Origin of the sequence: Actinokineospora auranticolor, assembly GCF_002934265.1 — a bacterium.
Classification (GTDB): Bacteria; Actinomycetota; Actinomycetes; order Mycobacteriales; family Pseudonocardiaceae; genus Actinokineospora; species Actinokineospora auranticolor.
Genome location: NZ_PTIX01000008.1, coordinates 115,343 through 173,013 on the forward strand (window position 1 = coordinate 115,343; position 57,671 = coordinate 173,013).

Annotated in this window: 25 protein-coding genes and 1 pseudogene (2 of these 26 running past the window's edge); 5 read left to right on the plus strand and 21 right to left on the minus strand. The window is 74.7% G+C overall.

Going from position 1 to position 57,671, the window contains the following annotated elements:
- On the plus strand, positions 1 to 257 hold the final stretch of the coding sequence (locus tag CLV40_RS16725; protein WP_104479856.1) for an amidohydrolase. It extends 934 nt beyond the left edge of the window; only the last 257 of its 1,191 coding nucleotides appear in the window; its start codon lies beyond the left edge, outside the window; the stop codon is at positions 255 to 257.
- Here CLV40_RS16725 and CLV40_RS16730 read toward each other — a convergent pair.
- The 13 genes and pseudogenes from CLV40_RS16730 to CLV40_RS16785 all read right to left on the minus strand — a co-directional run bounded on the left by CLV40_RS16730 (position 212) and on the right by CLV40_RS16785 (position 17,455).
- A complete protein-coding gene (locus CLV40_RS16730) occupies positions 212 to 901 on the minus strand; it encodes a VOC family protein (RefSeq protein WP_104480000.1) in 690 nt (229 codons plus the stop codon). The two genes, CLV40_RS16725 and CLV40_RS16730, sit on opposite strands and share 46 nt — an antisense overlap.
- On the minus strand, positions 898 to 1,983 hold the full coding sequence (locus CLV40_RS16735) for an NAD(P)/FAD-dependent oxidoreductase (protein ID WP_104479857.1): 1,086 nt from the start codon (positions 1,981 to 1,983) through the stop codon (positions 898 to 900). The genes CLV40_RS16730 and CLV40_RS16735 overlap by 4 nt, the downstream gene beginning before the upstream one ends.
- Entirely contained in the window at positions 1,961 to 3,016 is a 1,056-nt protein-coding gene (locus tag CLV40_RS16740) for a hypothetical protein (protein WP_146108067.1), read from the minus strand. Before CLV40_RS16740 ends, CLV40_RS16735 begins: the two co-directional genes overlap by 23 nt.
- On the minus strand, positions 3,009 to 4,193 hold the full coding sequence (locus CLV40_RS16745; protein ID WP_104479859.1) for a metallopeptidase TldD-related protein: 1,185 nt from the start codon (positions 4,191 to 4,193) through the stop codon (positions 3,009 to 3,011). Before CLV40_RS16745 ends, CLV40_RS16740 begins: the two co-directional genes overlap by 8 nt.
- Positions 4,190 to 6,415, minus strand: a complete 2,226-nt coding sequence (locus CLV40_RS40295; protein ID WP_281261664.1) for a lantibiotic dehydratase — start codon at positions 6,413 to 6,415, stop codon at positions 4,190 to 4,192. Before CLV40_RS40295 ends, CLV40_RS16745 begins: the two co-directional genes overlap by 4 nt.
- Positions 6,412 to 7,785, minus strand: coding sequence for a hypothetical protein (locus CLV40_RS16755; RefSeq protein WP_104479860.1), 1,374 nt, complete (start codon positions 7,783 to 7,785; stop codon positions 6,412 to 6,414). Before CLV40_RS16755 ends, CLV40_RS40295 begins: the two co-directional genes overlap by 4 nt.
- On the minus strand, positions 7,782 to 10,055 hold the full coding sequence (locus CLV40_RS16760) for a lantibiotic dehydratase family protein (protein ID WP_104479861.1): 2,274 nt from the start codon (positions 10,053 to 10,055) through the stop codon (positions 7,782 to 7,784). The genes CLV40_RS16755 and CLV40_RS16760 overlap by 4 nt, the downstream gene beginning before the upstream one ends.
- Positions 10,052 to 12,442 carry a lantibiotic dehydratase family protein gene (locus CLV40_RS16765; RefSeq protein WP_104479862.1) on the minus strand — a complete coding sequence of 797 codons (2,391 nt, stop codon included), beginning with the start codon at positions 12,440 to 12,442 and terminating at the stop codon, positions 10,052 to 10,054. Before CLV40_RS16765 ends, CLV40_RS16760 begins: the two co-directional genes overlap by 4 nt.
- A 4-nt stretch (positions 12,443 to 12,446) precedes the next feature.
- A complete protein-coding gene (locus CLV40_RS16770; protein ID WP_104479863.1) occupies positions 12,447 to 14,249 on the minus strand; it encodes a hypothetical protein in 1,803 nt (600 codons plus the stop codon).
- Complete coding sequence (locus CLV40_RS40550) at positions 14,246 to 14,497, minus strand: ammosamide/lymphostin RiPP family protein (protein WP_104479864.1); 252 nt, start codon at positions 14,495 to 14,497, stop codon at positions 14,246 to 14,248. Before CLV40_RS40550 ends, CLV40_RS16770 begins: the two co-directional genes overlap by 4 nt.
- A gap of 616 nt (positions 14,498 to 15,113) precedes the next feature.
- Positions 15,114 to 15,341, minus strand: a complete 228-nt coding sequence (locus CLV40_RS37275) for a hypothetical protein (protein WP_146108068.1) — start codon at positions 15,339 to 15,341, stop codon at positions 15,114 to 15,116.
- A 14-nt stretch (positions 15,342 to 15,355) separates the two neighbouring features.
- A pseudogene (locus CLV40_RS16780) lies at positions 15,356 to 15,752 on the minus strand (transposase); the annotation flags it as partial.
- Between the two features lie 107 nt (positions 15,753 to 15,859).
- Entirely contained in the window at positions 15,860 to 17,455 is a 1,596-nt protein-coding gene (locus tag CLV40_RS16785) for an MFS transporter (protein WP_104479866.1), read from the minus strand.
- 121 nt (positions 17,456 to 17,576) lie between these two features.
- Here CLV40_RS16785 and CLV40_RS16790 point away from each other — a divergent pair, with 121 nt between their 5' ends.
- Positions 17,577 to 18,227 carry a TetR/AcrR family transcriptional regulator gene (locus tag CLV40_RS16790; RefSeq protein ID WP_181043552.1) on the plus strand — a complete coding sequence of 217 codons (651 nt, stop codon included), beginning with the start codon at positions 17,577 to 17,579 and terminating at the stop codon, positions 18,225 to 18,227.
- Between the two features lie 157 nt (positions 18,228 to 18,384).
- Here CLV40_RS16790 and CLV40_RS16795 read toward each other — a convergent pair whose 3' ends face one another.
- Complete coding sequence (locus CLV40_RS16795; protein WP_104480002.1) at positions 18,385 to 18,864, minus strand: DUF6326 family protein; 480 nt, start codon at positions 18,862 to 18,864, stop codon at positions 18,385 to 18,387.
- A 163-nt stretch (positions 18,865 to 19,027) separates the two neighbouring features.
- Here CLV40_RS16795 and CLV40_RS16800 point away from each other — a divergent pair, with 163 nt between their 5' ends.
- A complete protein-coding gene (locus CLV40_RS16800; protein WP_104480003.1) occupies positions 19,028 to 20,170 on the plus strand; it encodes a sensor histidine kinase in 1,143 nt (380 codons plus the stop codon).
- Positions 20,167 to 20,823 (plus strand): response regulator, encoded by a 657-nt coding sequence (locus CLV40_RS16805; protein ID WP_104479868.1) that lies wholly within the window; start codon positions 20,167 to 20,169, stop codon positions 20,821 to 20,823. The genes CLV40_RS16800 and CLV40_RS16805 overlap by 4 nt, the downstream gene beginning before the upstream one ends.
- 125 nt (positions 20,824 to 20,948) lie before the next feature.
- Here the strand turns inward: CLV40_RS16805 and CLV40_RS16810 are convergent, their stop codons facing one another.
- The gene (locus tag CLV40_RS16810) at positions 20,949 to 21,218 is read right to left on the minus strand and encodes a hypothetical protein (RefSeq protein WP_104479869.1); all 270 of its coding nucleotides are present in this window, start codon (positions 21,216 to 21,218) and stop codon (positions 20,949 to 20,951) included.
- A gap of 229 nt (positions 21,219 to 21,447) precedes the next feature.
- On the opposite strand from CLV40_RS16810, the gene CLV40_RS16815 reads away from it, so the two are divergent.
- Positions 21,448 to 24,312, plus strand: a complete 2,865-nt coding sequence (locus CLV40_RS16815) for an NB-ARC domain-containing protein (RefSeq protein WP_104479870.1) — start codon at positions 21,448 to 21,450, stop codon at positions 24,310 to 24,312.
- 132 nt (positions 24,313 to 24,444) lie between these two features.
- On the opposite strand, the gene fabD is transcribed toward CLV40_RS16815, so the two are convergent.
- The 6 genes from fabD to CLV40_RS16855 all read right to left on the minus strand — a co-directional run.
- Positions 24,445 to 27,633: an ACP S-malonyltransferase gene (fabD, locus tag CLV40_RS40300; protein ID WP_281261665.1), complete on the minus strand. Its 3,189-nt coding sequence runs from the start codon at positions 27,631 to 27,633 to the stop codon at positions 24,445 to 24,447.
- Entirely contained in the window at positions 27,630 to 45,194 is a 17,565-nt protein-coding gene (locus CLV40_RS16825) for a non-ribosomal peptide synthetase (RefSeq protein WP_219824005.1), read from the minus strand. Before CLV40_RS16825 ends, fabD begins: the two co-directional genes overlap by 4 nt.
- A gap of 70 nt (positions 45,195 to 45,264) precedes the next feature.
- The gene (locus CLV40_RS16840; RefSeq protein ID WP_104479871.1) at positions 45,265 to 47,886 is read right to left on the minus strand and encodes a beta-ketoacyl synthase N-terminal-like domain-containing protein; all 2,622 of its coding nucleotides are present in this window, start codon (positions 47,884 to 47,886) and stop codon (positions 45,265 to 45,267) included.
- A gap of 20 nt (positions 47,887 to 47,906) precedes the next feature.
- Complete coding sequence (locus tag CLV40_RS16845; protein WP_104479872.1) at positions 47,907 to 49,043, minus strand: adenine nucleotide alpha hydrolase family protein; 1,137 nt, start codon at positions 49,041 to 49,043, stop codon at positions 47,907 to 47,909.
- A 56-nt stretch (positions 49,044 to 49,099) separates the two neighbouring features.
- Positions 49,100 to 52,573, minus strand: coding sequence for an amino acid adenylation domain-containing protein (locus CLV40_RS16850; RefSeq protein WP_181043553.1), 3,474 nt, complete (start codon positions 52,571 to 52,573; stop codon positions 49,100 to 49,102).
- Positions 52,570 to 57,671, minus strand: the 3' portion of a protein-coding gene (locus tag CLV40_RS16855) for an SDR family NAD(P)-dependent oxidoreductase (RefSeq protein ID WP_219824006.1). Its footprint extends 9,340 nt past the window's final position; only the last 5,102 of its 14,442 coding nucleotides appear in the window; the start codon falls outside the window, past its right edge — the gene reads right to left on this strand; it ends in the stop codon at positions 52,570 to 52,572. The genes CLV40_RS16850 and CLV40_RS16855 overlap by 4 nt, the downstream gene beginning before the upstream one ends.

The following is a 57,671-nucleotide window of genomic DNA, read 5'->3' on the forward strand; positions in this document are numbered from 1 at the left end:
GCACGGACATGGGCAACGTGAGCCGCGTGGTCCCGAGCCTGCACCCCAGCATCGCCATCGACGCGGGTGGGGCGGTCAACCACCAGCCCGAGTTCGCCGCGGCCTGCGTGGGCCCGTCGGCCGACCGCGCGGTGGTGCACGGTGCCCTGGCGCTGGCCAGGACCGCGGTGGCCGCGGCGACCGACGACGAGACCCGGCAGCGGTTGATCGATCACGGCAGCTCCAGGGTGACCGGACCGTCCACTGTGGAGATCTGAACGGCGAGCGGCCCCTCGCCGGGACCCGACCCGGCGGGGGAGTGCCGCACCGGCAACGCGTCCAGCGTCGGCCACCGGTCGGTCAGGTGGTCGTGCGCGGACGCGGCACCCAGGAGCAGACCGGTGATCGCGGTGGGGCACACCCGGTGCCCGGCCGCCGCCAGGTCGGCGGGCACCCGCGCGGCCCTCGCCTCGGCGTTGCCGTAGCGCAGGAAGAACGGCAGCACGCCGCTCTCCCAGGACAGCGCGAAGGCGGCCTCGGCCCAGGGCACGACCTGGCCGTCGGCGCGAACCGACTCCCCGGCGTAGAGGTCGGGGTCCGCGCCGGTCAGCGACCGCACCCCGGCGGCGACCGCCTCGATGTCCTCGACCAGCACGGCCCAGTTCAGCAATGCGGGCCCCTGCGCGGTGCGCTCCAGGAAGAGCTTGCCGAAGTCCTTGTCCGCCAACGCCTTCTCGTCGTGGACCACCAGCACCTCCAGGTACTGCACCTCGGGGGTGTCGAAGGGCACCACCCAGCTCGCGGTCCCGTCGGGGTTGGGGCTGCCGTCGGTGAGGCCGAACCCGTAGCGGTCCCACAGCAGCTCGCGCACCGGTTCGACGGTGCGGGCGCCGAGGAGCACGTGGTCGATCCGCGGTTTCACGCGCCCACCGCCTCGGTGGGGCACAGCGAGTACGGCAACGCGTCCCAGTCGTCGTCGAGCAGCCCGGCGGCGAGACCGCTCGCCGTGGCCCGCGCCGAGAGCAGGCCGTGCCCGGCGTGCCCGGCCGCGACGTAGACCCGCTCGCGTCCCGGTACCCGCCCCACCACCGGTTTGCCGCTCGCGCTGACCGGGCGCAGCCCGGCCCGCAGCTCCACCGGTCGTGCCCGACCGAGGTCGGGCATCGCCGCGGTGGCGAACATGAGCAACCGGGCGATGCCCTCGGCGGTGACCCGCTCGTCGTAGCCGACGTTCTCCTCCGTGGCACCGACGATGACCCGACCGTCGACGCCGGGGGCGAGGTAGAACGCCGACGACAGGATGTGGGACGGTTCGGCGTCGGCGTCGAGCACGACCATCTGCCCGCGCTGCGGCCCGATCCCGGTTCCCTCGGCCAGTCCGGCGACGCTGGACCACGCGCCCGCGGCCACCACCACCCGCTCGGCGCGGACGACCCCGGTCCTGGTGTGCGCCAACGCCTCCCCGGGCCGCTCGTCGATGTAGCGCACGAGGCTGTCCTGCGCCCAGCGCACGCCCTCGGCGAGGCAGCGGCGCCGCACCGCGAGCAGGTAGCGGCGGCCGTCGACCATCAGCCCCCGCTCGTCCATGAGGTACCGGCGCCCGGCGGGCAGCGTCAGGCCGGTCTCCGCGACGTCCGCGGCGGACAGCCACCGCCCGAGGTCGGGATCGGCGAGCCGGTCGCCGAACTGCTCGACGTGCTCCGCGCGCAGGGCCCGCAGGATCGGCCGGGTCACGCTGAACGCGCCGTACTCCGGCTCCAGCCGCAGCACGTCCGCGTCGAGCCGGGTCTTCGCCGCGGTCAGCCACGCGTGGAAGTCCGGGTCGGACAGGTAGCGCAGGGACGGCACCGCGACCCCCGCGGCCTGGTTGGTGGCGTGCCCCGGCTGCTCCCCGGCGTCGAGCACGACGACCGAGGCACCGCGCGCGGCCAGTTCCTCGGCCACGCACGCGCCGACGATCCCCCCGCCGACGACGGCGAAGTCAGTCCTCGGTGATTCGGCCATGCCCCTGCTCCTCCATTGTCCGCGCGCGGTTGAGCACCAGCGCCTTCGTGGTGACGACACTGTCGGTGTAGACGGTCTCCTGTGGACCGGTGAAACCGGTGAGGTGCCGCAGTAGGTGGATCGGCTTGCCCGCGAGGGTGAGCGCGCTCCAGCGCCCGTCCGCCTTCGCCAGGCAGCGCAGCCGAACCGTGCCGTCGGCGTGGTAGCGCGAGAGCCCCTCCACGCACCACACGAGGTCCACGGCGTCGTCGGGTCGTTCGGTGTCCGCGCCGCGCGCCGAGAGCGTCAGGACCGGGTCCGGTACCTCCCGACCGGCGTCGTGGTCCCACTGCACGGGGCCGACCCAGGTCGGCGCCGTGAGCACGCCCGCGTCGACGAGGGTGGTGCCCTCGGCGACGACCGTGAGCGGGGGCAGCACCCGGCGCCCGGCCAGCCGCGCGGCGTTGTGCTTGCCCCGCGTCGAGGTCAGGGAGAACACCAGGCCCGCGACGAGCACGACGGCGACCGACGGCCACAGCACCAGCGGCCGGTCCCGCAGCCGGTCGAGCGACCCGACGCGGTCGATCCGGTCGATCCGGTCCGGCAGGTCCGCGAGCCCGGCGAGGGGCAGCCGTGCCGTGTCGCCCCCGGTGGCGGTGCCGAGCAGGACCGGCCCGCCCGCGGTCTCCACCCGGGCGAGCAGGCGGGTGCCCGACCGGCGCGGGGTCCCGTCCGGGCCGTGGTCGCGCACGAGGTCGGCGATGACGCTCTGCAGCCGCGCCCCGGTGGCTTCCGCGTGCGCGCCGACCCCGCGCAGCAGCCCGACGGTCGCTTCGACGGCCTCGCGCCGCCCCGGCGGGTCGGTCAGCCGCCGCGAGCCGATCACCGTGCCGTCCACGACGGTCAACCCGATCGACTCGGCCGACACCGCGACGCGCGGCAGGCGCGGGGCGGGGGTCAGCAGCCCGGAGACGTTGGTGCGCACCAGGTCCACCCCCGAGATGTCCTCTTTGGACGTGCGAGGCACCGGAAGGTCCAGTGTGGACTCAGCCACGGGCCACCTCCCGCAGCGCCACCGTGCCCGACGGCAACCGGACGCCCGCGTTGGCGAAGGTCACCGGGACCGGGAACTGGCCGAGCTTGCCGCAGCCGCCGGTGACCCTGCCGTACTCCCCGCTCTCGTGGGTGTGCGGCTGGAGTCCGCGCAGCGCGCGCGAGGCGTCACCGAGCACTTCGAACGGGCCGCACCTGCGCGCCGTCCCGTTCCGCAGGTGCGCCACCGCGAAGGACACCCGGAAGGCGAACTCCCCGGTGGCGATGTTCATCATGAGCAGCTTGAGCCCGTGCGCGGCGATCCAGTCGCCGTCCGGCGCGGTGAGGTCCGCGCCGGGGTCGACCCTGGCGTGCGTGTGGGTCATCCGCGGAATCGCCACCGCGCGGTAGCTCTGCCGCCGCGCGTGCCCGGACGGGCGCAGGTCCAGCCGCGCCGCGAGCGCCCGGTCGGTCATCGGTTCGCCGACGCGCCCCGCGTCGATGAGCCGGACCTCGCGGCACGGGGTGCCCTCGTCGTCGACCTCGCTGCGGTAGCCCGCCGCGGCGGTGGTCGCGCCGTCGGCGACGGTGAGCCACCACGGCGCGACGACGCGACCGGCCGGGCCGCCGAGGTGGCTGGTGCCCGACGCGACCACGTCCGCCTCCATCGGGTGGCCGACGACCTCGTGGAAGAACGAGCCCGCCAGCCCCGGCGGCAGCACCAGGTCCGCGCCCGCGGGCAGTTCCCCCGCCCGCGGCAGGGCCAGCCGCGACCGGACCTGGTCGGCGAGCGGGTCGACGTCCGCGGTCACGCGCAGGGTGACCGCGGCGTGGCTGGTGCCGTCGGACTCGTACACCCGGACCTCGGTGGAGGCGATCCGGCGCTCGGCGCGGCCCGGGTCGTCGGGGTCGCCCGCGACCACGTGCTGGTGGCGGACACCGACGGTGATCTCCGCGCCGGTCCGCCGCGCGGCCTCGGCGAGGTCGGCGGCCTCCTCAGCGCCGACCTCGCGCAGCGGACGGTCGTACACCTCGGCGAAACCCGGTGCCGGGGCGTCGTCGACGCGGTGTTCGGTGACCCCGTCCCGCTCGGTCTCCACGCACGCCCCCCTGGTGCGGACGGCGTCGGTGTCGACCTCCTCGTCGGGGCGCCAGCGGTGGCGGACCCAGAGCGTGTGCTCGGCGAACGCCCGGCTCACGGCGTACCCCCCGACTCGGTCCCGATCACCTGGACGCGGAGTTCGCTGGTGTACCGGTGCCCCTGCTCGTCGCGCAGCCAGAGGTGGTCCGGACCGGGGGCCATGGGCTCCACGGTGAGCGTGTCCGCGCCCCTGGCGACGTGGCCCACCAGGTCGGCGGCCAGCGGCGAGGCCAGGTCGAGCAGGTAGGGCTTGCGCTCGTGCGCGCCGCGGCAGAAGACGAACCGGCACCCGAGTTCCCTGGCGACCCGGCGCAGGTGCAGGAACCGCACGTGGGGTTCCGGCGCGGTGAACCCCCGGGTCGGCACCCGGCGGCGGGCCCGCTGGAGCACCACGTCGCCGACGACCACCTCGGCGTCGGTGGCGAACGCCGGGTGCAGCACCTGGGGGTGCGCGAGCGCGGCCATGGGCGGGTACTTGACGAAATCGCTCAACGAGACGTACGCCCGGACCCCGGCGCCGTCGGGGGTGCTCAGCCGCACGCCGTCCTCGGCGACCGACACCCGCAGGTCCCACGGGCGCATCGGGCCGCCGTCCGGCAGGTCGGCCCAGGTCAGCGGGCGCATGGCCACTTCGGGTCCGGGGAAGCGGTAGTAGCCCTTGTTGCGCCTGCCGAAGTCGAGGCCGACCACCGCGCCGCGCTGCTCGGCGACCCACGCCGCCGCGTCGGCCCCGAAGGCGGTCCGGTCCGGGTGCATGGTGGCGAGCCAGCTGTCGACGAGCAGGTGGTGGTGGACCCGGGACAGCACGAGACCCGCGGTGTCGAACCCGTCGACCGACGCCGCGGCGGGGCACAGGTCGACCACGGCGTAGCGGTCGCCCGGCGCGCGGGCCGCCCCGGCGACCATGTCGTCCACTTCGGACGGGAGGTGCACCGGGGCGTGGCCCGCCTGCTGGGTGCTGGTCGCGTCGGCGAGCGCCGCGGCGGCGCGGGCGGCGTAGTCGAGCAGGTTCGACTCGCCGTCGGGGTGGTCGCGGCGGACCGCGGCGACGGCCGAGCGCTGGGTCGCGGCGCCGTGCCCGACGCACGCCTCCAACGCGGTGTGCAGCCGCTTCTCCCACCCGGCGACGAGGTCGGCGTCGACGGTGAGCGCGAACGGGGAGGAGCACTCCTCGAAGAACACGGCCCGGTCGGCGTAGGCCGCGCCCGCGCCCCGGCGGGCGGGTTTGCCGGTCAGCTCGGTGAACCGCTGCTCGGCGGTCGCCACGAGGGTGATCCGCCCCGCCAGGTCGGCCTCGGCGAGGTCGGTGAGCACCTGCTCGAAGCCCGCCACCCGCTCGACCCAGCTGTCGCGGGCCGCCGACGCGGGCAGCGCGGCGAGTTGGTCGAGCATCGTCGTCAGCGGCGCGTCGTCGTACTCCGCGGGCCCGAACGCCACGCACACCCGCTGCTCGGCGACGAGGACCGCGAGTCCCTTTGCCACCTCGGCGGCGCGCAGCCCCGCAGCGGCGCGGATCGCGCGGAAGGTGGCACCGCCCGGCGGGACGACCGCGAGCAGCTCACTGTGCTCGCCCGGTCGCCCGGTCGGGTGGAACCGGAGGTCGGGCAGGATCTTCGGGTCGCGGGCGATCGCGGTGGCGATGGCCTTGGCCGCCCAGTGCGCGCAGAACACCCGTCGGGTGCGGGGCCGGTCGACCACCAGGTCCCGGCGCTCGCCCACGCTGCCGTACGCCATCGGCCCGAAGAAGCTGACCGTCTCGTTCTTGGCGCACAACCGCTGCACGTAGGTGTACATCTGCCTGCGCACCCGACGCCACTTCGAGGTCAGCGGGCCGTCGTGGGCGCGCAGCGGGCACAGCATGTTGTGGTAGGCGTCCGGGTTCGACAGCAGGACCGCCTCGCCGACCTCCGGCCGGTCCAGCACCCGGCCGAGCCCGCGCCCGGCCTCGGCGTCCGCGTCGGCGTAGCGCTCGGCGAACCGGGCGAACGCCTCGGCCCAGGCCCGGACCGCCGGGGTCGCGGGCAGCTGCTCCGCCTTGCCCCGGTGCACCGCGGCCGAGCCGCGCTGCGCCTCGGACAGCCGCTGCTCGTGGTCGACGACCTCGTCGGCGAGGCGGATCAGGTCCTCGTCCGCGCCGAGGTCCACCAGCCAGTCGAAGGGGAACCCGGCGTGCCGCAGGACGAACTCACGACCGAGGCGCCACTGGCGCGGGCTCCCGTCCGGGGGCCGGGCCGCGTCGGGGGTGGGCGATGGGGCCCTGGTCGGGCCGGGTCGGGTCATGACTCACCTCGCGGTGCCGCGGGCAGCGGTGTGCCCGGTGACGGGCGGGCGGGGGTCAGCACCCCGGCCCGCTCGAGCTGATCGGTCAAGGTGGTCCGCCGCGCCTCGGGCAGCGGGTCCAGCGCCCCGCGCTCCCCCTCGGCGAGCCTGCGGACCAGCGGTGCGAGCCTCGGGTGCAGCCCGAACGCGCGCCCGGTCCGCAGGTTGACCAGGGTCGAGTCGACGACGACGGCGGCGGGCTCCCACGGGGGCCGGGTCCCGGCCCGCAGGCAGCAGGCGCCGAACCGGCCCGGGTAGAGCGGCACGCGCGCACCGAACCGCTCGACGAGCGCGGCGAGGTCGATGCCGTCGCCCGCGGGCCCGCCGACCACGTGGGTCCACCGCGGTAGGTCGTGCGCGGGGGAGCGGTCGATCTCCACGGGGTGGCCGAGCCGGTGCGACGGGGCCCCGGCGGGCAGCCGGAACGGGCCGATCCCGGCGAGCCTGCCCTCGTCGGCGAGCCGCGCCGCGGTGGCGGTGACCTCGTCGACGCCGATCCCGGGGACACCGACGAGCAGTTCGACCGCGGGCGCGGGGAACGGTGCCGCCGCGGCGGTGCCGTCGGCGCCGACGAGGAGGTCACCGTCGCAGCGGGTCGCCGCGACGGTGAGCCCGACGCAGTCCGACCACGCCGCCCCGGGCACCGCCCCGAGATCCGCCGGGGTGAGCCAGCCCGCCCAGCGGTCCCCGGGGACGACCTCGTCGGCGTGCCGCGCCCAGCGCACCGGTTCCGGCGACCAGGCCGCGCCCAGCCGCCACCGGGGGGACCAGTCCGCGAACCGGACCCCGGCGAGCGCGGCCACCCGCCCGAGGGCGGCGCGGTGCGCGCGGGCGAACCGACCGCACAGCACCACGTTCGACGCGCCGACCACGGCGACGACCGCCACCGCGGCGGGCAACTGCTGGTCGGTCTCGACCACGAGGTGGACCGGGCCGTCGAGCCCGGCGGCCACCGCGGTCTCCTGGTCGAACAGCCGGGTGCGCGCCGCGGCGGCGACGACGTGGGCGCTGGACTCGGTGCTGCCCTCGACCAGTTCCACGTCGTCGCCCGCGAGGCGCAGGGCGGGGTCGGTGCGGGAGACCACCCGCAGCACCAGACCGAGCGCGCGCAACGTGGCCTCGTCGGGACGACCCGCGCGGTCGAGCACGGCGGCCGCGGCGCGGACGAACACCGCGTCCGCTTCCGGCACCCGCCGGGCGAGCGCGTCCAGCGCCTCGGGGGCGAGCACCCGGCGCAGGAACAGCTCGTTGAGGTCGACGAGGCGGTCGTCGTCGGCGACGACCGGGGTGATCGTCGGATCGATCAGCGGGGGGACGACGACCAGCCTCATCCGGCCACCTCCGCGCGGGGCCGCCCCGACCTGAGGTAGACGCACCGGAACTCGGACGGGAACCGCAGGTCCCCGTCGCGCAGCCAGGCGTCCTCCGGCGCGGGCAGCACCTCGGAGAAGACGAGCTCCGCCGCCGTTGCGGCCAGTCGTTCGAGCCCCTTGAGCAGGTCGGGACTGGCCAGGTCGACGTAGACCGGCTTGCGCTCGTTCGGCGACTTGGCGAAGACCCGGCCGGGGAACCCGTGTTCCGCGGCGAGGAAGCGCATGTCCCGCAACCGGTCCAGCTCGCCTGCTTGGCCGAGCACGGCCAGGACGGCCTCGCTGGCCACGGTCCACCGCCGCCGGGAGAGCACCACGTTGCCCCAGGTGATCCGGGGCAGGTGCGGCGCGTCGGGCAGGCGCGGCCTGCGGATGCGGGGGAGGGCGAGCGCGGTGTGCACGCCGCTGTCGAGTTCCCCGTTGTGCAGCGCCAATTCCCGGCCGGGCAGCTCCGGCGAGCGCAGCACCGCCCGCTCGCCGTCGCTGTGCACCACGAGTTGGTCCAAGCCGATCGCGGTGCGCCCCGCACTCGCCCCGCCGCCGAGTTCGAGCACGATCCCGGGGAACTCCAGCGGCGGCAGACCGGTGGTGCGCCGGGAGACCACGTTGAGCACCGTCCGCCCGTCGAGGGTCTCGACGATGGCCTTGTCCCGCTCGCGCAGGACCCGGTCCCGGTCGGGGTGGAACTGCAACGCCCACGGGGTGAGCAGCGCGGCGTCGTGGATGTCGCCGAGCACGACCGGGGTCACCCCCGGCCGGTAGTCGGCCGGGTCCGGGGTGGCCACGAGCACGTCGATCGAGCACAGCACCGGCTCGGTGCCCCGGGTGGGCGGCACCAGGCCCGCGAGGTCGAGCACCGGCGCGTCGGGGTCGATGTCGACGGCCTCGGCCAACCAGGTGCCGGGCACGATGTCGAGGTCCGCCCCCGACCGCAGCACCGAGGTCAACGGGAAGCGGCCGGGGCCGAGTCGCCGGGCGAGTGCCCGGTTGGTCAGCCGGGTGGTCAGCTCCGCCTCGTGGGCGAGCAGGTCGAGCACCGGGGCGACGGCGGTGGTGAGGTCGGCGGCCAGCTCGCCCCGCAGGCTCATCTCGACGGTGCCGACCGCGGCCTCGTGCACGATGACGCGGTCGTTGTAGAACCGGCTCGTCGACGCCGGGCCCGCCGTCGGCGGGACGACCGCCTGGATCTCGTCCTGGATGCCGCGCTTGCGGTCGGGGTCGGCGTCGGGGTAGTCGGCGAGCAGCGCGAGGACCCGGTCCACCAGGTCCAGCACCGGTCCGTCCACCCGCGACCGGAGCCAGCGCAGCGGGTCGACCTCGGTGGCGGGCGCGGCGAGGTCGTGCGTCAGCCTGCCCGCGGCGACCGCGGCCCGGAACTCGGCGACCACCCGGTCGAGGTCGAGCCCCAACCGCCGCGCCAGTTCGGCCACGGTGGCCTCCCCGTCGACCGCGTCGATCAGCGCCGAGCGCGGGTCGCTGACCCGGACCGGGCGCAGCGCGGTCTTGCGGCGCGGCACCAGCCCGCCGACGCGCTCGTCGTCGGCGAGGACTGCGGCCGCGATCGCGTCGTGCACCCTGGCCGCGACGTGGGCCTGCCGGGCCGGGATGGCCCGGTGCCCCGACCAGGTCCACGTGGACGGACCGGGGACCTCCGGGGACACCGTGGCGTAGTTGATGGGACCGAAGAAGCTCATCGTCTCGCTCTTCGTCGCCAGCCGTTGCGCGTAGGAGGCGATTTGCCTGCGCAGCCGAGAGCCCTTCGCGCCCCGGCCGAGGTCGCGGTACACCGACGGCGACGAGCACACCACCGCGTCCCCGAACCTGGGGTCGAGCCGGATCCGGTCGATCTCGGCGTCGACCCGGTCCCGGTCGGCCTGGTTCGCGAGTTCCGCGCGTTCGGTCAGCGCCGCGAGATGCTCGGTCAGCCGGTTCCACTCCTGCCGCCACGCCTCGTCGATCGCCTCGGACGGCGGCAGGGGGCGCAGGTTGCGCACCTTGCTCTTGAGCCCCCTCGACAGGTTTCCGACCGGGCGCAGGGTCGCGCCGTGGGCGTGGGCCGACCGCGTGACCTCCAGGATCTCCCCGAGCACCTCGGCGCACGCGTGGTGCGCGAGCCCTTCGACGAGCTGCCAGGGGAATCCCGCGCTGCGCAGGACCAGCACCGGGAGCAGGCGCCACGGCACCTCGGCCACCGACTTCGGACCGCCGGGGGTCCATGCCTGTTCGGTCATCGTGTCCTTCTCATCGCGAGCCGGAACTCCGAGGTGGTCGGCTCGCCGTCGCGGCGCAGCCACAGGCGGTCCGGGGCCGGGCGCATCTCCGCGACCGACACCGTCCCCGCCGTCGACGCCGCCACCAGCGCGACCACGGCGTCCACCGCCAGCGGGTTGTCCAGGTCGACCCCGACCGGCTTCGGTTCGTCGGCGACGTGCACGAAGCAGAACCGGGGCACGCCATGGCGGACCCGCAGCCGCTGCACCGCCCGGACCGTGGCGTCGGTGTCCCGGACCCGGTCCATGGCCAGGTCGGCCCGGTCGAACCACCACCTGGCCCGCTGCACCAGCACGTCGCCCACCACGATCCGGGGGGCGAGGTCGCCGAAGCGCACCATCGGCAGCGACGGCGCGGGGGCGGCGAACGCCCGCAGGTGCACGTGGTCGTCCTCGCCCGCGTAGAGCACCAGGTCCCCGGTGCCCGCGCGCAGGCGCACCCGGTCGCCGTCGGCGACCACCTCCACCTCGGTCAGCGCGACGGCGCGGTCCCGCTGGTCGGTGGCGTGCGCGGTGATCTCCACGAACCGGCCGGGGAACCAGTCGGCCACCAGCCCCTTGTGCCGCCTGCGCCGGATGACGGTGGCCAGCCGGTCGGCCCCGCCCCACGGCCGCAGGTCGTCGGTGAACCCGGCCAGCAGCGTCTGCTGGTCGGGGTGGAAGAGCCCCTGGGAGCCCCAGGCGTACACGTACGGGTGCAGCTCGCCGAGCACGAGGGTGTCGACGCCGTCCGGCCCCCGTTCGAGCATGAGGTCCGGGCTGGCGAACGCGGGGGCCGCCCCGGGCGGTCCGCCGAGCGCGGCCAGCGCGGCGGGGTCGAGCACCGCCTCGTCCCCGTCGAGCGCGGCGCGGACCAGGTCGGTGTAGCGGGCCGCGAGTTCCCTGGCCGGTTCGGTGAGTGCCGCTGGCTCGCCGTGGGCGACGGCCTCGCCGACCCTGGCGATCAACTCGTCGTAGGGCATGCGGTCGACCCCGGCCGCGCGCAGGACACCGAGGCAGAACCCGTTGGCGGCGTCCCGGTTGCGCGTGCCGAAGGCCGTGGCCAGGTCGAGCACCGGGGCCAGCCCCCGCTGCCAGTGGTCGGCGACGTCGCCGCCGACCAGCACCGGCGACTGGTCCCCGGCGGCGTCGAGGGACACCACGGTGCGGTCCGCGTACATGCGCCCGCCCGCGCGCCGCGCGTCGACCTCGGTGATCTCGGTGAACCGCTGTTCCACCGCGTCGAGCGCCTTGGCCCGCTGGCGGTGGTCGGTGGCGGCGGCGAAGTCGTCGGCCAGGTCCCGCAACTCCCCGAGCACCCGGGGCCACCGGGTGTCGGGCAGCCACCGGGTGGCCCAGTCGACGAGCCAGTCCAACGGGGCCGGGGTGGTCGACGGCGGCTCCGGCCACAGCCGCACCGCGCCCACCTGGCGCAGCCGCCGCAGCGCCCCGACCACCTCCGGCACCGGCCGGTCGAGGAGGCTGGCGAGGTCGAGGACCCGGCGTTCGCCGTCGATGGCCGCGACGAGGTCGCCCTGCCACCCGGGCAGGCGCACGGCCCGGCCGTCCGGCAACCGGATCGACCCGGCCGCGCGCCCGCAGGCGGGGATCCAGCCCACCGGCAGCCGGTCGACCACCGACGGGTCGGCGCCGATGGCGGCGGCCAACTCGCACACCGCCCAGAAAGCGACCGTCGCCGACAGCGCGACCACACCGGACCCGGTCGCCGGTCCCAGCTCGATGCCCGACGCGGCCGGGTCGACCCGGCCGTGCACGAGCGGCCCGAAGAAGCTGGTGGTCTCGTTCTTCGCGCCCAACCGCTGCGCGTAGAGGTAGACCCGCCGGTAGAACGCCCGGTCCTTGGCCCGGTCACCCGGGGCGCCCGAGGTCGCGGCGAACCGGAGCACCTCGTCGTGGAACGACGGGGAGAGCTGGAGCACCGCGTCCAGCACCCGGTCGTCGGCGAGCACCGCGCGCACCCTGGCCGACCGCCCGTGCCGCTCGGCCGCGAGCACCTCGCCCAGCCGCTCCTCGGCGGCGAGGCGGTCGGCCAGGGTCCGGCGGTAGCGGGCGATCGGCTCGGCCAGCTCGGCGACGGTGAGCCCGCCGAGGTCGGCGCCCCGGCCCGCTTTCGCCCGGAGCTTGGACAACGCGCGGAGCTGGTCGCGGTCCCTGGTGCGCCCGACCAGCTCCGCGGTGCCTGCCAGCAGGTCCGCGCGCGCCCGGTCCGCCGCCAGCAGCGGCTCCCGGTAGCGGGACAACGCCTCCGCCGTCGCCGGGTCGGCGAGCGCGGCGACCATCGACACCCCGAAACCCGCGCGGCGCAACAGGACTCCGGGGTAGAGCAGCCAGCCTGGGTGGTCGCTCATGGGCTCAGTCCTGGAAGTTGATCTGGTCGAACGGCCGGTTGAGCTTGGTGCGCGGGACGGGCAGCAGGTCGAGCACGGCACTGCCCGCGGCGACCGCCCCGGCGAGCGCCGCGGCCCGGTCCGGGTGGGTGGTGCTCAGCGCCGCGGTCTCCGCGACCCCGGTCTCCCGCCCGGTGACCGCGCCGGTGCCCGCCAGGGCGAGCGCGATCCGGTACGGGTCGCCGACCCGCCGCGCGGCGGCCTCGGCCAGCTCGAAGTGCTCGCCCGCGACCGCGGTCGCGCCCTGGCGGGCGTGCCAGGTGCCCAGCTCCAGGCGGACCTCGCACTCGTGGAAGTCGTCGGTGAGGGCGGCGGCACCGGCCAGCGTGTTGTCGAGGTCGGCGAGCGCGCCCGCGGTGTCACCGAGCCGCAGCCGCAGCCCGCCCGCCCGGTACGAGTGGTGCTTGCCGAACCCGGCGTTGGCCGATCCGGTGGCCTGCTTGAACTTCTCCCACGTCGCCAGCGCGGAGTCGGTCTTGTCGGCCTTCTCCTGGAGCACGGAGATGTTGGAGTAGAGGTTGATCCGCAGGTGCGCCGAGCTCGCGTCGGTGAGACCGTCGAGACAGGCCAGTGCCTGCTTCTCGTGCTCGAAGGCGGCGACCAGCCTGCGTTCGGCGAACAGCGTCAGGCCGCGCAGGTTGTGCAGCCAGCCGCGTTCCCGGCGGACGCTGTCCGGCTCGCCGTCGGTGGCCCGCACCGCGGCGAACCCCTGGTCCAGCTCGGCGACGGCCTCGGCGAGGCGGAGCTTGCGCTTGGACAGGGTCAGCGCGGTGTACAGGTGGGACTGGGCGAGCAGCTCGGGCGAGAGCCCGGGGGCGTCGGCCCGCATGGCGCGGAAGTAGCCGAGCGCGGCGTCCTGGTCGCCGCGGAACCCGGCCTGGATGCCGAGCACCTTGAGCAGGAACGCGCGCAGGTCGTCGACCCCGCGCAGCACGACGGTCTCGAACTCGATGGCCTCGGCGAGGCCGTCCGCGGTCCGGGACCGGGCCAGCACCTCCGGGACGGCGGCGTCCGGCAGCCCGCGCAGCAGCCCGACCGCGGCCTTGGCGACGATCGCCATCCCCTCCCAATTGGCGGAGAAGAACGCGCACCTGGCGTAGGCCAGCGCCGCGGCGAGCCGGTCGACCCTGGCGGTGTCGGGGTCGGTCGCCACGAAGTACAGCTCGCCCTCGCGGGACGCGGGCGGGAACGCGGTGTCCGGCAGGCCCGCGAGGTCGAACTCGAGGTCGTCGACCCCGACCGGGACACCCGCCCGGCGCAGGCAGCGGGCCCGCTCGTGCCGGTAGTCGGCGTGCGGCCCGGCCGGGATCCGGATCTTGCGCGGGTCGACCAGACCGAGTCGGGCACCCGGGGTGACACCGGCCCGCTCCACGGCGAGCATGACCCCGCGCAAGGAGGAGAGGTCGGTCCCGCCCGCGCCGCGGAGCAGGACGGGACGGTCGAGCTCGACCGACGCCGCGCACAGCGCCGTCGCCGCGACCGACAGGACGCGGTAGACCTGCTCGCTCTCCCGGTGCAGCCGCCGTTCGGACGCGGCCAGCGCGATGTCGTCCAGCACCGGGGCGTCCGGGCACTCGCCGGGGAACAGCTGGGCCCACTCGGCCCCGTGGCGGGCCGGGAGGTCACCGAAGGTCGCTCCCTCGGCGCGCAGCGCCGACAGCGCGTAGCGCAGGCCGGTGTAGGAGGCGGCCGGGCCGTAGTCGAGGTCGAGTTCGACGGCACCCGACCCGAGGGACACCCCCCGGTCGGGCTGGAGGGAGACGGTCATCGGCGGGGGCCGATCCACGCGAGAGCAAGTGGGGCGATCTTGTTCTCGACCTCGTCGAGGTCGAAGTCGACATCGTCGAGGTCGTCCAAGTCCTCCAGTTCGGCCGCCTCGGCCGCCTCGCTGCCCGCGGGCTCGGCCGCCTGCTCCGGGGCGGTGGCCAGCACACCGAGGTCGGGGCCGGGCGCACCCCCGTCCGGCTGGTCGGCGCTGTGCTCCGGGGCCCCGGGTGAGGTCTGTTGCTCGGACATGACGGCTCCCGTCCGTGTCGGCGAAATACAAGAAGTCCACAAAGGCGCGCAGGCAATGGGGTGCAGTTGGAGAAATACAACTAATCGATGATGGGCATCCAGAAGCTCCCCTGGGTGCAGCATATGGAGCCACCTCTCGGGCCGTCAAGCAAACTGCCGCTCGGCAACCGCGAATGCCTGGGTGAGGAACTGCTCCCGAACGGCGTTATCTTTGGCCGATGTGATCGGCTGCCCGAAAGGGAACCAACATTGCCCGCATCGACCGATGATTCTCTGGTATTACGGCCATTTCATCCGGACACTCGCGCCTATTTCCGCCCAAAGTCGATCATCGGCTCAGCGGATTCCGGCGGACAGACCAAGCCGCGATCGGCCGAACCGAGTAGCGCGCCACTTGAGGCGAATCAAGCACAATCGGAACGAGCGAGCCAGGGTCGAACGTCCCGAAACGGCCCGTTGTGTGCTGGGAACCGGGTCGTGCGGCGCGCGAATCGGTCAATTGCCAGCGGTGTCAACGGCCGTGCGAAGCGGCCCTGTACGCAGGTCGACGAATTAAGCGATCGACGAATTAAGCTGCCTTGATTAAAAGGCTGGGATGTACCGAGTCGGCGGATCGTCAGAAGATTTCCATGCGCAGCCGATGGTAGACAAAAAGAAACAACGCCCTGTTTTGCCCCGTATAGCCGGTCTCATGTGGTGCGGTTGTCGAGCAGGCGGGCGCGAGCGCGATGTGGCGGTGCGGTGAAGTCGAAATGATTATCGCGGCGCCGCCCCCGGCGTACGCGCAGGTGGAAACAACGCCGGTGTGGATCGCGACGCCCGCTCGATCAATCCGCTCGACCAATCAGCGGCGGAATGGGATGCGTTCTTGGTCCGGGCGATCGGACCCGGAGCGGTCGGCGAGCCCCTGTTCCGCCCGGATCGCCGCGGCGGCGACCACGGCCGCCGACCAGTCCAGCAGCTCCCGCTCACCGAGCCGGTCGAGCACCGCGTGCTGGATCCGCTTCCACAACCCCGCCTTGGTCCACGCGGCGAACCGGCGGTGCGCGGTCGGCACGCTGACCCCGAACCGCGTCGGCAACTCCCGCCACCCGCACCCGCTGGTCAGCACGTACACGACGGCCGTGAACACCACCCGGTCGTTCAACCCCGCCGTCCCCCCACCCTGGGGGCGCGCGGCGAACCCCGGGACCAACGGCTCGACCAACTCCCACAACGCGTCCGGCACCAACCGCGCCGACAAGGCATCGACCACGACACCGATCACCCCCAACCAGGATCAGCCACACGAGACGGGGGCCGGGCGGCCACACCCCGCCACGGCCCCACGCCACTTACACGGCCCCAGAGTGCGGGCGGTTGTCACCAACCTCCCGGACTTGCCGCCGCCTCGGCCCGTTCTGCCGCCCTGTTGGGCAGCCAGAGCGCGGTGAGCACGGAGGTCACGAGCATCACCCCGGCCCCGACCAGCGCGGCCACCGAGATGCCCGAGAGGAACGCCGCCCGCGCCGCGGCCATGAGCGGTTCGCCCGCGGCGCCCATCTCCGCCGCGGTGAGCGCGGCCAGCGGCAGCGACTGGGCGGCGGTCTCGGCCACCGCGGGGGCCACCACCGTGGTCGCGGCCAGCTCGTTCCCGAACACCGCGGCCATGATGCTGCCCAGCAGCGCGACACCGAGTCCGGCGCCGAGCTCGAACGAGGTCTCCTGGATGGCCGCGGCCCCGCCCGCGCGGGCGGGCGGGGCGCTGGTCATGATCGCCTGGGACCCGGAGGTGACCGCGACGCTGGCGCCGAACCCGACCCCGATGAAGCCGACCACGATCGCCCCGTCGACCACCCAGCCCGGCACGTCGGCGCCGATCAGCGAGAGCACGGCCAACGACACCGCGATCACCCCGAAGCAGCCGCTCAGGGTCAGGCGGGTGCCCCAGTTCCGCACCATCTTCTCGGTCAGCGGCGCGGCGACGAGGCTGGCCACGGCCATCGGCAGCAGCCACAGACCGGTCTGCAGCGTGGTGAACCCGCGCAGGATCTGGAAGTACTGCGCCAGGAAGAACAGCAGCCCGAAGAACCCGAAGAACGACAGCAGCACGGCCAGGGTCGCCGCGGTGAACCTGGGCGCGCGGAACAGCGAGAGGTCGAGCAGCGGGTGCGCCAGCTTGCCCTGCCGCCGGACGAAGACCCAGGCGAGGACCAGCCCGAGCGCCAGCGCGGGCACCGCGGTCGGCGCGCCGATCCCGTGCCCGGCGAGTTCCTTGATGCCGAAGACGACGCCGAGCACCGCGCCCATCGAGAGCACCACGCTGATCGGGTCGAAGCGCCCCGGCGACGGGTCCCGGGACTCCGGGACGTACCGCGCCGAGAGGAGCAGCGCGACGACGACCACCGGGAGCCCGACCAGGAACACCGAGCCCCACCAGAACACCCGCAGCATCGCGCCCGCGACGATCGGCCCGATCACCGAGCCGACCGCGGCCGTGGCCGACCACAGCCCGATCGCGACGCCGCGCTCCCGCGGGTCGGTGAACACCGTGCGGATGATCGACAGCGTGGCGGGCATGATCATCGCCCCGCCGACGGCCCGCAGCACCCGGGCCGCGATGAGCACCGCGACCGAGCCCGCGAACGCGGCGACCAGCGACGCGACGCCGAACAGGGCCAGACCGAGCAGGAAGAACCGCTTGCGCCCGAAGCGGTCGGCACCGGTGCCCGCGGTCACCAGCAACCCGGCGACGACGAGCGAGTAGCTGTCGACGATCCACAGCAACCCGGTCGCGCCGGGGCGCAGCGACTCGGCGATCGCGGGCAGCGCCACGTTGAGGATCGTGTTGTCCATCGCCGCGAGCAGCAGACCGCTGCACATCAACGCCAGCACCAGCCAGCGGCGGTCGGTCGCCGGTCGGGTCGCGGTCCCGCTGACCGGGTCGGCCGCGGGGGGTGGAACAGGTGCTTCGGTCATGAACCAAACCTCGCCGAGAGTCGGGATGCCGTTACGGTACGAACGACTGTATCGAAATACGGTTGGACCGTACCGTACGGCGGGTTGGCTCGGGAGGGTGCGCCGTCCTAGACTCGTTCGGATGAGCTCGGGCACGACAGCACCAGGTCCGGCGGCGGGCAGTGCCTACCCGCTGCGCAGGCGCGCGGGTGGCAAGCGGCGCGACGAGGTGCTCGACCACGTGATCGCCGTGATCGCCGACCGGGGGTACGACCGGACCAGGTTCACCGACGTGGCCAAGGTGTCCAAGGTCGCGGTGAGCACCCTGCAGTTCCACTTCGGTTCGCACGAGGACATGCTCATCGAGGCGCTGCACCGGTCCACCGAGCGCGAGGTCAGCGCGATGGAGGCCGTGGTCGGCCCGGACGACCCGCCCTGGCGGACCCTGACCGCCCTGGTCGACCGCGCCCTGGACCCGGAAGCCCGGGTCACCGGCCGCATGCTGCTCGAGTTCTGGCACGCCTGCGCCAGGGACCCGGAGCTGCGCGACGTCGGCGCGGTCCTGTGCGACCGCTACCGCCAGCCGTTCGTGGCCGCCATCCGCGCAGGCATCGATCGCGGCGACTTCACCACCGACAGCGACCCCGTAGACCTCGTCACGGTCCTCAACGGCATCCTCGAAGGCCTCATCATCCCCCGCGTCCTGGACCACGACTACTACGACCCGCCGAAGGTCCGCGCGATCGTCCTGCGCGCGCTGGCAGCCCTGCTCGGGGTACCGCCCACCACCTGACACCCCGCCTGCCCCGGGGTGGTGATGCTGAATGTCCACTGTCGACGCACTGTCGCGCGCCCGCTGTGGGGCGACGATCAAGGGACCACAGTGGACACTCTGGCGGCTGGCGTTGGAGTCCGCCAGATGGCCTTGCTCGACCGGGCTTCCCGGCAGTTCACGCTCGCTGCTGAGCGCGAACGGTTCCACGGTCCGGGCTCGTCGACGCCGTGGTGCGGGGCCAGGTCCAGGCGCATCGCACGATGTAGCCGAGCAGGAGCACCTCCAGGGTGACGCCGAGGCCGTAGAAGTACGTCCAGGACTCGCCTACCAGGTTGAACGCGGCGTAGGGGACCTGTACCGAGGCGACGATGAGGTTCGTGACGCGGTTGGCCCGGGTGGGGAGGGTCATCGACAGCACGATCATGAAGATCGGGATCGCCATGAGCGCGACGAAGGTGGTCAACAACGTCTGGCTGACGGCGAACTCCCAGACGACGCCGACCTGGATGTCGGCGATGACGCCGGGTTTGAAGAAGGCGATGATGTCCACGTAGGCGTACAGGAACATGAAGCTCGTCCACGCCGCGGCGAGTTTGGCCCGCACCGGGATCCGCGGGTCTTCCAGGGTGGTCGTGGTGGGGTGGCGTGTGCTCATCGCGGGCTCCGTTGTCGTGGTGCGGATCGGTGGGTCAACGATCGCCGAGCCCGGCGGCGGGCACATCGGCGTCGAGGTCGGACCCTCCTCATCCGTGGGGAGGAAGCGGCGTCTCGTTCTTTCGGTCGGTCCCCGACGCGCCGGTGGTCTCTAGGCTGTGTGGGTGACCGCCAACGCCCTGAGTTCGCTGTGGACCGAGCCCCGCGCCGTGGACGCTCCCGGGCGGGTGTCGCGCGACTGGCTGCTGGTCGGGGTGTCGATCGTGGCGGCGCTGCTCGAAGGGGTCCTCCGCGACGACATCGCCTGGCGGCCGGTGGCGACGGCCGTGGCGGTCGGACTCGCGCCGGTGCTGCTGTGGCGGCGTACCCACCCGTTGGCCTGCGTCGTGGTGGCCTTCGGCACGGCGATGGCGTTGGGACTGGCGAGCCTGCTGGGCGGGGCGCCCACCGTGGGCCTCGACACGATGACCTACATCCTGGTGCTCGTCTACGCGCTGGTCCGCTGGGGCTCGGGGCGCGAGATCGTGATCGGGCTGGCGGTGGTGGCGGTGGCCGCGGTCATCGGTTCCGCCGCCGACCACATCGGGCCGCCCGACGCCATCGGCGGAATCGCCGTCCTGGCGTCGGCGGCGGCGGGTGGGGCGGCGTTGCGCTACCGCGCCGAGAGTTGGCGCCGGGCGTTGGCGCAGAGCCGCGGCCAGGAGCGGGTCGGCCTCGCGCGCGAACTGCACGACATCGTCGCCCACCACGTCTCGGCGATCGCCGTGCAGGCGCAGGCGGGCCGGGCGATGGCCGGGCAGCGACCCGCGGCGGCGCTCGACGCGTTGGCGGCCATCGAGGGGGAAGCGTCGCGGACGCTCGCGGAGATGCGGGCGATGGTCCGGGTGTTGCGGGACGGCGCGCCCGCGCAGTACGGCACCCGGGCAGGCGTCGCCGACCTGGTGTCCCTCGCCCGCCGCGCCCCGATCCCGGTCATCGACGTGGAGTTGCCCGCTGACCTGGACGAACTTCCACCCCAGGTCGACGCGGCGGTCTACCGGCTGGGGCAAGAGGCGCTGACCAACGCCCTGCGCCACGCCCGCGACGCCTCGCGTGTGGAGATCCGGGTGGTGGAGGACGCGGGAAGGCTGCGACTACGCGTGACCGACGACGGACGGATCGACCCGGCACGGTCGGTGGACCACGGCTTCGGGCTGCTGGGCATGACCGAGCGCGTGCAGCTGCTCGGCGGCACGCTGCGCGCCGGGCCCGCGCCCGACGGCGGGTGGGCGGTCGACGCCGAACTGCCGACGGGGGTCCGCCGATGACGGTGCGCGTGCTGGTGGCCGACGACCAGGACCTGGTGCGCACCGGCCTGTCGATGATCCTCGACGCGCAGCCCGACATCGAGGTCGTCGGCCAAGCCGCCGACGGCCACGCCGCCGTCGACTTGGCGCACCGGCTCCGCCCCGACGTGTGCCTGGTCGACATCCAGATGCCCGGGCTCGACGGCATCGAGGTCACCAGGCTCCTCGCGGGCCGGGGCGTCCCGGACCCGATCGCGGTGGTGGTGATCACGACGTTCGACCTCGACGAGTACGTCCACGGCGCGCTCCGGGCAGGCGCCCGGGGCTTCCTGCTCAAGGACGCCGGGCAGGCGCTGCTCGTCCAGGCCGTGCACGCCGCCGCCGTCGGCGACGCCCTGATCGCCCCCAACGTCACCCGGCGGCTGCTGGCCACCCTCGCGGGCAGGGACCCGTCGAGCCGACGGATCCAACCGACCGAGCCGCTCACCGACCGCGAGGAGGAGGTCCTGACGCTGGTCGCCCGCGGCCGCACGAACGCCGAGATCGCCGCCGAGCTGTACATCGGCTTGACGACCGCCAAGACCCACGTCGCCAGCCTGCTGAGCAAACTCGGCGCCCGGAACAGGGTCGAGATCGCGATGTGGGCGTACGACACCGGCCGGGCGGGGGACTGAGCGGAGGGTTCCCGCCCGGGTGGCGGCGGTCCGCGCTCGGTGGACCAGTCGACGCACCTGACGTCGGTTGGCCGGTGGCGCCGCTCAAGCGCCGATGCCCTGTGGCACCAGTGCTTTCGCTGCGGCTATCGCGCGTTTCGTTGAAGCAGTGCGGTTCCGGTCCCGGTGAGCAGGACCGGGGCGTGGGTGTCGTGGTGGTCGCCGGACTCGATGACCGCCACACCACGGCGGAGCAGAGCGCGGACGACCTCCGTCTGCCTGCACGTGAGTTCCACGCCCGCTCGGCGGAACCCGAGTCGGTTGTGGAACACGACAGACTCGTCCGCTATGTCGACCAGGGCCGCCAGCAGCGCACCCTCGGTGGACTCCTGGTAGCACGCGGTGCTCATCGTCATACCCAGATCCTCGAACGGCCGCGCGCACCCCGCTCGGTCAGCACCCACTCGGCTCCCGCTTCGCACCCGACCCGCACCCAATTCGCTGTCCGTACTGCGATTCCGCCGATTCCGCTCCTGGTCGGCGGTGAACGCGAACGGTTCTCGCGCGGCGGGGAGCCCGGCGCCGAGTCGGCCGCCGACGTGGCGACGGTGCTCGCCGCGCGCCTGTCCCGGTTACCATGATCGGATGGCGGACCAGCCCGATGTCGTCAACCTGGCCTTCGGTGCCCGGTCGGTCATCCAGATCGGCCACGTCGGCACACGTCCGAGGTTGGTGTGGTCGGAGGACGTCGCCGATGTCGTCGAACGTTCCGATGTCGGTGGCCGGTTGCTCGGCGCGGTGGCGGAGTCGGGCGTTGTCGTGTTGTCCGGCCCCGGCGGAGTCGGCAAGACCACCTTGGCCCGCTGGGCTTGTGCGCGTCTCGCCGAGGAGTTCCCCGACGGCGTCCACTGGTTCCGGCTGAGTTCCACCACCACGCGCGCCGACTTGGTCGAACTCCTCCGTGACCTGGTGACCCTGCTGGTCGGCAACACCCACCTCACCACCCTCGACGGCGCCATGGCCGCGTTTGCCACCGCCCTCGGCGACCGGCGGATGCTCCTGGTCATCGACGGCGTTTGGCGTCGATCGGACCTTGAACCGTTTCTCTCCGGCGGCCGCAACTGCGTTCGGCTGGTGACCACCCGGTTGACCGGAGTCATTCGCGGGGTCGAACTGCCCGTTGGGCCGATGACCGTTCCCGAAGCGGTGAACCTGTTGTGCCGTGACTTCCCGGACACCGGCGAACCCCGCGCCCTGGTCGACCGAGTCGGCCGCTGGCCACTCGCGTTGTCCATGCTCAACGGCGCCCTCCTCAGCGCCGCGCGCCGCCGAGCGCCGTTGGACCGCGTAGTCCACGACCTCGACTCCGCTTTGGCCCGCGACGGTGTCGCCTTCCTCGACGCCTTGGGAGACCGGGGGACCGGCATCGCCGCCACGTTGCGCCTGAGCCTGGATGAGTTGGTCGCCACGTCCCCGCACGGCGTGGATTCCCTCCACCGCTACCTCAGCCTCGCCGCGTTCCCCGCCCGCGTTCCCGTTCCACCGGAGCTACTGGAACTCCTGTGGGGCCTGGACCCTGTCACCGCAGCGTCCGAATGCGACAGGTTCAACCGCCACTCCCTCCTCGCCGACACCCATCTCCACGACGTTGTCCATGACTACCTGCGTCGCGCCCACTCCGCCGAGGTCCGCACGGCCAGCCGACGCCTCCTCGACGCCACCCGTCCGGCCGACGGCTGGCACAACGCCTCGACCGTCCTACGCGGACAACTGGTTCACCATCTGCTCGCCGCAGGGTTGACCGCGGAACTCGCCGACCTGTGCACCGACCTGCGCTACCTCGCTCGTCGCATCGCCGAGGACGGCCCCCACGCAGCCGAGGCGGATGTCGCCGCCTGTCCCGACCGCGACGAGGACCTGCTGGCGTTCTTGCGTTCCCACGGCCATCTCCTGGACTCCGACCCCGCCCTCACCCTGTACGCGCACCTCTTCGACCGGGCCGTGCTGTACCACGTGGACGAAGCGTTGCCCGTGTGGTCGCTGCGACCACACGAATCCCCGCTCGTCCGCAGGGATCCGGTGGCGCGGACCCTCGCGGGGCACCGAGGGCAGGTCTCCTCGGTCGAGTGGCGGGACGTGATCAGCGCGGTCGGCGGGGACGACGGAAAGTTCCGCACCTGGGATCCCCACACCGGTCGCCCGCTCTCGGTAACGCCGGTATCCGAGAACTGGGTTCTGCGGGCCGCGCTCAGCCCGGACAACCGGCTGCTCGCTCAGGTCGTCCACATCGAGAACAGCCTTGACTGCCTACGGGTGGAGGTGGTCGACCTCGGGGACGGTTCGGTGACCCACGTGGCCACTCTCCGCTGGATCGATCCCGGCATCATGGCGGGCACGGACGTGCGGTGGCGGCCCGACTCGGATGTCCTGGCGGTCGCGGGCGGCGGCGAACTCCGGCTGTGGCGACCGGGACGTGGGGTGGCCCGGGTCGTGGACGGCATGTTCCGCTCGGCGAGTTGGGGACCACGCGGCCAACTCGCGGGCATCACCTATTACAAAGAGCTTGCCATATGGCGGGATCCCACCACTGAGATCGAGCCGCACTACATCAATCTGCCGCATGCCGACGAGGATGGGCCCGCCGTGGTGGCATGGAGTCCGGATGGTGGAAGGCTCGCCTGTGCGTCGACCTACAAGGTGGTGGTCATCGACCTCCAGGACAGGAAGCTCAACCATGCCTGGGGAACGGCCGTCTGGTACGCGGGTCCGGTCGCTGCCATCGCCTGGCGGCCGGACAGCAAGGTGTTCGGTGTGGCCATCAATACCTCCGCTTGTGGGGGAGCGGTGCTGATCTGGGACGCGACGACGCTCGACTGCGTCGCGGTCAACGGTGCCCGCGGTGCCGCGGTCCTCGACCTCGCCTGGTCGCCGGATGGCACGGCCCTGGCGTTCGCGGCGTCGGACTCGGCGGTCCGCGTAGAAGCGGAACCCCTGCGAAGCGCACACTACGTGCCGTTCTTTGACTTCTTCGGGCTGGATAAGGAAATCAATGACGGTATGGCCGCAGCCGCCCCGGAACTGGTGAGTCACCACCAAGATAGATTCGTCATCGCCACGACCCCGGACGGTCACACCGTCGAGGTTGACGAGAGCGGCCGGTACCACTACGTCATGAACAGCACCCAGGCCTGTAGTGACTTCGGTATCGCGCGCAACGCCGCCGTTCGCGTCTTCGGCGAATCCGACATCGTCCTGCGGTTGCGCGCCGGTGACACCGTCCTGCGCGAGGTCACCGTGCGCAAACCACGTCGTCTCGCCCTGAACCCCAACCGAACCGTACTGGTCACCACTACGGAGGACGGCCGCATCGCCGCTTACGACACCCGTTCCCTGACACCGCTGTGTTCGTTGCGGATCGATGACGAGGTGCTCGCTTGCTGGTTCGACGCCGACCTGGTCGTGCGCGGCTTCGCGGACAAGTACCGGTTCCGGGTGCCGGAAGAGCAGTGATCGCGGCCTGGTCGAGGCGCGGCTCGGTCTTGGCGACGCAGGCGGAACGCGGCGGCGGACAGGGACACGGCCAGGTGGGACCACCGAACGCCGCCGGGTCGAAATCGGCCCGGCGGCGCGGGATCCACGTGGTTAGCGGAGTGCCGCGAGGCGGTCGGCGATGTGGGTCGCGGCGCCTTCCAGGAGGGTGTCGGCGATGGCCTCCACCGTGCGGGCCTGCCACGGGTCCAGGGACGTGCCCTCGACCACCTGGTTGAACGCGCCCATCGCGGGTCCGCAGTGCACCAGGAAGTCCACTCGGGAACGGGTGTCGCCCGCCAGGGCCGACCGGAGGCCGCGGTCGAAGTAGCCCCGGAAGAGCTTCGCCAGGTCGGCCTTCCCGTCCCCGGTGGGGGTCGGGGCGTCCACCCCGCCCAGGTACTTGGTGAGCACCTGGGCGCGGGTGTCGCTGTCCAATTCGGACAGGGCGCCGTGCCTGCGCCACAGTTCGTGCAGGCGGGATGCCCTGGCCGGGAAGAACAGTCCGCGCTTGAGGTAGCGGGCGCGGGCGCCCAGTTCGAACAGGGGGCCCCACGGGGCTGTCTCGATGTCGTACTCGTGGGCTTGGTGCAGGAGGTCCTTCACGGCGGGGCTGGTGGCCGCCTCCACCGAGCACTGGTTGACCGAGCCGGTGAGGATGAAGTCCGCGCCGAGCAGGAACGCCGCCGCTGCCGCCGCCGGGCTGCCGATGCCGCCCGCGCAGCCGATGTGGACGTGGTGGCCGGACGGGGTGGTCGAGCGGTCCCGCAGCCCGCGGACCGCGGGCAGGAGGGTGAGCAGGTCCGCGTTGGCGGTGACCCAGCCACCGTCGGCCTCCACGCAGAGGTCGTCGGCCACGGGCCTGGTCGCGGCGGCCGCGGCTTCCGCCTCGGTGACCGCGCCGTCGGCGACCAGGCGGCGGACCAGGTGCTCGGGCGGGGGCGCCAGGAACTCGGCCGCGATGTCGGTGCGGGCCACCTTGGCCAGGATCCGGCCGCCCTTGAGGCGGAACTTGACCAGGGCCGGGGTGAGCACCGGGAAACCCGAGGCCTCGACCAGGTCCACGCCGTGCCGGAGCAGGACGTCGACCAGGCCGAGTTCCTCCTCCGGGGCGCCGTGGCGGTAGAGGACGTTCGCGCCGAACGCGCCGGAGAGGCCGAGGTCGCCGACCAGGCCGCGCACCTCGTGCTCGACCTCCGCCGGTGCCAGTCCGCCGGTGCCGAGGAAACCGAGCAGGCCCGCCTTGGCCAGGGAACCCAGCATCTCCCGGCCGGAGACCCCGCCGTAGAGGGAACCCGCCAGGTAGGCCCGGCGCAGGCCGTACCGCTCGCGGAAGGTGCGGGCGCCGAGCGAGTCCGCGTCCGGCGCGGCAGGCACGGCAGGTACCGCGGCAGCGGGAGCGGTGGCGGCGGGAACAGCGGTGGCGGGGAGGGCAGGGGCGGCCAGCGGGTCGGCGGCCGCCCTGATCTTGGCGACCAGCTTGGTCAGCACCTGCCCCGGTCCTAACTCGACGAACTCGAACTCGCCCAGGCCCATCAGCGAGCGGACCGTCTCGGTCCAGCGCACCGGGGCGGCGATCTGGGCGGTCAGGGTCTTGGCCACCTCGCCGGGCCGGTACGGCTTGGCGTCGATGTTGGCCAGGACCGGGATCACCGGGTCCGCCAGCGGGAAGCCCGCCAGGAACGGGGCGAACTCCTCGGCGGTGCCGCGCATGTGGCGGGAGTGGAAGGGGGCGCTCACGTGCAGGCGGACCGCGCGGGCGCCCGCGGCCTCGAACGCCGCGCAGGCGCGGCCGATCTCCTCGTCCGGGCCGGAGAGGACGAACTGGTCGGGCGCGTTGTGGTTGGCCAGGTCCAGGCCGGTGAGGCCCGCTTCGGCCAGCACGCGGGTGATCGTGGGCTCGTCGGTGCCGACGACGGCCGCCATCGAGCCGCCGCCCGCCGCCGCCATCAGCGCGCCGCGCCGGTGGACGAGGCGCAGACCGGTTTCGAAGTCGAACACGCCCGCGGCGAACAGGGCCACGTACTCGCCGAGGCTGTGGCCGACCAGGTAGTCCGGCGGCGTGGGGTCCGCGGCTCGGCGGTCCAGCCAGGTCAGCGCGCTCACCACGTACAGGGCGGGCTGGGTGAACTCGGTCCTGGCCAGCTCGCGGCGCGGGTCGTCGACGCACAGCTCGCGGATCGAGTAGCCGAGCACGCGGTCGGCGGTGGCGGTGTGCTCGGGGTAGCGCTCGAACAACTCCGCGCCCATGCCCCGCCGCTGCGAGCCCTGACCTGGGAATCCGTAGACCTTCACGACGTGCGCCTTCCTCGCGGGGGCTGGGGGGACGGGGGCCGGGTCGGCCGCGGCGTCGCGCGCGCGGTCCACCACCCCGGGGTCGTGCCCGAACGGGCTGAACAGGGGCATCGACCAGGAACGGGAACCCGACCGCGGGGTGTTGCGGGCGAAGTTGTGCAGGGTGCCCCCCGGGCCGAGGTCCAGGTACAGGAACTCGCCCCGGTCGGCCAGCGCGGCCATCGCCGCGCCGAACTCGATGGGGGCGCGGACCACGCGGGCGAAGTGGTCGGCGGTCGGCCGGTCCACCACCGAGCCGTCCACACAGGACACCCAGGGCACCTGGGCCGGGGCGAAGCGCACGGCCCGCAGCGCGTCGCGGTTCTCCCGCAGCACACCGTCCATCAGCCGCGAGTGGTAGCCGTGCTCCACCGGCACCCGTTGGTGCAGCACGTCCGCGGCGCGCAGTTGCGCCTCCGCGCGGCCGATCGCCTCGGTGGTGCCCGCGACGACGAAGTGCCCGGGGTAGTTGCGGGCGGCCACCTCGCAGTCGGCCAGGGCGGGGGCCAGGTCGTGCGCCTCGGGTCCGGCCAGCACCGCCAGCATCCCGCCCGGCGGTGCCGAGCGCAGGCAGCGGGCCTGGTCGACCAGCAGCCGCAGGCAGTCCGCGGCGCTCAGGCAGCCCGCCACGACCGCGGCCGCGTACTCGCCGAGGCTGCTGCCCAGCAGGTACGCGGGGCGCACCCCGGCCGCCCGCAGCATCTCCGCCGCCGCCAGCTCGACCATCACGATGGCCGGGTGGGTCAGCCGCGTGTCGGTGAACAGCTCGTCCCGCCGCTTGCCCGGGTCGAACACCGCGGCCAGCACCGACTCGCCGAGTTCGGCCCGCACCGTGGCGTCGTGCCGGTCCAGCGCCGCCCGGAACACCGCGTTCGAGTCGTAGAGGTCCCGGCCCATCCGGTAGTACTGCGACCCCTGCCCGGAGAACATGAAGACGACGGGCAGCCGCTCCCGCTGCGCCGGGGTCACCGGTACGCGTCCCAGAACATGCCGCCTGCCGGGACCTCCACCGGGGCCGGGGCGGGGGTGACCGGCTCGTCCCAGAAGAGGCCCTGCGATTCGGGGGCAGCCGAGCCGCGGATGACCACCCGGCGGTCGAACCGCGGTTCGGGCAGCGGCGCGCGGCCGGTGTGGCCCGCCGGGGCCGGGGCGAGCAGGACGTGGGCGTTGGTGCCGCCGTCGGCGAAGCAGTTCAGCGCGGCGACCCCGGCCTCGCGCGGCCACGCCGCTGCCCGCCGCGGGAAGTACAGCGGCGAGGCGTCCAGGTCGTAGTGCGCGAGCGGCTGCTGCCCGGAGCGGAACGGCACCTGCTCGCCGTGGCTGAGCATCAACACCACCTTGATGAACGCGGCGATGCCCTCGGCGGCGAGCGGGTGGCCGATGTTCGGCTTCACCGAGCCCAGCGCCACCGGCTGCGCGGACCCGGTCCGGTAGACCGATTCCACCGCCTTGAGCTCCAGCAGGTCGGTGATCACCGAGCCGGAACCGTTGGCCTCCACCCAGCCGACGTCGGCCGCGGCGTGCCCGCTGCGCGCCAGCGCCCGCAGCATGACGTCCTTCTGCGCCTGGAGGTTCGGCGTGGCCGGGCCCGCGGTGCGGCCGTCGTTGTTGATCGCGATGCCGGACAGCACCGCCAGCACCCGGTCGCCGTCGGCGCGGGCCCGCTCCAGCGGCTTGAGCACCACCACGCCGACGCCCTCGCCGAGCACCAGACCCGCCGCGCGGCTGTCGAACACGTGGAACTCCGCACCCGGGTTGAGCAGGCCGCGCTTGCCGAACACCCGGTGGGCGCGGTCGTCGGCGAGCAGGCTCACCCCGCCGACCACCGCCGCCTCCAGGTCACCCGCGCGCAGCGCCTGGACGGCCATGTCCATCGCCACCAGCGCCGAGGAGCACGCGGTGTCGACCACCACGCTCGGGCCGCGGAAGTCGAAGAACTGGGACACGTTGGCGGACAGGTAGTTCTGCCCGGTCACCACGACCGGGTTGCGGGAGCGGTCGAGCCGGTCCGCGTCGGCGGTGTGGGTGTTGCGGCCACCGACGTAGACGCCGACCTCGCGGCCCTTGAGGTCCTCGGGCCGGTACCCGGCGTCGTGCACCGCCCGGCTGACCTCCTCCAGCAGCAGCAGCGCCTGCGGGTCCATCGCCACCACGTCGGACTCGTCGAGCAGGAAGGCCTCCGGGTCGAACCGGAGCACCTCGTCGAGCAGCCCGGCGTGGAAGTCCACCGGCCTGCCGAACCGCGCGGCCGGGACCGGTCGCAGCGCGGTGTCCCCGCCGCGCAGGAGCCGCCAGTAGTCGGCCGCGGACGGTGCCTGCGGGAACCGGCAGGACAGACCGACGACCGCGATCTCGGTGCTCCGCCGGACCTCGGAGACCACCGCCGGGGTCACCGGGGCGGTGACCGGGCTGGGCGCGGCGGTCGGGCTGGGCGCAGCGGTGTCGGTGCCGAACTCGGCCCCCAACCGCTCCGGGAACTCCGCGGCGAGGTAGCTCGCGAACCCGTCCGTGGTCGGGTGCTCCAGCAGCGCCGACGGGTCGACCGACACGTCGAGCCGCTTGGCCACCGTCTGCACCAGCTGCGACACCATGATCGAGTCCAGCCCGTAGTCGTGCACCGGCACGTCCCCGGCCAGCTTGGCCCGGTCGAACCGCAGTTCGGTGGCCAGTTGGTCCAGCAGCCACGAGGACACCGCGGCCACCGCGGCACCCGTCGCCACCGGTGCCTGGACCCGCGCGGCCGGTGCGGCCGGTGCGGGTGCGGTCGGGGTGTGCGGGTGGCGGTGGGTCAGCCGCTCCGGGTGCCAGTCGGCACCGGGCCGGACCACCGCGGGCAGCACCACCCGGGCACCGGAGGCCAGCGCCCGCTCCAGCAGCGCCAGGCCCTGCCGGTCGGACAGCGCGGCCAGCCCCGAGGCCAGGTAGGCGGCACTGCGCGCCTCGCCCATGCCGGTGTCGCGCCAGCTCGGCCACTGCACGCTGACGATCGGCAGCCCGTGCGGGCGCGCCTCCGCCACGGCGTCGAGGTAGCCGTTGGCCATCGCGTAGTCGCTCTGCCCCACGGCCAGCTGCGGGATGGCCGCGGCGACCGAGGAGTACACGACGAACAGGCTCAGCGGCTCGTCGCGGAAGCAGTCGACGAGGGCGTCCACGCCGAACACCTTGGGGCCGAGCACCCGGCCGATCGCGTCGGCGGGCTTGCGGACGAACGCGGGGTTCTCGAAGTCGGTCGTGCCCGCGCTGTGCACCACACCGCCGACCGGGCCCAGCCGCCGCTTGACCTCGGCCAGCGCCTTGGCCACCTGCTCGCGCTCCTCCAGCGCGACGGCCAGCACCTCCACCTGCACGCCTTGGTCGGCCAGCTGCGCCAACGGCCGCAGCTTGCGGCCCAGCGCGGTGTCCTCGGCGATGTGCGCCGCCCACCGCTCGCGCGGGGGCAGCTCCTCGCGGCCGGCCAGCACCAGCTTGCGGACGCCGTGCTCGGCGACGAAGTGCCGGGCGGTCAGCAGCCCGATGCCGCGCGTGCCGCCGGTCACCCAGAGCACGTGGTCGGCCGGGAACCGCACCGGGTTACCGGCGCTCGCGGTCAGTTCGCGCAGTTCGGCGGTGTGCCTGGCACCGTCCCGATAGGACACTTCGGCGGGGTCGCCGTCGGCGCGCAGCTCCTCGACCACGATCAGGCACAGCTCGTCGTCGCCCGCGCCGCCCACGGCCACGTGCCGCGACCGGAGCTGCCGGTACTCGCTCTGCAACATCCGGTACAGGCCCGTGCGGGCGGCTCCGCCGAGCGAGCCGTCGCGGGAGACCAGCAGTGCGGTCGCCTCCCGGCGGCCCAGGTCGACCAGTCGTTGCAGCCAGGCGACCCAGGTCGGCAGCAGGGCGTGGGACCGCTCGCCGCAGCCCGCGAGGTCGACCACCGCGTCGTAGGCGTCCCACCGGGTGTCCGCGGCGGCCAGGTCGGCCTCAAGCCTGCCCGGGTCGAGCACCTCGGCGCCGGGCAGCGCGGCGGCCACCCTCGCGGCGAGCGCCTCGGTGCCGGGCGCGGCGAGCACGGCGGTGCGGGTCGGGGCGGCGCCGCGGCCGGTGATCGGCGCGGGCACCCAGTGCCGGGTCAGCAGCGCCCCGGCGTCCTCGGCCACCGGTGCGGCGCCCAGCGCGGCCAGCTCGGCGTCCGCGGCGGGCAGCCAGACCCGGTCGCCGCCGAACGGGTAGCCGGGCAGCGCGGTGCGGGCGGGCCGGGTCGGGTGCAGCGCCGACCAGTCCACCCGCTGCCCGGCCAGCCAGGCCGCGGCGAACGCGTCCGGGTCGGCGGCGGGGGCCTCGCCCGGCGCGGGCCTGCGCGGGTCCACCACGCCGGTCCGGGTCCGCGCGCCGGTGGTCCCGGCGGCGAACCGGTCCAGCTCCGCGACCAGCTCGGGCAGCGCGTCGAACCGGACCGCCAGCCGGTGCGCCATCGCCTCGCGGCCGGATTGCAGCGTCCACGCCACCTCGGCCGGGGCCGGGTCGGCGCCGCGCAGGTGGTCGGCCAGCCTGCGGGCCTGGGCCACCAGCCGGTCGGCGTCGCGGGCGGACAGCACCGCCACCTGCGGCCCGGCCGGGGCCGGGGCGGCAGGCCCGGCGGTGAACTCCTGGAGGATCACGTGGGCGTTGGTGCCACCCGCGCCGAACGAGCTGACGCCCGCCGTGCGCGGTCGCGCGGCACCGCCCGCGCCCACCCGCGACGGCCACGGGGCCAGCTCCCGCTGCACCTCGAACGGGGTGGCGTCGAAATCGATGTTCGGGTTCAGCCGGTCGGCGTGCAGGGACGGGGCCAGCTCGCCGTGGCGCAGTTGCAGCAGCACCTTGGTCACCGCCGCGATGCCCGCCGCGGACTCGGCGTGCCCGATGTTCGACTTCACCGAGCCGATCGGCAGCCGCTCGGGGTTGTCCCCGCCGAACGCGCGCAGCATGCCGTTGACCTCCACCGGGTCGCCCAGCGCGGTGCCGGTGCCGTGCGCCTCCAGGTAGTCCAGGTCGGTCGGGCGCAGCCCGGCCCGGTCCAGCGCGGTGCGCACCAGGTCGCCCTGGGCCTCGGGGTTGGGCACGCTGTAGCCCGCCCCGGCGCCGCCGTGGTTGACCGCGGTCGCCTTGACCACCGCCAGCACCCGGTCGCCGTCGGCCAGCGCCCGGTCCAGCCGCTTGAGCAGCACCGCGCCGGAGCCCTCGGCGGGCACGTAGCCGGTGCCGCCCTCGCCGAAGCTGCGGCAGCGGCCGTCGGCGGCCAGGAAGCCGCGCTGCGCCAGCTGCAGGAACTTCACCGGGTGGCTGGAGATGTTGACCCCGCCCGCGACGGCCACCTCGCAGTCGCCGTTGCCGATCGCCAGGCACGCCTGGTGGATGGTGACCAGCGCCGAGGAGCACATCGTGTCCAGCGCGACGCTGGGGCCGGTGAAGTTGTAGAAGTAGGACACCCGGTTGGCCACCGAGGCGTAGGAGGAGGAGGTGGCGAAACCCTTGCCCGCCAACGCGTCCTGCACCCCGTAGAGCTGGTAGTGGCCGTACATCATCCCGACGAACACGCCGGTCCGGCTGCCGCGCAACCGCTCGCGGGTGTAGCCGGCGTCCTCCAGCAGGTGCCACACCGTCTCCAGGAACACCCGCTCCTGCGGGTCGGTGTGCTCGGCCTCGATCTGCGACATCCGGAAGAACAGCGGGTCGAACCGGTCCGCGCCGCGCACGAAACCGCCCCACTTGCCGTAGGTCTTGCCGGTGGCGGTCCGGTCCGGGTCGTGGAACACGGCGTGGTCCCAGCGCTCGCCGGGGATCTCCTCGACGCTGTCCACGCCCGCGCGCAGGTTGCGCCAGAACTCGTCCACGTCGTCGGCGCCGGGGTAGCGGCCCGCCACGCCGATGATCGCGATGTCGGCCCGTTCGGCCACCGGTTCGACCTGGGCGCTCACCTCGACCACCGGTGTGGCCGCGGGGAGCGCGACCTGGGCGGGTTCGGTCGCGGTGGGTTCCGCGCCGGGCGCGGTGGCGAAGGCGGCCGGGTGCGCGGCGGCCAAGTGGTCGGCCAGGGCGCGCACGCTGACGTACTCGAACAGCAGCGTCTTCGACAGCGGCCCCAGGTGCTCCTCCAGCCGCCGCGCCACGCTCATGGTGATCAGCGAGTCGACGCCGTAGTGCTCGAACGGCTCGGTCACGACGATCTCCGGCGCGGGCAGTTTCAGCTCCTCGGCGAGGATCCGCAGCACCAGTTCCTCCGCGGCGGGCGGGTTGTCCGCGGGCGCCGGGGCAGCGAGCGGCCGGTCGGCGGGACCGCCGGTCAGCGCGGCGAGCACCTTCTCCGGCTCGCCCGGGGTCAGCAGCAGCGCCGGGGCGGTGGTGCCCAGCGCCCGGTCGAGCGCGGCCAGGCCCTGGGCCGTGCGCACCGGCCGCATCCCCAGCACCCGGCCCATGTACTCGATCGCGGGCTCGTCGACGCGCATCGCCCCGTCCGCCCACACCGGCCAGGCGGCGGCCAGCGTGCGGCCCCGGCGGGCACCGAGGGCGCGCAGGCGCTCCCGGCGGTCGGCGAAGTGGTCGAGGAAGGCGTTGGCGAACGCGTAGTCGGTCTGGCCCGCGTTGCCGAAGGCCGCGGCGGCCGAGGAGAACGCCACGAAGTAGTCCAGCGGCTCGTCCCTGGTCGCCTCGTCGAGCAGCGCGGCGCCGCGCACCTTGGCGGCCAGCACGGCGTCGGCGGCGGCCCGGTCCTTGCCCGCGAGCAGCCCGTCGCGCAGCACCCCGGCCGCGTGCACGACTCCGCGCACCGGCCCGAACACCAGCCGGGCCTCGTCGAGCAGCGCCCGCACCCCGGCCGGGTCGGACACGTCGGCGAGCACGACCCGAGCGCCGATCGCCGCCGCCCGCTCCCGCGCCCGGGTACCCGGTTCGGTGCGCGCGGCCAGCACCAGTCCGCCCGAGGTGGCCCCGGCGGCCCGGCGCGCGCCCGCCACGTGCTCGGCGATCAGCAGACCCAGCGCACCGGTGCCACCGGTGATCACGTGCGCGCCCGCCCCGGTGAACACCGGCTCGCCCACCTCCGGCAGCACCACCCGGCGCCACGACCGGCGGGACCGGCCCGCCCCGTCCACGCGGACCTCGACATCGTCGGAGATCCGCAGGTCGGCGAGCACGGCGGTGGTGAAGTCGACCTCGGCGGCCACCGCCAGCACCCCGGCGTCGATGGCGGGGTGCTCCTGGCGCACCGACCGCAGGAAGGCGGCCATCGCCGGGTGCGCCGGGGAAGTGGCGGGCTCGCGGTGGGCGAAGCGGTAGTGCAGGGCACCCCCGCGCTCCCGCTGCCACGCCCGGAAGAAGTCCGCCGCGGCGTGGAAGGCGCCCGCCACGGCCTCGGTGGCGTCGGGGGACTCGCCTGCCAGGTGCAGGACGTGCGCCGTGGCGCCGGTCAGCCCGCGCACCGCCGCCGTGGCGTCGAACCGGTCGTCGACCGCGATCCGCCGCGCGTCGACACCCTCCGCGGCCAGCGCCGCCACCGCCGCGTGGCCGTGCGCGCCCGCGTCCAGCACCAGCACCGGACCGGTCAGCTCGCGGTCGGCGGTTCCGGCGGGCTCCCAGGTCGGCTCGAACGCGGACACCACGTCGGCGCCCCGCCGCGGCACCGCCCGCAGGGTGAACCCCTCGACCGCTACCAGCACCTCCCCGTCGGCGTCGAGCAGCCGCACGTCGAAGCGCAGCACCCCGGTCGGGGTGGCGCCCGCGGCGGGCAGCGCGTGGGCGTACACCTCGGCGGGCAGCGCGCCGAACACCCGCACCGACCCGAGGGAGAACGGCAGGTACGGCACCGGGGACGCCGGGTCGCCCGCGCCGGGCGCCAGCCTGCCCGCGGCCTGGAGCGCGGCGTCGAGCAGGGACGGGTGCAGCACGTACGCGCCCGCGTCGGCGCGGCGCGCCTCGGGCAGCCGGAGCGCGGCGAGCACCTCGCCCTCGCCCAGCGCCAGCTCGTGGATCGCCCGGAAGCTGGGGCCGTAGTCGAACCCGAGCCGGTCGAACGCGGCGTAGCACTCCCGCGCGCCGGACACCTCCGGGCACCGGGCCCGCACGGCGGCGAGGTCGACCCGAGCGGGCCGATCGGCGGGATCGGTGCCGAAGGTGCCGCTCGCGTGCACGGCCTCGCCCGCCACCTCGAACGACGACCCGCGCACCGTGACCCGCAACGGCGGCCCACCCGCCCGGACCGGGGCGGCCCAGGTCAGGTCGTGCACCCGGCGGACCGGGGCGCCGGTGGCCAGCTCACCGGCCAGCCGCGCCATCTCCAGGTACGCCACCCCGGCCAGCACCGGCGCACCGCCCACGACGTGCTCGCCGAGGAAGAACTCCGCACCGGTCAACGCCTTGGTGAAGGTGTGGGTGTCCCCGGTGGTCTCCAGCGAGTCCAGCAGGGTCGGGTGCAGCGGTCGTGGGCGCACGGGATCGACCCAGTGCCGGGTCCGGGCGAACGGGTAGGTCGGCAGGTGCACCCGGCGGCGCCGGGCCCCCGCGTGCAGCACCCGCCAGTCGACCTCGGCGCCGGACAGCCACGCCGTCACCGCGGCGGCAGGGTCTGCCGTCGCGGTGACGGACCCGGCGTCCCGATCGTGGTCGACCCGCGCGGTGCGCACCGCGGACGGGCGACCCGCCAGGTGCTCCACCAGCTCGGCGCGCAGGTCGGCGGCGTGGGCGCTGACCACGGCGAGCCGGTGCGCCATCGGCTCCCGGCCCACCTGCAACGTGAACGCCAGGTCGGCGGCCGACACCCGGTGCTCGCCGAGGTGGTCGGCCAGCCGGGCGGCGGCGGCCCGCAGCGCGTCGGCGTCGCGGGCGGAGAGCACGAACGCCTGCTCGGCCCCGGTGCCCCGCCCCTGCTCGGACGACATGTCCGGTCCCTCCATCAGGTATTCCTCCAGCACCACGTGCGCGTTCGCCCCGCCGAAGCCGAACGAGCTGACCCCACCGCGGCGCGGCAGCTCCGCCCCGGCGGCGTCGGTGCGCCGGGGCCACGCCCGCGCGGTCGCGGCCACCTCGAACGGCCCGCCCGCCAGGTCCAGGTACGGGTTCCGCTCGCGGAAGTGCAGGCTGGCCGGGATGGTGCCCTCGCGCAGCGCCAGCACCACCTTGAACAGCCCGGCCACCCCCGCGGCGGCCTCCAGGTGGCCGATGTTGGTCTTCACCGAGCCGAGCACCGGACCGGCGGCGGGCGCCGGGGCGTCGCCGCGCAGCCTGCGGAACGCGCCGCTGAGGCCCTCGGTCTCGATCGGGTCGCCGAGCGCGGTGCCGGTGCCGTGCGCCTCGATGTAGCCCACGGTGTCCAGCGGCACGTCCGCCGCCCGGTAGGCCTCGACCAGCAGGTCGGCCTGGGCGTCCGGGTTGGGCGCGGTCAGCGAGGTGGTCCGGCCGCCGTGGTTGACCGCCACCGCGCGGATCACCGCGTGCGGGGCGTCGCCGTCGAGCACCGCCGCGTCGGCGGGCTTGAGCACGACCACCCCGGCGCCCTCGCCGCGCACGTACCCGTCGGCGCGGCTGTCGAAGGCCTTGCAGCGCCCGTCCGGGCTGAGCATCTCGCCCTGGCTGAGCGCCTCGAACACCGAGGGCGACAGCATCAGGCTGACCCCGCCCGCGATGGCCAGGTCGCAGGTGCCGTCGCGCAGCGCCGCGCACGCCTGGTGCACCGCGGTCAGCGCGCCGGAGCAGGCGGTGTCCACCGCGATCGACGGGCCGCGCAGGTCCAGCAGGTAGGACACCCGGTTCGGGATGATCGACAGCGCCGCGCCGGTGAGCGTGTGCCCCTCGTTGCCGCGGCCTGCCGCGCGCTGCACGTCCAGGTAGTCGGAGTTGGTCGCGGACAGGAACACCCCGACCCGCTTGCCCGCCAGGTCCGAAGGCCGGTGGCCCGCGTCCTCGACGGCCGCCCAGACGACCTCGAGCACCAGCCGCTGCTGCGGGTCCATCAGCTCGGCCTCGCGCGGGCTGATGCCGAAGAACGCCGCGTCGAAGCGGTCCACGTCCGGTGCGAAACCGCCCCAGCGCGACCGGGAGCGGGGCTGCTCGCGCCAGTCCCAGCGCTCCGCCGGGATCTCACCGACCAGGTCGTCGCCCGCGAGGAGGTGGTCCCAGAACTCGCGCAGGTCCGTGGACCCGGGCAGCCGACCGGCCATGCCGATGATCGCCACCCGGTCCCCGCGGCCCCGCTGCTCGCCCCGGACCCGCTCCGGCGCGGCAGCGGCGGCTGCGTCCATTGTGGATTCGGCGCCGAAGTGCGGGGCCAGGTCGGCGGCGTGGTTCTCCCACAGGTGCTCGGCGATCGAGAGCAGGGTGCCGCGCCGGTAGAACAGCGTGGGGTAGACCTCGATGCCGTAGGCCCCGCGCAATTCGGCGGCGAGTGCGGTGAAACCGACCGAGTTCATGCCCACCTCGCCCAGTGGCGTGCGGGCGCCGACCTCGGTGGCGGGCACCTCGGCCAGCCGGGACACGACCTGGGCCAGCGCCGCCACCAGCGCGCCGACCCGCCCGTCGCGGATCGCCGTCCGGGTGGGTCCCGCGACCGGATCGCCCGCGCCGAACCGCGCGCGCAGGTCCGGTAGCGGCAGCGCGGCCAGCGTCGAGCGGTCCACCTTGCCGTTGAGCGTGTGCGGGAAACCGGTCACCCGGACCAGGGTGTCGGGGACCATGTGCTCGGGCAGCCAGGTCGCCAGGTGCTCCTTCGCCGGGTCCGCGGCGCCTTCGGCCAGGGTGTAGCAGGCGAGCAGCGTGTGGTTGGCCGGGCCGTGCGAGCGGGCGACGACCACGGCGTCCTCGACCCCGGCCACCCGGCGCAGCGCGACCTCGACCTCCTCCAGTTCCACCCGGAACCCGCGCACCTTGACCTGCGAGTCGAGCCTGCCCAGGTATTCGATGCGGCCGTCGTCGAGCCCGCGCACCAGGTCGCCGGTGCGGTACATGCGCCCACCGGCGAACGGATCGGCCAGGAACCGCGCCGCGGTCAGCTCCGGGCGGCCGAGGTAGCCGTCGGCCACGCCGTGCCCGCCGATGTGCAGCTCACCGGGGACGCCGGTCGGCACCGGCCTGCCCGCCCGGTCGAGCACGTACAGCCGGGTGTTCGCGATCGGCTCGCCGATGGTGACCCGGTCACCCGCGCGCAGGTGGCACGCCGTCGACCAGATCGTCGTCTCGGTGGGGCCGTACAGGTTCCACACCGCGCGGTTGCCCGCGACGAGCGCCCGCGCGGTCTCCGGCGGCAGCGCCTCGCCGCCGCACAGCACGGTCAGGTGGGCACCGCCGGTCCAGCCCGCGGCCAGCAGCATGCGCCACGTGGCGGGGGTGGCCTGCACGACGGTGGCGCCGCGGCCCTCGACGGCCTCGCGCAGCCGCACACCGTCCCTGGCCGCCTCGCTGCCCAGCACGTCCACCGTGCCACCGGTGATCAGCGGCAGGTACAGCTCCAGGCCGGAGATGTCGAAGCAGACCGTGGTCAGCGCCAGCAGGGTGTCCCCGGGGCCGAAACCGGGCCGGTCCGCCATCGAGGTCAGGAAGTTGACCAGCGCCCGGTGCGGCACGGCCACGCCCTTGGGGCGGCCCGTGGAGCCCGAGGTGTAGATGACGTACGCGGTGTCCGCAGGCCCGGCCGGGCCGGGGGAGACGGCGGCGGGCGGGTTCTCGCCGGTGTCGACGACCACGCGCGCGACGCCGAGGTCGCCGGGGACGGTGGAATGGGTCAGCACCAGGTGCAGACCGGCGTCCTCGGCCATGTAGGCCAGCCGCTGCGCCGGGTAGGCCGGGTCGAGCGGCACGTACGTGCCACCCGCGGCCTGCACGGCCAACAGCGCCACCGGCAGGTCCTGGTCGCGGGGGAGCAGCACGCCGACCGTGCGGCCCCGGCCGACACCGGCCGCGGTGAGCCGGGCGGCCAGTGCGGTGACCCGGTCGGCCAGCTCGGCGTAGGTCAGCTCGGTGTCGCCGTGGCGCACGGCCACCGCGCCCGGCCGGGTCCGGGCCTGGCGCATGACCAGCTCCCAGACCTGGGTGTCCGCCGGGTAGTCCACCGCGGCGGGCGCGGACAGCCGCGCGCGCTCGGTGGCGGTCAGCAGGTCCAGCTCGCCGACGGTGCTGTCCGGGGTGGCCACGGCGGCGGCGAGCAGGGCGGTGAAGTGCGCTCCCATGCGCTCTGCCGTGGCCTGGTCGAACAGGTCCGGGTCGTACTTGAACGTCCACCGGCAGCCCTCAGCCTGCTCGACGACCTCGAGGGTCAGGTCGAACTCGCCCTCTTGGTGCACGCCCTCCACCGGGCCGAGCACCACGCCGTCGCCGGTGCCGGTGCGCCCGCCGCGGGTCCAGTTCTGGAAGTAGAACGCGACGGTGAACGGCACCGCCGGGGCGCTCGGATCGAGGCGCTTGAGCTCGTCGGCGAGCGTCAGCAGCGGGTAGGCGCTGTGCTCCAGCGCCCCGAGCACCGTGCGGTGCACCCGCTTGAGCAGGGCACGGAACGCCTCGTCGCCGCGCACCTGCTCGGCGAGCACGACCATGTTCATGAAGTAGCCGAGCACGTCGTCGTACCCGGTGGCCGGGCGACCGGTGGTCGGCGTGCCCACGGCCAGCTCGGTCTGCTCGGTGTAGCGGTGCAGCAGCGCGAAGTACGCGGTCAGCAGCACCCCGAACAGCGAGGTCTGCTCGGCGGTGGCCAGCGCCCTGGCCCGATCGGCGACCCCGGCCGGGATGTGCCCGTCCACGCTGGCTCCCCGGAACGCGCGCACCGGCGGGCGCGGGCGGTCCAGCGGCAGCGCGGTCGCGGTTTGCCTGCCGCTCAGCCGCCGCACCCAGTACTCGCGCAGCCGCAGGCCCTCCGCGCTGTCGAGCAGGTCCCGCTGCCAGGCCGCGAAGTCGCCGTAGGTGCGAGCAGGTCGTGCCGCGGGCAACGCCTCGCCCGCGCGCACCGCGCGGTAGCCGCGGTCCAGTTCGCCCAGCAGCAGTGCGATCGACACACCGTCGAAGACGATGTGGTGGAAGTTCAGCAGCAGCGCGTGGCGCCCGTCGCCCAGGGTGTACAGGGTCGCGCGCAGCAGCGGCCCGGCCGCGAGGTCGAACGGGCGGCGCACCTCCACGCGCATCCGGTCGCGCAGGTCGTCATCGCCGATCGAGGTCAGGAACACCTGCTGGAACGGCAGTTCCGGCTCGGCGGCGACCCGCACCAGCGGGCCGCCGTCCCCGTCGTCCACGGTGGCGCGCAGCTCGGCGTGCCGGTCGAGCAGGTCCTGCAGGACCACCCGCAGCGCGAGCACGTCCAGGTCCCGGTCCACCCACAGCGCCAGCGGCAGGTTGTACGCGTGGTTGCCGGGCGCGATCTGCTCGATCACCCACAGCGCCCGCTGGCCCTGCGACAGCGCGTGCGTCGACTCCACCAGCTCCCGGCGCGGCCGCAGCACCCGCGCGGCGACAGCGCCTGCGGCGGACGTGCCCACGGCGGACGTGCCCGCGATCGGCGCGGCCCCGGCGGGAGTGCCCGGCAGGTCCGCCGGAGTGTCCGGTTGGTCCGCCGGGGCAGCCGGCGCGCCGGCGCCCGCGAGCCAGGTCGCGAGCAGGTGCTCGGTCAGCTCGCCCAGGGTGGGCCGCTCGAAGAAGTCGCCGAGCGGGATCGTCACCCCGAAGGCCCCGTCCACCTCGGACACGATCTTCATGCCGCTGAGCGAGTCGAACCCGTAGTCGGCCAGCGGCCGGTCGGGGTCGATCCGCTCGTCCAGCTTGAGCACCCGCTCCACCAGCTCGCGCAGCCGGTCGGCGACCCCGTCCCCGGCGGGCGCGGCGGACCGCTCGGCCCGCGCGGGGGCGGTCGGGCCGGTCGGGGCGGCGTGGCGCACCACGCCGTCGCTCTCGGCGGCCAGCACGGTTTGGGCCAGCGCCTCGTCCACGCCGCCCGGGGTGCGCACGGGGGAGTAGCCCTCCTCCAGCAGCACCCGGGTCCAACTGGCCACCGAGGCCAGCGGCGAGTCCGGCAGCCGCAGCTCGCCGTCGTCGAAGGCCCACCAGCCCTCCAGCACGCCGCCGCCGATGGTCAGCAGCGGGCGCACCGCGGTCAGCTCGTTGAGCACCAGCCAGCCGCCGGGCCGCAGCAGCGCCTTGGCCTTGCGCAGGGTGGCCCGCAGGTCGCTGGTGGCGTGCACGACGTTGGTGGCCAGCACCACGTCCGCGGTGCCCGGCTCGAAGCCCTGCTCGGCGAGGCCGCGTTCTAGGTTGAGCACCTGGTAGTCGGTGAACGGGTAGTCGGCGGCGAACCGCTCGCGCCCGAACTCCAGGAAGCGCGGTGAGATGTCGGTGAAGGTGTAGCCGACGCGGTGCGCGTGCTCGGCGAGCACCGGCAGCACGCACTCGGTCGTGGCCCCGGTACCCGCGCCCAGCTCCACCAGCCGCACCAGCCGGTCCGCGGGGAGCTGCGGCAGCCGCACGTCCAGGAAGCGCCGCACGGTCGCGCGGACGCGCTGGTTGAACAGGTCGGTGAGCGGGTTGCCCTTGTAGAAGTTCGCCACCAGGGCCATCGACGACCCGGGGAACATGATCTCGGTGGCGCCCACCTCGCCGCGCAGGATCCGCGGGTAGGCGGCCAGGAAGAGGCGGTTGAGCGTGGTGGTCGGCTCGATGTCGGGGTAGGCGGTGGCGAGGCGGTCGAACTCGGCCTCCCACGCCGCGCCCAGTGCCGCGTGGTCCACCCCGTCGACGGCGGCCGTAGTGGTCACCCGGTCCCCCTCGCGGGTCAGGAAACCACCGCCCACCAGGATGTTCAGCAGCGCGCTGTGCAGCGGGGCGAACCGGTCCACGATGCCCAGCGCGCGGCGCAGCCGCTCGACGTCGTGCCGCTCGCCCGCGCGGGTGAACGCCCCGAGCCGCTGGTAGGCGCCGAGCAGCACCGGCACGGCGACCGCTTCCAGCTCCTCGTACCCGGCGAGCACCCTGGCCGCGCCCGGGTCGACGTCGTCGGCGGTGTCCCCGGCCGCGATGGCGGCGGCCAGCGCCGCCGGGTGCCCGCCGCCGAGCAGCTCGCCGTCCAGCGCGGGGTCGTGGCCCATGGCGTCGAGGGCGTGCCGGTCGGCGCGGATCGGCATGGCCTGCGCCAGCCCGCTGCCCAGGACCCGCTCCACGGCCGCGATGCCCTCGGCCGCGCTGAACGGGCTGATCCCCAGGCCCGCGAAGATGTCGGAGAGCCCGGCCACCGCGCCGGAGCCGACCTGGCCCCAGTACCCCTGGTTCACCACGGTGACCGGGTAGCCCGCGCGCTCCCGCAGGAACAGGGCGTAGGCGTCCTCCGTGGCGGAGGCGCAGATGTAGGCGCCGTTGGCCGCGAAGCTGCCGAAGGACCCGGCGGAGGAGAAGAAGGACAGGAAGTCCAGCGGCTCGTCGGCCAGGACCGCGGCCAGCGCGGTGGCACCCTCGACCTTGACCCGCGTGGCCCCGGTGAAGGTGGCCTCGTCGAGGGCGGCGAGGGTGTGGTTGTCGAACACCATCGCCGCGTGGATGACGCCGTGCAGACCGCCGAACCGGCGGTGCGCCTCGGCCACGGCGGCGGCCAGGTCGTCGTGGGCGCAGGCGTCGCCGCGCACGTGGGCGACGTCGCCGCCGAGCGCGCGGATCCGCTCGGCAGTGGCCTCGTGCTCGGCGCTCAGCTCGCCGCGGCTGAACCACACGACCCGGGCGTGGTACGCGCGGGCCAGGTGCGTGCTCAGCTCTTGGGCGATGCCGCCGGTGCCGCCGACCACCAGGTAGACGCCGCGGTCGCGGAACACCGGGGCGGTCTCGGGCAGCTCGACCCGGCCCAGGCCGCGGCGGTGGCGGACGCCGCCGCGCACGGCGGTGCAGTGGCCGTCGAGTGGCTCGGCCAGCACGGCCCCGGCGGCGGCGCGGCGCCCGGCGTCGGTGGCCAGCTCGGCGGAGTCGAGGTCGACGCAGGCCACCCGCAGTCCCGGGCGCTCCTTCGGCGCGACTTGGAGCAGGCCGTGCATCCCCGCGGCGAACGGGTTGGCCACCCCCGTCCCGGCGACGTCGACGACATCGCTGGTGACGACGACGACGCGGCTGACCGGCGTGCGCAGCAGGTGGAACAGCGACAGCGACGAGTCGCGCACGTGCTCGGCGACCTCGCGGTCCCCGACACCCGTCTCGACCCGGGCGCCCAGGCCGCCCAGGTGCACGACGAGGTCCGCGCCCGAGGCGCGGGCCGGCCAGTCCGGCCGGTCCAGGCCCACCAGCTCCGCCTGACCGAGCCGGTCGGCGAGGGCCTGGCCGAACGCGGTCGAGGCCGCGGTCACCAGGACGACGGCGCGTCCGCTGTGGACAGCGGGGGTGGCCGGGCGGGCGGGCACCCACAGCGGCCGGTACACCTCGGGGATCTCGACCCGTGCCGCGTCGGCGGTCTTCGCCGGGGCGGTGGTCGGCAGGGCCGGGATCCAGTAGCGCTTGCGGGCGAACGGGTAGGTCGGCAGCTCCACCCGCTCGGCGCCCGCGGCCCCCACGCCCGCCCAGTCCACGTCGACTCCGGTGACCCACAGGGCGCCGATCGAGGCGAGGTCGTGCCGCTCGACGGCGGTGTCGAGCGCGGCGGCCTCCTCGGCGGCGGTGCGCTGGCGGCGGCGGGCCGCGCGGGCGGTGCGCACCCGGTCGCCCGCCGTCCCCTCGGCGTACGCGGCGAACAGGTCGGCGGCCTCGGCCACCGTCTCGGCGGTGAACGCCAGGCGGAACTCGTGGGCGGTGCGACCGGTCTGGAGCGTGTGCGCCACGTCCGCCAGGCGCGGGGCACCCGGGGTCGGATCGGCGGGCAGCGTCGCGGCGACGGCCTCGGCGATGGCGGCGAGCGTGTGCGCGGCGGCCGCGGCGGCGGGCGGTGGGGCGCCCAGCGCGTCGGCCAGAAGTCCGGTCAGGCGGACCCGCTCGGCCACCCCGAACCCGTACTCGGCCAGGTCGGTACCCAGGTCCAACGCGTCGACGGGCACTCCGGCGGTCTCCGCCGCCACCCGCAGGCACAGCCGCTGGGCCTCGGCGAGCGATCCGCCGCCCCCCGGCGCCGGTGCGCCGCGCCGCAGGTGCGCGGCCAGGTCGCGGGCGTACTCGCGCAGCCGGTCCTCGGCCTTCGCCGACAGCACCAGCAGTTGCGCACCGGCGGGTACCGCCCCGGGCTCGCGAGCGGGCACGTGGTCCTCGACGACCACGCAGGCGTTCGCGCCGCCGCCACCGAAGGAGCTGACGATCGCGCGCAGCGGCTGCCCGTCGACCGGGACCCACGGTTCGGCGGCCTGCTGCACCCGGAACCGGGTGGTGTCGAAGTCGATCTCCGGGTTGAGCCGGTCGGAGTGCAGGGAGGCGACCAGGCTGCGGTGGCGCAGTTGCAGCAGCACCTTGGTCAGGCCCGCGATGCCCGCCGCCGATTCCAGGTGACCGATGTTGGACTTGACCGAGCCGACCGACACCACCGGTCGCTCCGCCCGCTCGGCCGGGGTGACCCGCCCGCCGAACGCCTCGACCAGACCGGAGATCTCGATCGGGTCGCCCAGCGGTGTCCCGGTGCCGTGCGCCTCGACGCAACCGATGGTGTCGGCCTCGACCCCGGCCTTGCGCAGCGCCGCGCGGATCACCGCGGCCTGCGCGGCGGAGCTGGGCACGGTGTAGCCGCCGGTCTTGCCCCCGGAGTTGATCGCCGACCCGCGGATCACCCCGAGGATCCGGTCCCGGTCGGCCACGGCCGCGGCCAGCGGCTTGAGCAACACCGCGCCGACACCCTCGCCGTCGACGAACCCGTCCGCGCCCGCGCCGAAGCTGCGCAGCTCGTCCCCGCGCGAGATCATCCCGCGCCGGGCCAGCAGGCCCAGGTGCTTGGGGTGCAGGATCAGGTTGACCCCACCGGCGATCGCAGCGGCGCACTCGCCCGCGGCCAGGCTCTGGCAGGCCAGGTGGATCGCGGTCAGCGAGGCCGAGCAGGCGGTGTCGACCGCCAGGCTCGGCCCGGTGAAGTCGAACGTGTAGGACACCCGGTTGGCGATCGACCAGGCGTCGGAGTGCGCGTCGGTGGCCACGCCCAGCGCGGTGGCCTCGCCGCCCATCCACTCGTAGTCGCTGTTCATCACCCCGACGAACACCCCGACCGGCCCGGCCGCCGCCAGCCGCGCCGCCGGGTACCCCGCGTCCTGCAGGGTGGCCGCCGCGGTGTGCAGGAACAGCCGCTCTTGCGGGTCCATCGCCTCGGCGTCGGCCGGGGAGATGCCGAAGTACAGCGGGTCGAACTTGTCGACGTCGTCGAGGAAGCCCGCCCACTTGCTGTAGGCGCCCGCCGGGTCGAAGTGCGCGTCGGCGTCCCACCGGTCGGCGGGCACCTCCCGCACGCAGTGCCTGCCCGCGAGCAGGTTGTCCCACAGCTGCCGGACCGACCCGGCCAGCGGGTAGCGGCCCGCGACGCCGACGATCGCCACGCCCCCGGTCGCGGGGGCCGGGGTGGTGGCGCTGCCTGCCAGCAGGCTCAGCAGAAGCTTGCGCTTGTCGTCCACGGTTGTCGCTGTCTCCTCGAGCGGATCCGTCGGGCAGTGCGGTGGGCGGTGCTGGTCGCCGCGGTCGGGGTCAGCCGCGCAGCGCGGCGGCGCGCTGCGCGCGGAGGGAGGTGCGGCCCGCCGCGGCGGCGGTGGCGGCCGGGGCGGCGGCCAGGCCCAGCAGCTCGGCGAGGTTGTCCACGAACGCGCGGATGGTGGGGAACTCCACGAACGCGGTGGCGGGGACCTCGACGTCCAGCTGCTCGCTGAGCTTGGCCACCACCTCGATCAGCACCAGCGAGTCCAGGCCCAGGTCGAACAGGTTGGTGTCCAGTCCGGCCAGGTGCCTGCCGCCGAGCACCCCGCCGATCTCGTCGACCAGGTGGTCGGTGACCAGCAGCAGACTCGCCGTGGGGTCGGCCGGGTCGAACCGGTCGACCAGCCGCTCGCGCACCCGGGGCGCCGCGGACTCCTGGGCGCCCGGGTCGATCCAGTGCCGCCGCCGGTCGAACTGGTGGGTCGGCAGCGGGACCCGGCGCGGCACGCCCGCGTCGATCGCCTCGGTGTCGTCGCCGCGCAGGGCGGCGAAGTCCAGGTCCGCGCCGCGCACCCACTCGGCCGCGGCCAGCCCCAGCAGGTGCCCCAGGTCGGCGGCGGTCCCGTCGGCCGGGGCCAGGTGCAGCGCGTGCCCGCCGATGCCCGCGAGCGCGCCGTCCACGGCGGTCAGCTCGCCGGTGCCGGTCCAGGCCGCGGCGGTGGCGGCCTCGTCGTCGGTCAGCCAGCGGCCGGTCCCGGCCGAGAACACCGGCAGCACCGGCGCGGCGAACCCCGCCGGTGTGGTGCCCGCGGCCAGGGCGAGCGCGTCGGCGGGGGCCAGCGCGCCGGTCAGCGCGGCGGCCACGGCCAGCCCGGGGCCGCTCGCGGCGTACCCGGTGGGCTCGACCCCCCACGCCAGCAGGGTGCGCACCAGGGCGTACTCGTGCGCGAACGCCGCGCGCGGGCCGCCGGAGGACAGCAGCAGCTCGGCCGCCCCGCCGGACCCGGCCAGCTCGTCGACCGCCGACCGGTACTGCGGCACCGACTTGTACAGCTCCGCGGTGCTGGCGGGCGCGGTGCCGGTCAGCACCGGCACCGGGGCGCTCGGCTCGTGCTCGACCGACCCGCGCACCAGCCGCTCCTCGTCGCCCAGCGCCAAGGCCATGGCCGCGTCCCGCACGCCCTCGGCGACCAGCGCCACCCGGTGCCGCCTGCCGAGGCGGCCCAGTCCCAGGGACTGCGCGACCGCGCCCAGGTCGAGGTCGCGGTGCTGCCTGAGGTGGCGGGCCAGCGCGGTGGTCGCCCGGTGCAGGCCGTCCTCGGTGCGCCCGGAGAGCACCAGCAGTTCGCGGTCACGGGCCTGCGGGGCGGTGCTCCGCGTCGGGGGCTCCTGCAGGACCACGTGCGCGTTGGTGCCGCCGATGCCGAACGAGCTGACACCGGCCAGCCGCGGGCCGTCGGACGCCCACTCGCGGGTCTCGGTGTTGACCGCGAAGGGGCTCGCGGCGAAGTCGATGTCCGGGTTCGGTTCGGTGAAGTGCAGGCTGGGCACCAGGGTCCGGTGCTCCAGCAGGAGCGCGGTCTTGATCAACCCGGCCATGCCCGCCGCGGTGTCCAGGTGGCCGATGTTGGTCTTGACCGAACCCAGCGCGCAGTAGCCGGTGCGGTCGGTGCTCCGGCGGAACGCCTCGGTCAGCGCGGCCACCTCGATCGGGTCGCCGAGCGGAGTCCCGGTGCCGTGCGCCTCGACGTAGCCGATCCGGTCGGCGCTGACCCCGGCGACCTCGTGCGCGTCGGCGATCACCTGGGCCTGCCCGCCGACGCTGGGCGCGGTGTAGCCGGTCTTGCCCGCCCCGTCGTTGTTCACCGCGGTGCCCTTGACCACCGCGTGGATCCAGTCCCCGTCGGCCAGCGCGTCGGCGAGCCGCTTGAGGACCACCGCGCCCGCGCCGCTGCCGATGACCGTGCCCCTGGCCCGCGCGTCGAAGGCCCGGCAGTGCCCGTCCGGGGAGAAGATCATCCCGTCCTGGTACTGGTACCCCTGCCGCGCGTGGCCCAGGTGCACCGCGCCGACCAGCGCGGTGTCGCACTCGCCGCCGAGCAGGCCGAGGCACGCGGTGTGCAGCGCCACCAACGAGGTCGAGCAGGCGGTGTTGATGTTCAGGCTCGGCCCGCGCAGGTTGAGCTTGTAGGACAGCCGGGTGGCCAGGAAGTCCTTGTCGTTGGCCAGCATCAGCCGGTACTGGTCCACCGACGACGCGCCCGCGTAGCGGGCGGCCAGGTTGTGCAGCAGGTAGGTGTTCATGCCCGCGCCCGCGTACACCCCGATGTTGCCCTCGGTGCGCTCCGGGTCCACACCCGCGCGCTCCAGCGCGGTCAGCGCGCACTCCAGGAAGACGCGGTGCTGCGGGTCGAGGATCTCCGCCTCCTCCGGGGTGAACCCGAACAGCTCGGCGTCGAACAGCTCGACGTCGGCGATGGTCTGCCCGGCCTTGACGTAGCGCGGGTCGGCGAGCCGCGCGGCGGGCACGCCCGCGGCCAGCAGTTCCTCGTCGGTGAACCGGGTGAGCGTCTCGCGGCCCTCGCGCAGCACCTCCCAGAACCGGTCGGTGGAGTCGGCGCCGGGGAACCGGCAGGCCATGCCGATGATCGCGATGTCGGAATCGGAGGTGGTCACGAGGAGTCCTTTCGCGGTGCTCAGCTGAGGCGGATGCCGAGGTCGGCTGCGGTCTGGCGCATGTCGAGGAAGCTCTTGGCCACGAACCGGGCGGCGTCCTCCGTGGCGTCCATCCGCTGGAACAGCTCCACCAGGGTCTTCTCATGCGCGTCCGGGTCGCCCTCCCCGGCGGCGATGGCCAGCACCACCTCGCCCATCCGCGCCTCCACGTCGGCCAGGTCGAGCGAGCGCGGGAACTTGATGGAGAAGGTGTTGCGGTCGTAGTCGGCGTTGCGCTTGACCGACCGCACGTGCGATGCGGCGTTGAGCTTGTAGAACATGCAGTCCCAGTTCTTGAAGGAGTACAGGTTCAGCAGCGGGAACAGCGTGCAGTGCGTCTCCAGCGGGGAGGACTGGTAGAGGCCCTTGGCGCGCAGCTCCTCGACGATCCGGTCCGGGTCGTACTCGTGGCGCATCGCGATGAACGGGAACACGATCTTGGGCAGGTTCTCGTCGTCGTCGAACAGCAGCTCTTCGAGCTGCCCGCCGAACAGCGTGTCGGTCAACCGCTCGCCGAAGGTCCGGTAGAAGTCGCGCACGACCTCGCGGACGTTGGACTGCATCGTCAGGATCTGCTGCGGGTCGGCGCACAGCGCGATGTAGGGGATCTTCTCCCGGTAGGCCATCAGGATCGCGCGCAGCACGAAGAAGGTGCGGCAGGACACGCACGGCAGCTTCTCGTCGAGGTACTTGCCCGGCTTCACCGGCGCGGGCCGGTTGAACACCTCGCGCATCATCAGCTTGATGTTGTCGTCGTCGGCGTCGAGGACGAACGTGGCCGGGATCTTCGCCTTGGCCAGCTCGATGTTGCGCGCCGCGTGCTCGCTCTCGAACGGCACGTCGAAGGTGAAGGCGAGCACCCGCTTGCCGTACTCGTTGGCGAACTTGTCCAGCATGTAGGTGCTGTCCTTGCCGCCGGAGTACATGAACAGGCAGTCGTAGTCGGTGCCGGTGGCGGGCGGCGCCTGCTGGAACTCGACGAACACGTCGCTGGTGTAGCGGTAGTTCACCAGCAGGTCCGAGGCGAAGTCCAGGTTGCAGAGGTTGCACACCTGCTGCTCGTCGAGCACCACTCCGGGGTGACCTGCCTTCAACGAGCAGACCTGGCAACTGGACACGGGATCTCCTGGCTGTGGTGGGCGTCGGTGTTCGGGGGGCCGGGTTCCGGGTCCGGTCATGCGCGGCCCTGCCGCCTGCCGCGCCGCTGGGCCAGCGCGGCGGTGTCACGGGTCCGCGGCTTGCGGGCGGGGTGCGCTTCGCCCGCGCGCGCCGCGGTGGCGGCGGCCGGGGCGGGTTCGGTGCCCGCGAGGTGCCGGGCCATCGCCCGGACGCTGGGGTGGCCGAACATGTCCAGTCGGGTGATCGGCCTGCCCAGCCGCTCGCGCAGCACCGCCGCGGCCGAGGTCAGCTTGAGCGAGTCGCCGCCCAGGTCGAAGAAGGTGTCCTCGGTGCCCACCTGCGCCAGGCCGAGCACCTCGCACCACACCTCGGCTATCCGCCGCTCCAGGTCGGTGCGCGCGACCACCCCGCCCGCACCGCCCGCGATCCGTGCCGGGCCGGGGGCGGGCAGCGCCTTGCGGTCGACCTTGCCGTTGGGGGTCAGCGGCAGCGCGGACAGCGCCACCACCGCCGCCGGGACCATGTACCGGGGCAGCCGGTCGCGCAGGGCCGCACGCAGTTCCGCCGGTGCGGCCGCTTCCGCCGCCGCGGCGACGTAGCCGATGAGCTGCCGATCCCCCGGGCGGTCCTCGCGGACCACGGCCACCGCCGCGCGGACACCGGGCAGCGCGAGCAGCGCGGCCTCGACCTCGCCGAGCTCGATCCGGTAGCCGTTGAGCTTGATCTGCCCGTCGATGCGCTCCAGGTACTCCAGCCGCCCATCGGGCAGGTGGCGCACCAGGTCCCCGGTGCGGTAGGCGCGGCCGGTGCCCGACGGCGCGGCCACGAAGCGCGCCGCGGTCAGCTCCGGCCTGCCCAGGTAGCCCTCGGCCACCCCGTCGCCGGAGATGTGCAGTTCACCGGGGATGCCCGGGGGCACGGGCTCGCCGCGCTCGTCGAGCACGTGGCAGCGGGTGTTGCCGATCGGACGGCCAATGGTCACCGGCGCGCCCGGCCGCACACGGTCCACCGTGGACCAGATGGTCGTCTCGGTCGGCCCGTAGACGTTGTGCAGCTCGCCGACTCGACCGACGAGGGCCTGGGCCAGCGCGGCGGGCAGCGGCTCGCCGCCGCACAGCGCCCGCAGGCCCGGATCACCCGCCCACCCGGCGGTGAGCAGCATCTGCCAGGTGGTCGGCGTGGCCTGCACGACCGTGGGCTTGGCCCGCTCGATCCGCTCGCGCAGCGCGAAACCGTCCGCGCCGACCTCGGTGGGCAGCACCTCGACCACCCCGCCGCGCACCAGCGGCAGGTACAGCTCCAGCCCGGCGATGTCGAAGCACACCGTGGTCAGCGCCAGCAGCGAGTCCCGCGACCCGAAACCGGGGCGGCGGGCCATCGTCCACAGGAAGTTCACCAGTGCCCGGTGGCCCACCCGCACACCCTTGGGCGTCCCGGTGGACCCCGAGGTGTAGATGACGTAGGCGGTGGCGTCCGGGTCGGAGTTGTCCAGCGGCGCGACCGACCCGGCCCGGGGGGCGGCGGCCACCGGGACCGGGGTCACCGGGAAGTCCGCCAGGCCCGCGCCGAGCCGGTCGTCGGTGAGCACCAGCCGGGCACCGGAGTCCGCGAGCATGTGGCCGATGCGGGCGGGCGGGTAGATCGGGTCGATCGGCACGTAGGCGGCGCCGGACTTGAGCACCGCCAGCAGGGCCACGACCAGGTCGGCCGAGCGCTCCAGGAACACCCCGACCAGCTGCCCCGGACCCGCGCCCAGCTCGACCAGCCGGGTGGCCACCTCGTCGGCGGCCGCGTCCACCTCGCCGTAGTCCAGCTCGCGGCCCGCGAAGCGCAGGGCGGGCGCGGCGGGGGCGGCGCAGGCGATGTCGGACACCAAGCGGCTCACCGTCTGCCCGCGCGGGTAGTCCTCGTCGGTGTCGTTCCAGGTGCGCTCGACCAGTTCGCGGTCCTCGGCGGAGAGCAGCGGCACCCGGCCGAGCGCTCCGCCACCGGCCGCGGCGGCGACGAAGCGGGCGTAGTGCGCGGTCAGCCAGTCCACTTGCCCGCCGGACAACTCGTGTCCACTGTGGAACGACACGGCGCCGTCGTCGGTGATCCGCACCGCCAGCGCGCGGCTGTCGTCGGACTCGCCGCCCAGGTCGGACAACCGCACCACCACCGGCAGGCTCGTGCGGGCCGCCCCGGTCAGCTCTGGGTGGCGCAGCCGCAGGTCGCGCCGGTAGGGGGTGCGAGCGCGCAGGGCGGTCACCGCCGCCCCGACCTCCTCGGCGAGCTCGGGCAGTGCGCGGTCGAGCAGGCCCGCGGGCAGCCGCAGCGGCACCTCGGCGGCCAGCACACCCCGGGCGCTCGGCTGCCCGGTGGACACGGCCACGTCCCGCTCGCCGGTGCGGCCCAGCCGGGCCAGGAACGCCAGCACGGCGGCCAGCGCGGTGCGGTCGGCGGGCCCCGGCAGCCCGTCGGGCAGCGGCACCGGGGTACGGGTGGGCGCGGTCTCGCGCAGCTCGCCGAACCGGGGCGGCAGCACCGGTTCCAGGTCGCGCAGCACCCGCAACCACCGGGCCTCGGCCCGGTACCCGGCCCGGCTCGCACCGGTCAGCTCCTCGACCTCGGCGTCGGAGGGCGCCGGCAGCGCGGCGCCGACCTCGGCCGGGTCCAGCGGCTCGCCGTCGAGGTGGACCAGGTCGACCAGCCGCACGTCGCGGTCCCCGGTGGCCACCGTGATGCCGCCCGCGTCCCGGCCGACGACCGTGCCCGGCTCGGCGGTCGCGGCCCGGTCGAGCACCTCGACCCCGCGCACCGCGGCCAGCGCGCCGTGGCCCAGCGCCACCAGCGCGCAGCCGAAGTCGTTGCGGCGCCTGCCGAACGCGGTCGCCCGGACCAGCGCGTCCAACTCCTCGGCGGGTCTGCGCCAGTCGACCAGGCCCGCGCGCGGCGGGCCGTCGTAGCGGCCGTGGTAGGTGCGCAGCGCCAGGTCCTGCGGGGTGCGGGTGGCGGTGCCTGCCGCGAGCTCGTCGACCAGCTCGCCGAAGGTCTCCACGCCCGCGTCGAAGCAGAGCACGTCCAGGTCGCGGACGGTGGCGGTGGGCGCCAGCGGGAAAGTGCGCTGCTTGAGCAGGTCGCCGGTGTCGGCCTCGCGGGTCATCACGTGCCAGGTGACGCCGTGCCGCTCCTCGCCCTCCAGGATCGCCCAGCTCGTGGCGAACACGCCCGCGTGCCGGGGCAGCGGCCCGTCGTGGAAGTTGACCGGTGCCCGGCTCGGCAGCGCCAGCACCTCGTCGGGCAGCATCCGCAGGTTGGCGATGCTGAACAGGTACTCGAACTCCAGCCCGGCCAACCGCCGCGCCAGGTCATCGCCGAACGGCACTGCGTTGAGGCCCTGTTCGCGGGCCCAGTCCAGCAGCCCCTGGGTCGGTGAGACCAGCGCGTCGACGCGGTGGCCGCGCTCGAGCAGCAGCCGGGTGCACTCGACGAGCAGCGCTTCCTCGCCGATCACCACGCAGCCGAACGGGTTCGGGGACTGGGCGCTCACCGCCCGCCTCCCTCGGAGTCGTGGCCGGACAGCAGCTCGGCGAGCAGCGCGTCCACCGCCTCGTCGGACATGGATTCGACCAGCGCCACGGCGTCCGGTGCCCCGGCCGCCTGCTCCACCGGCCCGCTGACCTGGTCGGCGGGCCCCGGCGGCGGTGTCGGGGCCGGGGTGGGTGCCCGGCCCGCGGGGGCCGGGGCGGCACCGCCCAGGTGCTCGGCCAGTCCGCGGATGGTGATCCGCTCGAACAGCAGCGTTGCGGGCTGCGGCCCGTAGACCGCCTCCAGCGCCCGGGTCAGCTCGATGGTCACCAGCGAGTCGACCCCGTAGTGCTCGAAGGTCAGGTCCGGGTCCAGGTCGTCGGCCGCCATCTCCAGCACCCGGGCGAACACCCCGGTCACCTCCGCCAGGGCGTCCGTCCGCGCCTGACCCGCCGGTCCGACCGCCACCGGCTCGGCCACCGGTGCCCGCTCGGCGGGGACGGTGACCTCGGCCGGGGCCGCGGTCAGCGGGACGACACCGTCGCTCACCGCGGCGATGACGCTCTGGAACGCCGGGCCGACCCCGGTGGTCGGCGCCGCGGCGCTCAGCCCGCGGAAGCCCGCCGCCGCCAGCACGTCCCGCCACTGCCGTTCGGTGGCCAGCGGCGACCCGGGCAGCCGCTGCTCGGGGTCGGTGAACAGCCACCAACCCGCCGTCAGCCCGAACACCAGCGCGGGCTGGTGCTGCGGTCGGGTTCCCTCGACGGCCAGGAACACCCCGCCCGCGCGCAGCAGCCGCTTGGCCCTGGCCACCGTCCGGCTCAGGTCCGGGGTCGCGTGGAAGACGTTGGTGCCGAGGACGACGTCGTACCCACTGTCCTCAGTGGACTCGATGTCGAGCACCTCGAACCGGGCGAACGGGTGCGCGGCGCCGAACCGGGCCCGGCCCTTGCGCACCAGGGTGGGGGACAGGTCGGTGAACACGTACTCCACCGAGTCGCCCAGCGGCGCGAGGGCGGCCAGCACACCGGCGCTGGTGCCGCCGGTGCCCGCGCCGACCTCCAGCACCCGCACCCGGGCACCCCCGGCCGCGCGGGCCCGCACCTGCTCGACGACCAGCCGGGCCACCTCGGCGTTGCACCGGTCGGTCACGGGGTCGCCCCGGTAGACCGCCGCCACCCGGTCCGGCGAGCCACCGGGGAAGAGCACCTCCATGGCGTTGGCCCGCCCGGCGAGCACGTCCGGCAGCACCGCCAGGCAGTCGCGCAGCAGTTCGGCCAGCGGGGCCACCGAGGGCCGCCCCGCCACCAGCGCCGCGAGCGCCCGGAGCGTCTCCGCCTCCGGTTCGACCGCCCGGTCCGCGCCGCGCACCCGGTCGCCGTCGGCCACCAGGTACCCGGCGCCGACCAGGACGTCGAGCTGCGCGCGGAACAGGGGCGCGTGCTCGGTCACCACCCCGAGGCGGGCCGCCAGCTCCGCGCGGCTCGCCCAGGTGCCGGGATGGGCGAACAGGCCCGCCCGGTCCAGCGCCGCCGCCAGCAGCCGCTGGGCCAGTTCCTCGCCCTCGGCCACCGCGCGCTGGTGCGCCGCCAGCTCCGGGTCCGGAGCGGGCCCCCCGGGCAGCACCTGCGGCGGTACGGCCACCGCGCCGGGCGTCACCACTAGCGCCCCGTCGGCGGGGATCCCCAGGGTGTCGAGGATGCGCTGGTCGGCGTCCAGCCCCAGCACCTGCGGGAGATCCGCGGCCAGCACGCGCTCCACCACGTCCATGCCGCGCTCGGCGGTCAGCGGCCGGACACCGGCGGCGGTGAGCCTGCGCAGAACCTCTTCCCGCGCCGGGTCGCCGCCCGCGTGCCAGTAGCCCAGGTTCAGCACCCGCACCGGGAACGGCAGGGTGCGGGCCGCGTGGTGGGCGTAGGCGTCGGCGAACGCGCAGCCGGCGGCGTACCCCGCCTGACCGTGGTTGCCGTCGAACACCACGCCCGAGGAGTAGAGCAGCGCGAAGTCCAGCGGCTCGTCGCGGACCGCGGCCAGCACGGCCGTGGTCGAGTCGACCTTGGTGTCCGCCGCGGCGCGCAGCTCCGCCTCCGGCAACTCGCGGATGACCCGGTTCACCAGCACCATCGCCGCGTGCACCACGCCGTTGAGACCGCCGAACTCGCGCTTGGCGGTGGCCACCGCCCCCGCCACCGCGACCGGGTCGGTCGCGTCGAGGGACAGGTGGCGCACCCGCCCGCCCGCCCGCTCCAGCTCGGCGACGAACGCGCGCCCGGTGTCGTCGAGCGGGGAGCGGCCGACCACGACGAGGTTGGCGCCGTAGGTGGCGGCCAGGTGGCGGCAGGTGTCCCGGCCGACCGTGCCCAAGCCGCCGACCACCAGGTAGGTCCCACCCCGGCGGAACCGGGTCCGCGCCGGGGGCAGCTCCGCGCGGCGCAGCACCCGCACCCGGCGCACCCCGCCGCGCAGCGACACCGGCGAGGTCCGGGCCCCGAACGGTTCGGTGGCCACCCGGGCGGCCACCGAGGCCGCCTCGGCCGACCGGACGTCCACGAGGGACACCCGCAGGTTGGTGAACTCCTTGGCCGCCACCATCGCCACCCCGGCCAGACCCGCCGACCACGGCCGGGACTCGTCCCCGGCTTCCAGCGGGTGCGCGTCGGTGGTGACGACCTTCAGCCGCAGCGGCCGGTCGAGCGCCCCGCGCCGGTCCAGCGCGCGCAGCAGCCGGTAGAGGGCGACCACGCCGCGCTCGGTGGCCGGTCCGGCGGCGGTCTCCGCGTCGGCGGCGAGGAAGTACACCAGGTCGGTGCCCGCCGCGTCGCGCAGCGCGCGGTCCAGTTCCGCCTCGCCCAGCCCGCCGAGGCCGACGGGCAGCCGCGAGATCCGGGCGCCCCGGTGGGCCTGGACGATCCCGGCCGCCAACTCCGAGTCGAGCCCGGTGCCGACCAGCAGCACGTGGTCGGCGGGCTCCGCCGCGCCTGCGGCGGGCTCGCGCTCCCAGCGGGGGATGTAGCCCACCGCGGTGGCGGGCTTGGATTCGCGGTAGGCCAGGCCGGTGAACCGGACCCGGACCGCGCCCGACTCGTCCGTCAGGGTCACGTCGCAGCGGTCCGGGCCGGTCTCCCGCACGTGCGACCAGCCGGTGTCCGGCACCGGGCCGAACACGTCCACCCGGTCCACCGCGAACGGCAGCATCGGGCGGGCGCCCTCGCCGCGGCGGCGGACCAGCAGCGCGGCGACGGTGTGCAGCGCGGCGTCGAGGACACCGGGGTGCAGGGGGTGCGCGGCGCCGCCGTCGGGGCCGGTGCCGATCCGGCCGAGCACCTCGTCCTCGCCCGTCCACACCCGCGACACCCGGCGGAAGAACGGCCCGTAGGGCAGGCCTTGGCCGCTGAGCAGGCGGTAGAACGCCTCGTGCTCCGGGCCCGCGGTGAGCGCGGCCCGCAGCGCGGCGACGTCCACCGTGCCGGGCTCGCCGGTCGCGGGCAGGAGTCGGCCGGTCGAGCGGACCGCCTCGTCTTCCCCGACGACCTGGTAGCGGTCGCCGTCGAACCGGACGCCGACCCGCTCACCGCTGCCGGTCACCACCACCGGGACGACCCACCGCACGTCGGCGAACGCCTGGCCGACCAGCCCGCCGCGGGCTCGGGCGACCAGGTCCAGGTGCCCGACGCCGGGCAGGATCGCCCGGCCGCCGACCACGTGGTCGGCCACCACCGGGTCGGTCGCGGCGAGCACGTGCTGCCACGGACCGGGGGGTTCTGGGGTGACCTGGGTGGGCCGGGTGTCGGTGTCGAGCCAGTGGCGGACGCGGGCGAAGGGGTAGGTGGGCAGCGGCACCCGGCGCCTGCGGCGCGGGCGCAGCCGGTCCAGCACCGCCCAGTCCACCGCCACCCCGGACACCCACAGCCTGCCCAGCAGGTCGTCCTGGCCCGCCCGCACCTGCGCGGTCAGGAACTCCTCGCCGCCCGCACCCGCGGTGAACAGGTCGGCCAGCTCCGGGTTCTGCCGGACCCGACCGCGATGCAGCCACTGCCCGCCCTCGCCGCCGCCGATGGCGGACAGCTTCGCGGCGGCGTCGGCCAGGTCGGTGGCCACGAACGCCAGGCGCTCGGCCATCGGCTCCCGGCCGACCCGCAGCGTGTGCGCGACGTCGGTCAGCCGCAGCCCGTCCGCGGTGGCCAGGGCCGCGCCGAGGCGGGCGGCGTACTCGCGCAGCCGGGGCTCGTCGCGGGCGGAGAGGACCACCAGTTCCGGACCGTCCACACCGTCCGGGGCCGCGGCGGCGGGCCGGTACTCCTCCAGGACCACGTGGGCGTTCGTGCCACCCGCGCCGAAGGAGCTGACCGCCGCGCGGCGGGGGAGCGGGGTGCCGTCGGCGGCTGCCCGCGGCACCCACGGGGCCGTCTCCCGCTGCACGGCGAACGGCGAGCGGGTGAAGTCGATGATCGGGTTCAGCTCGTCGGCGTGCAGGGTGGGGAGCAGTGTGGCGTTGCGCAGTTGCAGCACGGCCTTGGTCAGCCCGGCGATGCCCGCCGCGCCCTCCAGGTGCCCGATGGCCGACTTGACCGAGCCCAGCGCGCAGAACCCGGTGTCGGCGGTGTGCCTGCCGTACACACCGGCCAGCGCCGTGTGCTCGATCGGGTCGCCGAGCGCGGTGCCGGTGCCGTGCGCCTCCAGGCAGCCGATGCTGCGCGCGTCGACGCCCGCCGCGGCCAGCGCCTGCTCGACGAGCGCCTGCTGGGCCTGCGGGTTGGGCACGGTGTAGCCGCTGGTGCGACCGCCGTGGTTGACCGCGGTGGCGCGGATGACGGCGTGCACGGTGTCGCCGTCGCGCTCGGCCTCGGAGAGGCGCTTGAGCAGGACCGCGCCGACGCCCTCGCCGGGCACGTACCCGTCGCCGCCCGCGCCGAACGCCCGGCACTTGCCGTCGGTGGACAGCATGGTCTTGTGGCTCAGGTGCACGTACTTGTCCGGGTGCACCGCGACGTTGACCCCGCCCGCGATGGCGTAGGCGCACTCGCCGCGGCGGATGCTCTCGCACGCCTGGTGCACCGCGACCAGCGACGCCGAGCAGGCGGTGTCGACCACGACGCTCGGGCCGCGGAAGTCGCAGAAGA

What these genes read in the sequence shown, in the direction of transcription:
- CLV40_RS16810 (WP_104479869.1), bottom strand. Translation starts at nt 21,218, where the DNA reads ATGACGATGAGCACCGCGTGCTACCAGGAGTCCACCGAGGGTGCGCTG.
- CLV40_RS16765 (WP_104479862.1), bottom strand. Translation starts at nt 12,442, where the DNA reads ATGAGCGACCACCCAGGCTGGCTGCTCTACCCCGGAGTCCTGTTGCGC.
- CLV40_RS16815 (WP_104479870.1), top strand. Translation starts at nt 21,448, where the DNA reads ATGGCGGACCAGCCCGATGTCGTCAACCTGGCCTTCGGTGCCCGGTCG.
- CLV40_RS16760 (WP_104479861.1), bottom strand. Translation starts at nt 10,055, where the DNA reads ATGACCGAACAGGCATGGACCCCCGGCGGTCCGAAGTCGGTGGCCGAG.
- CLV40_RS40550 (WP_104479864.1), bottom strand. Translation starts at nt 14,497, where the DNA reads ATGTCCGAGCAACAGACCTCACCCGGGGCCCCGGAGCACAGCGCCGAC.
- CLV40_RS16785 (WP_104479866.1), bottom strand. Translation starts at nt 17,455, where the DNA reads ATGACCGAAGCACCTGTTCCACCCCCCGCGGCCGACCCGGTCAGCGGG.
- CLV40_RS16795 (WP_104480002.1), bottom strand. Translation starts at nt 18,864, where the DNA reads ATGAGCACACGCCACCCCACCACGACCACCCTGGAAGACCCGCGGATC.
- CLV40_RS16805 (WP_104479868.1), top strand. Translation starts at nt 20,167, where the DNA reads ATGACGGTGCGCGTGCTGGTGGCCGACGACCAGGACCTGGTGCGCACC.
- CLV40_RS16770 (WP_104479863.1), bottom strand. Translation starts at nt 14,249, where the DNA reads ATGACCGTCTCCCTCCAGCCCGACCGGGGGGTGTCCCTCGGGTCGGGT.
- CLV40_RS40295 (WP_281261664.1), bottom strand. Translation starts at nt 6,415, where the DNA reads ATGACCCGACCCGGCCCGACCAGGGCCCCATCGCCCACCCCCGACGCG.
- CLV40_RS16735 (WP_104479857.1), bottom strand. Translation starts at nt 1,983, where the DNA reads ATGGCCGAATCACCGAGGACTGACTTCGCCGTCGTCGGCGGGGGGATC.
- CLV40_RS16755 (WP_104479860.1), bottom strand. Translation starts at nt 7,785, where the DNA reads ATGAGGCTGGTCGTCGTCCCCCCGCTGATCGATCCGACGATCACCCCG.
- CLV40_RS16790 (WP_181043552.1), top strand. Translation starts at nt 17,577, where the DNA reads ATGAGCTCGGGCACGACAGCACCAGGTCCGGCGGCGGGCAGTGCCTAC.